The sequence below is a fragment of the Chryseobacterium oleae genome (genome assembly GCF_900115055.1).
In the GTDB taxonomy this organism is placed as follows: domain Bacteria; phylum Bacteroidota; class Bacteroidia; order Flavobacteriales; family Weeksellaceae; genus Chryseobacterium; species Chryseobacterium oleae.
Genome location: NZ_FOVD01000010.1, coordinates 57,672 through 115,342, shown reverse-complemented (window position 1 = coordinate 115,342; position 57,671 = coordinate 57,672). Strand labels below are relative to the sequence as shown.

56 protein-coding genes and 4 tRNA genes (1 of these 60 only partly in view) are annotated in these 57,671 nt (G+C 38.0%); 21 read left to right on the top strand and 39 right to left on the bottom strand.

The features are described from left to right. Nucleotides 1-85: 85 nt before the first annotated feature. The 5 genes from BM143_RS22495 (at nt 86) to BM143_RS22475 (ending at nt 8,255) form a co-directional block, all read left to right on the top strand. Nucleotides 86-2,911, top strand: coding sequence for a TonB-dependent receptor (locus BM143_RS22495; protein ID WP_090027491.1), 2,826 nt, complete (start codon nt 86-88; stop codon nt 2,909-2,911). Between the two features lie 10 nt (nt 2,912-2,921). Then, nucleotides 2,922-4,229, top strand: a complete 1,308-nt coding sequence (locus BM143_RS22490) for a DUF5690 family protein (RefSeq protein WP_090027489.1) — start codon at nt 2,922-2,924, stop codon at nt 4,227-4,229. 2 nt (nt 4,230-4,231) lie between these two features. Continuing rightward, entirely contained in the window at nt 4,232-5,386 is a 1,155-nt protein-coding gene (locus BM143_RS22485) for a TIGR03364 family FAD-dependent oxidoreductase (RefSeq protein ID WP_090027488.1), read from the top strand. Between the two features lie 6 nt (nt 5,387-5,392). Continuing rightward, entirely contained in the window at nt 5,393-6,061 is a 669-nt protein-coding gene (locus BM143_RS22480; RefSeq protein WP_090027486.1) for an HAD-IA family hydrolase, read from the top strand. A gap of 340 nt (nt 6,062-6,401) precedes the next feature. Beyond that, nucleotides 6,402-8,255, top strand: a complete 1,854-nt coding sequence (locus BM143_RS22475) for a LamG-like jellyroll fold domain-containing protein (protein WP_090027484.1) — start codon at nt 6,402-6,404, stop codon at nt 8,253-8,255. A gap of 224 nt (nt 8,256-8,479) precedes the next feature. On the opposite strand, the gene BM143_RS22470 is transcribed toward BM143_RS22475, so the two are convergent. The 3 genes from BM143_RS22470 to BM143_RS22460 all read right to left on the bottom strand — a co-directional run bounded on the left by BM143_RS22470 (nt 8,480) and on the right by BM143_RS22460 (nt 11,653). Further along, nucleotides 8,480-8,965 (bottom strand): GNAT family N-acetyltransferase, encoded by a 486-nt coding sequence (locus BM143_RS22470; RefSeq protein WP_090027483.1) that lies wholly within the window; start codon nt 8,963-8,965, stop codon nt 8,480-8,482. An 864-nt stretch (nt 8,966-9,829) separates the two neighbouring features. Next, complete coding sequence (locus BM143_RS22465; protein ID WP_090027481.1) at nt 9,830-11,245, bottom strand: aminotransferase-like domain-containing protein; 1,416 nt, start codon at nt 11,243-11,245, stop codon at nt 9,830-9,832. 42 nt (nt 11,246-11,287) lie between these two features. Then, nucleotides 11,288-11,653 carry a hypothetical protein gene (locus BM143_RS22460; RefSeq protein WP_090027480.1) on the bottom strand — a complete coding sequence of 122 codons (366 nt, stop codon included), beginning with the start codon at nt 11,651-11,653 and terminating at the stop codon, nt 11,288-11,290. A 567-nt stretch (nt 11,654-12,220) separates the two neighbouring features. Here BM143_RS22460 and BM143_RS22455 point away from each other — a divergent pair. The 5 genes from BM143_RS22455 (at nt 12,221) to BM143_RS22435 (ending at nt 16,331) form a co-directional block, all read left to right on the top strand. Continuing rightward, nucleotides 12,221-13,210, top strand: coding sequence for a hypothetical protein (locus BM143_RS22455; RefSeq protein ID WP_090027478.1), 990 nt, complete (start codon nt 12,221-12,223; stop codon nt 13,208-13,210). 733 nt (nt 13,211-13,943) lie between these two features. Further along, nucleotides 13,944-15,008, top strand: coding sequence for a hypothetical protein (locus BM143_RS22450; RefSeq protein WP_090027477.1), 1,065 nt, complete (start codon nt 13,944-13,946; stop codon nt 15,006-15,008). A 222-nt stretch (nt 15,009-15,230) separates the two neighbouring features. Continuing rightward, nucleotides 15,231-15,452: a hypothetical protein gene (locus BM143_RS22445; RefSeq protein WP_090027475.1), complete on the top strand. Its 222-nt coding sequence runs from the start codon at nt 15,231-15,233 to the stop codon at nt 15,450-15,452. Between the two features lie 22 nt (nt 15,453-15,474). Then, the gene (locus tag BM143_RS22440; protein WP_139222097.1) at nt 15,475-15,918 is read left to right on the top strand and encodes a hypothetical protein; all 444 of its coding nucleotides are present in this window, start codon (nt 15,475-15,477) and stop codon (nt 15,916-15,918) included. Between the two features lie 74 nt (nt 15,919-15,992). Beyond that, entirely contained in the window at nt 15,993-16,331 is a 339-nt protein-coding gene (locus BM143_RS22435; protein WP_090027472.1) for a helix-turn-helix domain-containing protein, read from the top strand. A gap of 374 nt (nt 16,332-16,705) precedes the next feature. Here the strand turns inward: BM143_RS22435 and BM143_RS22430 are convergent. From BM143_RS22430 to BM143_RS22415, 4 genes are all read right to left on the bottom strand, one after another. Further along, nucleotides 16,706-16,790: transfer RNA gene (locus tag BM143_RS22430), tRNA-Leu, on the bottom strand. A gap of 178 nt (nt 16,791-16,968) precedes the next feature. Beyond that, nucleotides 16,969-17,052, bottom strand: a tRNA-Leu gene (locus BM143_RS22425). Nucleotides 17,053-17,057: 5 nt separating this feature from the next. Further along, nucleotides 17,058-17,133, bottom strand: a tRNA-Gly gene (locus tag BM143_RS22420). Nucleotides 17,134-17,137: 4 nt separating this feature from the next. Further along, a tRNA-Leu gene (locus tag BM143_RS22415) sits at nt 17,138-17,219 on the bottom strand. 170 nt (nt 17,220-17,389) lie between these two features. Between BM143_RS22415 and BM143_RS22410 the strand changes: the two genes are divergently transcribed. The 3 genes from BM143_RS22410 to BM143_RS22400 are packed head-to-tail and all read left to right on the top strand — an operon-like array spanning nt 17,390 to nt 19,358. Beyond that, nucleotides 17,390-17,767, top strand: a complete 378-nt coding sequence (locus tag BM143_RS22410; RefSeq protein ID WP_034724756.1) for a DUF3127 domain-containing protein — start codon at nt 17,390-17,392, stop codon at nt 17,765-17,767. Nucleotides 17,768-17,827: 60 nt separating this feature from the next. After that, entirely contained in the window at nt 17,828-18,481 is a 654-nt protein-coding gene (gene aat, locus BM143_RS22405) for a leucyl/phenylalanyl-tRNA--protein transferase (protein WP_090027470.1), read from the top strand. Beyond that, nucleotides 18,468-19,358 carry a DMT family transporter gene (locus tag BM143_RS22400; RefSeq protein ID WP_090027469.1) on the top strand — a complete coding sequence of 297 codons (891 nt, stop codon included), beginning with the start codon at nt 18,468-18,470 and terminating at the stop codon, nt 19,356-19,358. Before aat ends, BM143_RS22400 begins: the two co-directional genes overlap by 14 nt. Nucleotides 19,359-20,166: 808 nt before the next feature. On the opposite strand, the gene BM143_RS22395 is transcribed toward BM143_RS22400, so the two are convergent. From BM143_RS22395 to BM143_RS22365, 6 genes are all read right to left on the bottom strand, one after another. Further along, complete coding sequence (locus BM143_RS22395; protein ID WP_090027467.1) at nt 20,167-21,549, bottom strand: tetratricopeptide repeat protein; 1,383 nt, start codon at nt 21,547-21,549, stop codon at nt 20,167-20,169. A gap of 381 nt (nt 21,550-21,930) precedes the next feature. Further along, nucleotides 21,931-23,313 (bottom strand): phosphoglucosamine mutase, encoded by a 1,383-nt coding sequence (gene glmM, locus BM143_RS22385; protein ID WP_090027562.1) that lies wholly within the window; start codon nt 23,311-23,313, stop codon nt 21,931-21,933. A 61-nt stretch (nt 23,314-23,374) separates the two neighbouring features. After that, nucleotides 23,375-24,403: a DUF4421 family protein gene (locus BM143_RS22380; protein ID WP_139222096.1), complete on the bottom strand. Its 1,029-nt coding sequence runs from the start codon at nt 24,401-24,403 to the stop codon at nt 23,375-23,377. Nucleotides 24,404-24,623: 220 nt separating this feature from the next. Then, nucleotides 24,624-26,657: a ferrous iron transport protein B gene (gene feoB, locus BM143_RS22375; protein WP_090027462.1), complete on the bottom strand. Its 2,034-nt coding sequence runs from the start codon at nt 26,655-26,657 to the stop codon at nt 24,624-24,626. Continuing rightward, nucleotides 26,657-26,911, bottom strand: coding sequence for a FeoA family protein (locus tag BM143_RS22370; RefSeq protein WP_034724538.1), 255 nt, complete (start codon nt 26,909-26,911; stop codon nt 26,657-26,659). Before BM143_RS22370 ends, feoB begins: the two co-directional genes overlap by 1 nt. Nucleotides 26,912-27,046: 135 nt before the next feature. Further along, the gene (locus BM143_RS22365; RefSeq protein ID WP_090027460.1) at nt 27,047-27,958 is read right to left on the bottom strand and encodes a GLPGLI family protein; all 912 of its coding nucleotides are present in this window, start codon (nt 27,956-27,958) and stop codon (nt 27,047-27,049) included. A gap of 247 nt (nt 27,959-28,205) precedes the next feature. On the opposite strand from BM143_RS22365, the gene BM143_RS22360 reads away from it, so the two are divergent. Then, nucleotides 28,206-28,703 carry a DinB family protein gene (locus BM143_RS22360; protein ID WP_090027458.1) on the top strand — a complete coding sequence of 166 codons (498 nt, stop codon included), beginning with the start codon at nt 28,206-28,208 and terminating at the stop codon, nt 28,701-28,703. 75 nt (nt 28,704-28,778) lie between these two features. Here the strand turns inward: BM143_RS22360 and BM143_RS22355 are convergent, their stop codons facing one another. Next, entirely contained in the window at nt 28,779-31,457 is a 2,679-nt protein-coding gene (locus BM143_RS22355) for a carboxypeptidase-like regulatory domain-containing protein (protein WP_090027456.1), read from the bottom strand. A 496-nt stretch (nt 31,458-31,953) separates the two neighbouring features. Here BM143_RS22355 and BM143_RS22350 point away from each other — a divergent pair, with 496 nt between their 5' ends. After that, nucleotides 31,954-32,835: a cupin-like domain-containing protein gene (locus BM143_RS22350; protein WP_090027455.1), complete on the top strand. Its 882-nt coding sequence runs from the start codon at nt 31,954-31,956 to the stop codon at nt 32,833-32,835. 33 nt (nt 32,836-32,868) lie between these two features. Here the strand turns inward: BM143_RS22350 and BM143_RS22345 are convergent, their stop codons facing one another. The 17 genes from BM143_RS22345 to BM143_RS22265 all read right to left on the bottom strand — a co-directional run bounded on the left by BM143_RS22345 (nt 32,869) and on the right by BM143_RS22265 (nt 45,199). Next, nucleotides 32,869-33,279: a hypothetical protein gene (locus BM143_RS22345; protein ID WP_090027453.1), complete on the bottom strand. Its 411-nt coding sequence runs from the start codon at nt 33,277-33,279 to the stop codon at nt 32,869-32,871. Further along, nucleotides 33,269-33,550: a hypothetical protein gene (locus BM143_RS22340; RefSeq protein ID WP_047455914.1), complete on the bottom strand. Its 282-nt coding sequence runs from the start codon at nt 33,548-33,550 to the stop codon at nt 33,269-33,271. The genes BM143_RS22345 and BM143_RS22340 overlap by 11 nt, the downstream gene beginning before the upstream one ends. 141 nt (nt 33,551-33,691) lie before the next feature. Continuing rightward, entirely contained in the window at nt 33,692-35,416 is a 1,725-nt protein-coding gene (locus BM143_RS22335; protein WP_090027451.1) for a M14 family metallopeptidase, read from the bottom strand. Nucleotides 35,417-35,712: 296 nt separating this feature from the next. After that, entirely contained in the window at nt 35,713-36,468 is a 756-nt protein-coding gene (locus tag BM143_RS22330; protein ID WP_090027561.1) for a metallophosphoesterase family protein, read from the bottom strand. A gap of 1 nt (nt 36,469) precedes the next feature. Then, on the bottom strand, nt 36,470-37,012 hold the full coding sequence (locus tag BM143_RS22325) for an RNA 2'-phosphotransferase (RefSeq protein ID WP_090027450.1): 543 nt from the start codon (nt 37,010-37,012) through the stop codon (nt 36,470-36,472). Between the two features lie 11 nt (nt 37,013-37,023). Then, nucleotides 37,024-37,965, bottom strand: a complete 942-nt coding sequence (locus BM143_RS22320; protein WP_090027447.1) for an ADP-ribosylglycohydrolase family protein — start codon at nt 37,963-37,965, stop codon at nt 37,024-37,026. Continuing rightward, nucleotides 37,965-38,651: an SIR2 family NAD-dependent protein deacylase gene (locus BM143_RS22315; protein WP_090027446.1), complete on the bottom strand. Its 687-nt coding sequence runs from the start codon at nt 38,649-38,651 to the stop codon at nt 37,965-37,967. The genes BM143_RS22320 and BM143_RS22315 overlap by 1 nt, the downstream gene beginning before the upstream one ends. 4 nt (nt 38,652-38,655) lie before the next feature. Beyond that, nucleotides 38,656-39,168 (bottom strand): O-acetyl-ADP-ribose deacetylase, encoded by a 513-nt coding sequence (locus BM143_RS22310; protein WP_090027444.1) that lies wholly within the window; start codon nt 39,166-39,168, stop codon nt 38,656-38,658. A gap of 80 nt (nt 39,169-39,248) precedes the next feature. Then, nucleotides 39,249-39,722, bottom strand: coding sequence for a macro domain-containing protein (locus BM143_RS22305; protein ID WP_090027443.1), 474 nt, complete (start codon nt 39,720-39,722; stop codon nt 39,249-39,251). Then, a complete protein-coding gene (locus BM143_RS22300; protein ID WP_090027442.1) occupies nt 39,722-40,135 on the bottom strand; it encodes an ADP-ribosylation/crystallin J1 in 414 nt (137 codons plus the stop codon). The genes BM143_RS22305 and BM143_RS22300 overlap by 1 nt, the downstream gene beginning before the upstream one ends. A gap of 12 nt (nt 40,136-40,147) precedes the next feature. Next, a complete protein-coding gene (locus BM143_RS22295; RefSeq protein ID WP_090027440.1) occupies nt 40,148-40,744 on the bottom strand; it encodes a DUF4291 domain-containing protein in 597 nt (198 codons plus the stop codon). A gap of 43 nt (nt 40,745-40,787) precedes the next feature. Beyond that, nucleotides 40,788-41,867 carry an adenylosuccinate synthetase gene (locus tag BM143_RS22290; protein WP_090027438.1) on the bottom strand — a complete coding sequence of 360 codons (1,080 nt, stop codon included), beginning with the start codon at nt 41,865-41,867 and terminating at the stop codon, nt 40,788-40,790. A gap of 3 nt (nt 41,868-41,870) precedes the next feature. After that, a complete protein-coding gene (locus BM143_RS22285) occupies nt 41,871-42,725 on the bottom strand; it encodes a hypothetical protein (RefSeq protein WP_090027436.1) in 855 nt (284 codons plus the stop codon). Between the two features lie 2 nt (nt 42,726-42,727). Next, entirely contained in the window at nt 42,728-43,063 is a 336-nt protein-coding gene (locus BM143_RS22280) for a hypothetical protein (protein ID WP_072925029.1), read from the bottom strand. 71 nt (nt 43,064-43,134) lie between these two features. Beyond that, the gene (locus tag BM143_RS22275) at nt 43,135-43,683 is read right to left on the bottom strand and encodes a prolyl hydroxylase family protein (protein ID WP_090027434.1); all 549 of its coding nucleotides are present in this window, start codon (nt 43,681-43,683) and stop codon (nt 43,135-43,137) included. A gap of 30 nt (nt 43,684-43,713) precedes the next feature. Then, nucleotides 43,714-44,256, bottom strand: coding sequence for an NADAR family protein (locus tag BM143_RS22270; RefSeq protein ID WP_090027431.1), 543 nt, complete (start codon nt 44,254-44,256; stop codon nt 43,714-43,716). 265 nt (nt 44,257-44,521) lie between these two features. Beyond that, nucleotides 44,522-45,199 (bottom strand): NUDIX hydrolase, encoded by a 678-nt coding sequence (locus BM143_RS22265; protein WP_090027429.1) that lies wholly within the window; start codon nt 45,197-45,199, stop codon nt 44,522-44,524. A 121-nt stretch (nt 45,200-45,320) separates the two neighbouring features. On the opposite strand from BM143_RS22265, the gene BM143_RS22260 reads away from it, so the two are divergent. Both BM143_RS22260 and BM143_RS22255 read left to right on the top strand, forming a co-directional pair. Next, on the top strand, nt 45,321-45,953 hold the full coding sequence (locus BM143_RS22260) for a DUF1579 domain-containing protein (protein ID WP_090027427.1): 633 nt from the start codon (nt 45,321-45,323) through the stop codon (nt 45,951-45,953). Between the two features lie 98 nt (nt 45,954-46,051). Continuing rightward, complete coding sequence (locus BM143_RS22255; RefSeq protein ID WP_034724485.1) at nt 46,052-46,261, top strand: hypothetical protein; 210 nt, start codon at nt 46,052-46,054, stop codon at nt 46,259-46,261. Between the two features lie 40 nt (nt 46,262-46,301). Here BM143_RS22255 and lepA read toward each other — a convergent pair whose 3' ends face one another. From lepA to BM143_RS22225, 6 genes are all read right to left on the bottom strand, one after another. Further along, nucleotides 46,302-48,098 (bottom strand): translation elongation factor 4, encoded by a 1,797-nt coding sequence (gene lepA, locus BM143_RS22250; protein WP_047455899.1) that lies wholly within the window; start codon nt 48,096-48,098, stop codon nt 46,302-46,304. Between the two features lie 71 nt (nt 48,099-48,169). Further along, entirely contained in the window at nt 48,170-49,195 is a 1,026-nt protein-coding gene (locus BM143_RS22245) for a hypothetical protein (protein WP_090027425.1), read from the bottom strand. 82 nt (nt 49,196-49,277) lie between these two features. Further along, a complete protein-coding gene (locus BM143_RS22240) occupies nt 49,278-50,294 on the bottom strand; it encodes a hypothetical protein (protein ID WP_090027424.1) in 1,017 nt (338 codons plus the stop codon). 99 nt (nt 50,295-50,393) lie between these two features. After that, the gene (locus BM143_RS22235) at nt 50,394-50,921 is read right to left on the bottom strand and encodes a hypothetical protein (protein ID WP_090027423.1); all 528 of its coding nucleotides are present in this window, start codon (nt 50,919-50,921) and stop codon (nt 50,394-50,396) included. A gap of 6 nt (nt 50,922-50,927) precedes the next feature. Beyond that, nucleotides 50,928-51,461: a hypothetical protein gene (locus BM143_RS22230; RefSeq protein WP_090027422.1), complete on the bottom strand. Its 534-nt coding sequence runs from the start codon at nt 51,459-51,461 to the stop codon at nt 50,928-50,930. Between the two features lie 19 nt (nt 51,462-51,480). Continuing rightward, a complete protein-coding gene (locus tag BM143_RS22225) occupies nt 51,481-52,032 on the bottom strand; it encodes an RNA polymerase sigma factor (protein WP_034724476.1) in 552 nt (183 codons plus the stop codon). 189 nt (nt 52,033-52,221) lie between these two features. On the opposite strand from BM143_RS22225, the gene BM143_RS22220 reads away from it, so the two are divergent. From BM143_RS22220 to porW, 4 genes are all read left to right on the top strand, one after another. Then, nucleotides 52,222-52,971 (top strand): Rossmann-like and DUF2520 domain-containing protein, encoded by a 750-nt coding sequence (locus BM143_RS22220; protein WP_090027421.1) that lies wholly within the window; start codon nt 52,222-52,224, stop codon nt 52,969-52,971. Next, nucleotides 52,961-53,479 carry a KdsC family phosphatase gene (locus tag BM143_RS22215; protein ID WP_090027420.1) on the top strand — a complete coding sequence of 173 codons (519 nt, stop codon included), beginning with the start codon at nt 52,961-52,963 and terminating at the stop codon, nt 53,477-53,479. Before BM143_RS22220 ends, BM143_RS22215 begins: the two co-directional genes overlap by 11 nt. A 9-nt stretch (nt 53,480-53,488) precedes the next feature. After that, on the top strand, nt 53,489-54,043 hold the full coding sequence (locus tag BM143_RS22210; protein ID WP_090027418.1) for a Maf family protein: 555 nt from the start codon (nt 53,489-53,491) through the stop codon (nt 54,041-54,043). 85 nt (nt 54,044-54,128) lie between these two features. Next, a complete protein-coding gene (gene porW, locus BM143_RS22205) occupies nt 54,129-56,693 on the top strand; it encodes a type IX secretion system periplasmic lipoprotein PorW/SprE (protein WP_090027416.1) in 2,565 nt (854 codons plus the stop codon). A 185-nt stretch (nt 56,694-56,878) separates the two neighbouring features. Here the strand turns inward: porW and tsaB are convergent, their stop codons facing one another. Both tsaB and BM143_RS22195 read right to left on the bottom strand, forming a co-directional pair. Beyond that, a complete protein-coding gene (tsaB, locus tag BM143_RS22200) occupies nt 56,879-57,559 on the bottom strand; it encodes a tRNA (adenosine(37)-N6)-threonylcarbamoyltransferase complex dimerization subunit type 1 TsaB (protein WP_090027415.1) in 681 nt (226 codons plus the stop codon). Nucleotides 57,560-57,624: 65 nt separating this feature from the next. Next, nucleotides 57,625-57,671, bottom strand: partial view of a nuclear transport factor 2 family protein gene (locus BM143_RS22195; RefSeq protein WP_090027414.1) — the 3' end only. 394 nt of this gene lie beyond the right edge of the window; the window shows 47 of its 441 coding nt (coding positions 395-441); its start codon lies off the right edge, out of view — the gene reads right to left on this strand; its stop codon occupies nt 57,625-57,627.

The window sequence follows — 57,671 nt, the reverse complement described above, 5'->3', positions numbered from 1 at the left end:
TTTGTTAAATAATACTTAATACAAAATATTTATATATATTAAAATTATTAGCTTGATTTGCAGTGAAAATTTAATATATGTAAAAATGAGGACCCAATTAGAGAAATTACTTACCCTTGCTTTTGTCTGTTTGATCTTTTTTGTGTCAGCGCAGAAGCAGTTAATTATAGGAACTGTTTTTGACGACAGCCAACCCCTTCCCGGCGCGTCAGTCAAAATAAAAGGTTTATCAAAAAATACCGCTACAGATATTGATGGAAAATTCACGGTGAATGATATCAAAGAAGGGCAGTATAATTTACAGATCAGCTATATCGGTTACGAAACAGCAGACATTACTATAGATGTGAAACCCGGGGAAACGGTAGACTTAGGTGCTGTCAAATTATCCCAACAGAGAAAGAACATCGACGAAGTTGTGGTAACCGGAACTTTAAAAAATACAGAAGCTAGAGCTTTAAACCTTCAGAAAAACGCGGTGAATATTACCAATGTCATCGCCTCAGACGGAATTGGAAAGCTACCGGACAGAAATGCAGCAGAAACCGTTCAGCGTGTTCAGGGCGTTTCCATCGAGAGAGATCAGGGCGAAGGAAGATTTGTTTCTTTAAGAGGACTTCCTCCATTTTGGACCTCAACAACCATCAACGGGAACAGGTTGCCGACTGCAGAGGAAGAAACCACTTCCAGAGCAACAGCATTTGACTTCTTCCCTACCGAACTGATCTCCTATGTTCATGTCAATAAGTCGTTTACCCCTGATATGGAAGCAGACGGAATCGGAGGTGGAGTCAACTTTATCACGAAAACCCCGCCCATGAAAACAGAGTTCAAAGCGACCATTGGAAGCGGTTACAATGCAAAAGCTGACAAAGGCGTTTACAATCTTGGACTTCTTTACGGAGCACGAACGAAAGATAAAAAATTCGGATACCTATTCAATGTGGCGCACTTCATCAGAAACTGGTCTACAGATAATTTTGAGGCGAGAAGAAGTGGCGACGAAGGTGTTTTCAGAATGGAACTCCGCGATTATAACGGGGTAAGAAAAACAACGGGTGTGAATGCAGCTTTTGAATATGTTCTTTCTCCAAAAAACACATTCTATGTAAAAGGAATGTACGGAACACTTTCGGATGATGAGACGCACTACAAGCACAGAATCAGATTTGATAAATTCAGTTCTGCAAATAATACAGCAAGAGTGGAACTTCAGAATATCCACAACTTACTGATTACAGAACTTACTTCTATATCTTTAGGCGGAGTTCATACTTTAAATAAAGGAAAAATCGACTGGGATCTATCCTATTATGACAATCGTTTTAAGTACGGGAACATTCCTGACAAGCAGAACAATTCTTATTATGTTATCAAATACACTCAATCCGGAGTAGGTATTAATCCTGATTATATTTCCAACCACGGAAGCGGACCAAGAGCGTACTGGAAAGCAGATGGCGGAAAATTAGACTATAAAAATCCTGATGCCTTATTCGGATTCTACAGTGCTCAGGGCTTTAAAATGGATGCCTCGCAGATGAGATTTACAGACCTTGAATTCTACAAAGTTTTTGTTGAGGAAAAAGATAAAATCGTAGCAGCCTTCAATCATGAGATCAATGCATCAGATAAGCTGACTTTAAAATACGGGTTCAAATACAGAGACAAAGAAAGAAATGCCAGATTTTCGGATATTTTCTATAACTGGAAAGGCGGTACAGCTCCTCTTTTGTCCGATTATGCTCCTTACATCACCACACAGGCGAACGGACCGAAATATTTAAGTGAAATGAATACCCATATCGGGAATACTTTCGGGCCGGTTCTTTCTACAACAGGTATGGATCAGTTCTGGATCCAGAACCAGGGAAATCTGAAGATCAACCCTACCGACTCTGAAGCTTTGGAATATAATAAGGCCCTGGGAAGAAACTTCGATGTTTTTGAAAAACATGCTGATGCTTACGGAATGGGAACGTATAAACTAAGTGACAAAATCACAATTTTAGGAGGAATCAGATTATCCAATACCAATACAAGAGTAAAAGGATACAATGTGGTTGAAGATGTTCTGACACCGGTTGAGCATACCAAAAAATACCTGGCCGTTCTTCCAATGCTCCACATCAAATATGCTTTGAACGATAAAACCAACCTTCGTTTTGCAGCAACCAGAACGTTTTCAAGACCGAACTTCGGGGATATTACACCGGGCGGAACGTACAGCGAAGCAGACAATGAATTCAAAGGTGGAAACCCAAACCTTAATCCAACCTATTCACTGAATTTTGACCTGATGGGAGAATATTATTTTTCCAATGTCGGGATCGTAAGTGGAGGTGTTTTCTATAAATCGATCACGGACCCAATTTTCCAGGATTCTTTCATCGGAAACTACAATGGAATGACCGGTGTACAGTTTACCGCACCGAATAACGGTAATGCAGCATGGCTGGGCGGTGTTGAACTTGGAATCAACAGAAGATTCGACTTTTTACCAGGCTTTCTTCAGTATTTCGGAACACAGCTGAATGCGACGTTCATGACTTCAGAAATGGAAAAACCAAGCGGAAGAAAAGTAGCGCTTCCTTATCAGGCCAAGCAATTGTATAATGTACAGGTTTTCTTTGAGAAAAAAGGATTCAATGCAAGACTGGCTTATAATTACAAAGGAAAATACGCCGTAGAATATGCGGAAGACGATATCAATGATTCTTATTACGGGAAATACAGCAGCTTAGATTTCGGAGGATCCTACCAGTTCACAAAACACCTGATGCTGTATGCCGATGTAAACAACATCCTGAACAAACCTTTGATCTATCATTTCGGAAAGAATGAAGACCGTCCTGAACAGGTAGAATATTACGGCGTAAGATGTAACCTTGGAATAAAACTGAACTTCTAAACCATCATCAATGGCACAAAGCATCAATAAAAAAACATTAGTAACACTGAAGGCTGCCCTGGCTGCTTTCGGTGTTTACTTCTGCATGTACGGTTTCAGGAAACCTTTTACAGTTGCTTCTTTTGAAGGACTCGCCTATTTCGGGGTTGATTATAAAATCCTGATCATCATTGCTCAGGCGGTGGGGTATTTCATTTCGAAATTTATCGGGATCAAATTTATTTCAGAGCTGAAACCTGAAAAAAGGATCGTCTATTTACTGGCGTTCATTGGAGTGGCTGAACTTGCCTTACTGGGGTTTGCAGCTGTTCCTGCTCCTTACAATATCGTCTTCATGTTTATCAATGGGATTCCGTTGGGAATGATCTGGGGAATTGTATTCTCTTATATTGAAGGCCGGAAAACCACTGAAATCATCGGACTTTTCCTGTGTACAAGCTTTGTGGTTTCTTCAGGATTTACAAAATCGGTCGGGAAGTCTATCATGGATACTTTCCCTGTTTCAGAATTCTGGATGCCGTTCTGCACCGGATTGGTTTTCATTATTCCCCTGATTATTTTCGCTCTTCTTTTAGAGAGAATTCCCAAACCTACGGAAGAAGATATTTTGCTTAAAAACAAAAGACAACCTTTGGACCGTACAGAAAGAAAGGCAATGATCCGCAGGTTTTTCATTCCGATTGTGTGCATTATTTTCCTGTATGTCTGTTTAACCGTTTTAAGGGATTTCAGGGATAACTTCAACCGTGAGATCTGGGATGGTCTGCATTTTAGCTTTGACAGCTCCATTTTCACGCTCACAGAAATTCCGATTGCAATAATGGTTCTTGTTATCTTAAGCTTTATGGTGAAGGTGAAAAACAATAAAAAAGCCTTTGCCTACTACCATTACATCCTTTTTGGAGGCATTCTTACCGTAGGATTATCAACGTATCTGTTTCAGAATGATGCATTATCTCCTTTTCTGTGGATGGTGATCTCAGGCTTTGGCATGTACATCTGCTATATTCCTTTCAACGGAATTTATTTTGACCGGATGATCGCCGCTTTTGACATCAAAGGAAATGTAGGATTTCTGATTTATACCGTAGACTCTTTCGGTTACCTGGGAAGTGTATTGATCCTGCTGTACAAGAACTTCGGTTCTGCGCAGACTTCGTGGCTTAATTTTTATATTCATCTGAATTATATCATTACAGCCGCCGTTCTTATTCTTTCGGTCACTGCTTTTTTAGCTTTCAAAAAGAAGGCAAAACCGAATGCAAATTCTAATCAATTCATCAATTTCGATCCGTCGAAGTTTTATAAATTAAAATAACAATGACAGCAAAATTTGATTTAATCGTTGTGGGAGGAGGAATTCTGGGAACATTCCACGCCTATCATGCCTTAAAAAGAGGTCTTAAGGTCGCTATACTGGAAAGGAATTCCGTTCCTCAGGGCGCAACGGTGAGAAATTTCGGACAGGTAGTTCCCTCCGGAATGGATCTTATATGGCAGAACTACGGAAGAGAGAGTCTGGCCATCTATAACGAACTTCACGCTCAGGCAGATCTTACCATAAGAAAAAACGGTTCCGTATATATTGCTTCAAATGATGAGGAAATTCAGCTGATTGAAGAGCTGCATGAAATCAACAGAAATAATGATTACGAATCCGTTCTGTTATCTAAAAACGACTGTATCAAGAAATTTGACGGACTCCGTTCGGATTATTGCAAAGGAGGACTTTTTTTCCCGCAGGAACTTTCGGTGGATTCTGCTGATATGATCGTCAAGCTTCACAAGCTGTTGCAGGAAAAGCTGGGACTTCATATCTTCTACAATACCACGGTTATTGAAACGGGTGAAAACGGACAGAACTGCGTCGCCATAAGTGCAAACGGAACAGAATTTACAGCATCGAAAATCATGATCTGCGGAGGTCATGAATTCAAAACATTATACCCTAAAGTATTCGATGAAAGCGATTTGGAGGTGAGTAAGCTGCAAATGCTTCAGACAAAGCCACAGGGCATTTATTCGCTTCCGGGAAATATTCTTACAGGACTTTCCATCAGAAGATATGAATCGTTCAGTGAGTGTGCGTCTTTTGAAAAAATCAAGGCATCAGAAGATCCCAAATCTTTTGAAAAAAAGTACGGGGTTCATATTTTATTCAAGCAGGCACTTGACGGATCTATTATCCTGGGCGACTCTCATGAATATGCAGATGCCAAAAATGCCGATGATCTTGGGTACGATCTGAATATGGAAATCGACGAATTCATGATTCACGAGGCCAAAAAAATTATAGACCTTCCTACCTATGAAATTCAGAGGAGATGGTTCGGGGTCTATTCCCAGTGCAAGACAAAAGATATTTTTGAACACAATCCTTCTCCGAATATCTACATCGTAACTGGGATCGGAGGCAAAGGAATGACGGGAAGCGGAGGCTTTTCCAAATTTAATATAGATAAAATTTACGCATAAATTTCAATGAAGAATATAGAATTACTGGTTCTGGATATGGCCGGAACAACGATTGACGAAGACAATGTAGTGTACAAAACTTTAACGCAGGCTGTAAACAATCATGGTTATCACGTGACTTTAGAAAAGGTGCTTTCAAGCTGTGCAGGAATGGAAAAGCTGGAAGCTATCACCAGTTTATTGAAGGAAATCGGGGGCAATGAAGAAGATGCTGCCATTATTTTCCAAAACTTTTCGGAACAGTTAAAAGAAGCTTACCAGAAACTGGAGGTAAAGCCTATCAACGGCACCGAAAACTTTCTTTTAAAGATGAAAGCTCTGCATAAAAAAGTGGTTCTCAACACCGGTTATACTTCCGAGATTGCTCAGCAGCTTTTAGATAAATTACAATGGAAGGAAAATATACACTTCGATGCGCTGATCACCGCTGACGATGTTTCAGAAAGCCGCCCGAGCCCCGACATGATCAATCTTGCGATGAAAAAATTCAATATCACTGAGCCGGAAAAGGTTTTAAAAGCAGGTGATTCTGTGATCGATATTGAAGAAGGGAAGAATGCAGGCTGCGGACTGACGATTGCTGTTCTTTCGGGAGCACAGAGCAGAACAGAGCTGGAGAAGGCACATCCTGATTATATTTTTAATACAATTTCTGAGGCTGAAGATATACTTTAACTCTTCTTTCAAATTATACTTACTTTTTTCAGCCTCAATTTTTTACATCAATATAAATGAACCCAATTTTTCACAGATGTATAATCAACATCTGTGAAGAATTTTCAAAATGTACAGATTACATGAACCAGATCGGGAACGTTAATTATTTTTTTTGTTTACTTATAATACAATTTAAAATATAAATCAAAAAAATACAAAATCATTAACACCTATTAAATAAATACGCCCAATCAGCTAATTTCCAACTAATTAACATCAAAATAACTTATATTAGTTTTATTCAATTTAAAAAATTAAATAACAATTTGTAAACTTTTTTCTCAAAACATATTATACTATGAAAACAAAACTCTTCTCAATGGCTATTCTTATGAGCTGTTTCTTTCACGCTCAGACCAAAAAAGTTCTTTTTATCGGTATTGACGGATGCCGTGCAGATGTGATGATGTCCAGCAACATTCCGAACATACAAAACCTTGTCAATCAATCCATTTACTCCCTTGACGGCTTGTGCGCCGCCACGACATGGAGCGGAAACGGCTGGAGCACCATGCTTACCGGTGTATGGCACACGAAACATAACGTTCAGGACAACAATTTCACAAGCCCGAACTACGTGAACTACCCTGACTTTTTAACAAGAGCAGAAACTTATAACCCTAACTTAAGAACGATGTCTCTGGTTAGCTGGGCGCCGATCAATGACAAAATTGTACAGACTGCCGATGTACAAAGCAATCTGGGATCTGATCTTGCCGTAAAAAATGCAGCAGTCAGTGCCATGCAAAATGATAATCCTGATATTCTTTTTGTAGATTTTGACGACGTGGATCACGCCGGACATTCTTACGGATTTGCAGGTACGGTCCCTCAGTATGTGTCTTCAATTCAGGCTACGGATGCCTATATCGGAGAGATTGTGAGTGCGATGAAGAGCAGACCAACTTACAACAATGAAGACTGGCTGGTGGTCTTAACAACCGATCACGGAGCTATTCAAAGTTCTCACGGTGGCGGAAACCTTTCTGAGCGAAATATCTTTAATATTTATTCCAACCCCGGATTTACGCCTCAGCAGATCAGCAAAACCATTCTGGAATCCAATAAAACGTTTAACCAGCTTAGCTTTCCGGCAGGTACGTATGCGAAACCGGCTAATCAGACTCCGTTTAATTTTGGGGCCAGCCAGGATTTTACCGTTGAGTTTTGGGTAAAACCGAATACAGCCTATTCAAGCGATCCGGTGATGGTGAGTAATAAAAACTGGGCGAACGGAAGCAATAAAGGTTTTGTGATCTCCGGAAGCTCCGGACAAAATTTCAAAATGAATATCGGTGACGGAACCAACAGAATTGACCTGACCGGAGGAAAAGTAGAAACAGGAAAATGGAAACATATTGCCGTGAGTTTTGACAGAGATGGTCTTGTAACCTTGTATGAAGACGGTGTTCCCGTGACTTTTGCTAAAATGAATACGATCGGAAATATAGATTCCGGGCTGCCGTTTACCATCAATCAGGACGGTACGAATGTATACGGTGAGAATCTTGCCGCATCCTATAAAGATATCAGAGTCTGGAAATCTGCCCTTCCGAATGATGTGATCATTAACTGGGCGAATCAAGATATTACACCTTCACATCCTTATTATGTACAGTTACTGGCAGACTGGAAATGTAACGGAACTTCAGGAAATACACTGACCGATTCAAGTCCGAATGCCAATAATCTTACCGTAACCGGATCTCCGGCCTATGCTACAGGGACTACCAACGTATTTAAAATATATGATTATAGCTCAACAACGAGAGAAACGGATCATTTCCCTACGGTTCTGAACTGGATGTGTATTCCGGTGCAGTCATCATGGGGAATCGATGGGGTGAACCGTATTCCGGTATGCTCTAACGGTGCTTTGGGTGTAAAGGATATCCAAACAAAAACCGATGATTTCAAACTTTATCCGAATCCTTCGTCAGAAAGCATCAGCATCCAGTACCAATCTGATGATAAGGAAATTAAAGCAAAAATCATCGATGCTAAGGGAGCACTGATTTCAACGACCACTCTAAAATCATCCAACGGATCTTATAACGAAAAAATAAGCATTCAGGGTCTTTCTGCAGGAATGTACTTTATGAAAATGAACGGAAGCAAAAAATCGCTGACGAAGACTTTCATTAAGAAATAGGTGAAGATGGGAAGGCTGAAGCTCGAAGATGGAAGTTATCTTATCCTAAAGCAAAAATTGCAGTGGCCTTTAATCACTTTTTATAGAAACTGTTGAGATGAATGCCTAACAGAAGCTTCCATCACCCCTCTACCAACTTCCTAACTCTACCAACGCATTAGATTTAATTTTTTTGATATTAGAACAAGGATATTCTCATCCGAGTTCTAATATCTTTTTTTTGCTTAATCATTGAATGTCAGCAGCATTTGGGTGTCACAGCGGTCGTAGGCCGAATCTGAAATTGGCATATGTTTGAAGCCTAGCTTTTCATACAGCTTAATCGCAGGAACCAGTACAGAATTCGTTTCCAGAAAAATACTTTCTGCTTTGAGTTCTCTTGCTTTATCCACTAAGGCCTGTCCTACCAGATATCCTATTTTCTTTCCCTGTGCTTTAGGGCTTACCGCCATCTTTGAGAGTTCAAATCTAAGCGGCTCATCGGACATTTTCACCAGTGCACAGGTTCCTACCGCTTCATGATCCAAAATTGCAAAAACAATATGCCCTCCTTTATTTATAATATGCTCTTCGGGATTGTCCAGCAGTTTGTAATCACCTGCTTCCATTCTAAAAAATGTTTTGATCCATTCTTCATTTAATGTTTTAAAAGCTTCTTTGTATTGAGTCTCGTAGTTGATAATGGTTACTTCATTATTCATTTCATTCATCGCTATAGGGTTTAATTGATCGTATTATTTTATATTTTCAGATTTCTCAGATGACACATATTTTAAAACTTTTGTGACTTTTGTGTTTCATATTTTTTCTAACCACTGATTTCACAGATTTTCACAGATGACAACGTATATTTTTTTGAAACATTAAGATCAGTGAAGGAAGCAAGAAGAGTTAAGAAAAAATCTAAAGATTTTTTAAGTTGCAATCCTTAAAGCGAAGCTCCCTTAATGATCTTAAAACCTTAATTCCACTTAATGGTTTAAATCTTACCCATAAAAATGTCTGATTTTTTAAAACTTAAATGCTCTTTTATGCTTTATAATTATACTTAAAATAACTAAAGTGTTTAAAAACTTTTATCACTTTTGTGGTTAATAATTCTTTAACCACGGATTTCACAGATTTTCACAGATGATAACACATAATTTCAAATAAAAGTCTCTGATTTTTTTTTAAAGCTTTAGTGCACTTTTATTCTCAGTACATTGAACTTACAATAACTAAAGTGTTAAAAACTTTTGTGACTTTTGTGGTTAGTAATTCTTTAACCACGGATTTCACAGATTTTCACAGATGATAATGTATATATTTTTTGAAACATTAAGATCAGTGAAGGAAGCAAGAAGAGTTAAGAAAAAATCTTAGATTTTTTTAAGCTGTAGTCATTAAAGCGAAGCTCCCTTAAGCATCTTACAACCTTAATTTCACTTAATGGTTCAAATCATACCTATAAAAATCTTTGATTTTTTCTAAACTTATGTGCTCTTTTTATCCGTAATACATTTTACTTAAAATAACTAAAGTGTTTAAAACTTTTGTCACTTTTGTGGTTATTATAATCCTGTAATCGGAAATTAAATTCTTTTCTTCACCATTCTGGCTAATTTCTCCAGATCGCTCTCCACTCTGTCCGTCCATTCCAGAGCGTAATTCAGTCGCATACAGTTTTGGTACTGATTGTACTGCGAAAACATTCTTCCCGGAGCAAAATTGATTTTCTGGCTCATGGCTTCATCAAACAAATCTTCCGTACAGATCTTTTTATCCAGTTCCAGCCACAACATAAAGCCACCCTTTGGTTCTGAGATTTTGGTGTTGTCAGGGAAATATTCTGTCACCGACTTCTGGATCTGGAGATAATTCGCGTATAATTTTTTTCTGAATGTTCTCAAATGATGGTCGTACCGCCCATGTTCGAGAAAGTCTGCAATGACATCCGGATAGATGGACGGGCTGCATACCGTCTGCACCAGCTTCTGGCGGATCACCTTTTCCTTAAATTTCCCCGGAGCTACCCATCCTACGCGATATCCTGGAGCAAGGGTCTTGGAAACCGATCCAATCCACATCACGAGTCCTGCCTCATCATAAAACTTACAGGGCTTTGGCCTTTCTGCTCCAAAATACAGGTTCCCATAGATATCGTCTTCGATCAGCGGAACATTATATTCTGTGATCAGTTTTACCAGTTCTTTTTTGTTTTCATCAGGCATCTGGAAACCTAACGGATTGTTGAAATTCGTTACAAAGCAGCATGCCGAAAGCGTAGGGATCACTTTTTTCAGCGCCTCCAGATCTACTCCATAAATAGGATGGGTAGGAATTTCCACGACCTTTAGTCCCAATTGCTGAATAGCCTGAAGAACCCCGAAATAAACCGGACTTTCCACGGCTACGGAATCTCCCGGTTTCGTTACTGCCATCAGACAGGTATATACTGCATTCATCGCTCCCGAAGTGATCACCAGATCATCTTCCGAAATCTTCCCTTCCAGTACGAGAGCCCACTTGGCCGATTCTCTGCGCAGATATTCATTTCCCTGTACCGGTTCGTAATCTGTTCCGCTGTCTGCCTTTCTATTAATCACATTGATCATAGATTTTTTCAGCTTGGCCAAAGGAAGAAAACTTTTCCCAGGAATACCTAAAGCAAACTGAGTAACATCAGTCCCGTCAATGGTGCCAAACACTTTATCAATAAGAACCTCAGCTGTATTCTCCCGCTCTGCTAATTTCATAGGAGCAACAGATGGCAGCGCCAGTTTTCTTTGGGAACTCTGACTCACAAAATACCCGTATTTCGGACGTGATTCTACCAGCGAACGGCTTTCCAGTTCCATATAGGCCTGCTTCACTGTATTCAGACTGACATTATACAGCTTTTGGGCACTTCTGAGCGAAGGCAGTCTGTCGCCAAACTGCAGGGTATCACTTTTGATCTGCTCCGTGACAGATTTGGCTATTTTAAGGTAGAGAACGTCTTTGGACATGTGATCTTGGTTTTATAGTAAATGTACAAATTTCCTCCTGCTTTATCCAATATTCAGCCAGCCTACCATTCTGCTGATGCTGCTTTTAAGCTGCTCAGGACTGCGGAAATTAGCGGTATTGTTTTTTCTGAAATAATTTTCTGCGTGCCGGGCAAAATTTCTTTTCTCAGCATCTGAAAGACGGTTTTCATAGATCTTAAAAGAAATCTCCTCTTTTTCATTGATCACAAGGCTGGCAAACGCTACCACTTCCCCTTTCTTTCTAACCAAAAGAAAAGGTACACCGAAATTCTGATTCAGCTGTTTGAGCGTCTGGGTCTGTAGAAAAAGATTTTTCAGGGCCGGCATATCTGAAATATAGACTTCAGCATAAACAGGCTGATTGTGGGTTTGTCTTAAGGTTTCCATATTATTCTGCTTTACTTCAACAAAATTATGGAGTATTTAACTTTGGACACAGATACAGAAGTTACTATTATTATGGATACAGATAGTTGCCAATTTAATCGCCTTTCTCAAATAGTATTAAAATGTTTAAATCTAAGTTTTTCATGAAACTATTAAAAAACAAGAATTTTAATTAGTTTTATTTCATACATAATTTGGAAAACCCCCTTCTTTTATTTCTATAATTCCAGAAGATGTAAGGATATTATCCTTGCATATTTTCATTTTAAATGAAATAACTCTAATATTCCGATGCAATATTTTAAAGAAATCAATGAAATTTAAAATTTTCACCCTCAAAAAAACAATTCTACAAAACTAACATAATTAAAAAAATAAAATACTGAAAATCAATAAATTAAAACTTTAATTATTAACAAAAAAAAAGCTCAAAGTTTGCTATAGCTAACATTTTGTTAACAAAAAAAATAAAATTTATGTTGATTATGAGAATAAATTTGCTTCAGCTTCTCAGCAAAAACACAAACAGTTTTATAACTCTAAGGAAAAGAAAAAAATAATACAATTATGAAAGGAAAAATTTTATTCGTAGCCGCTGCTTTTTTATCAATTGCAGCACATTCACAGGTTGGCATTAATACACCTTCGCCAACAGCAACATTGGACCTTGTCGCTAAAAGCCCTACGGGAACATCAACATCCGTAGACGGGCTTTTAATACCAAGGGTAGACCGACAAAGAGCACAAAGCATGACCGCTATACCCATTTCTACTTTAGTCTACATCAACAACGTAACTACCGGAACACAAACCGGGACGGCCGTCAATATGGATACTGTTGGATATTACTATTATAACAGTACCGTATGGGCTAAACTTAACGTTCCTGTAAATAATATTTACAACACCGATGGAACTCTTACAGCCAACCGAACCGTTAATCAGACAGATAAGACTTTGGCTTTCACAGCAACTGCGGTAAACGCATTTTCCGTTGATGGAAATACATTATCTGTAGATGCTGCCAATAACAGGCTGGGAATAGGGACTTTTGCGCCAACAGCTCAGCTTCATGTAGAAGGTACAGCCCGGATTACCTCGACCTCGACCTCTAGAAATGCATCCAATGCCAGCTTGGTGAAAGATCCTATTGGTAATGTGCTTGCTAAAGCACCGGGATACATATCGGAAAATATCAATATGAATTCAACTGTTAACTGGCAGGATGTAAACCCGGTGGATGTATCAGCTGATATATATTATGTAGACAAATCAGCTACCATTATCTTACCACGAACTAATATTGCAAAGTTTTCAGATCGGGTATTGCGTTTTTATATTTATGGTGGAGTTCATACCTCGACACAACCTGTTACGGTGACGGTAAGAAATGTAATAGCCCTGCCAGGAGCACTTGGGAGCAATCTACCCAGTGGATTTTCCTATTCTGGTTCTGGTAATTCCGGTACGCTAGGACTTTCAGGTCTAAATGTTCAGTACAGAATCATTCAGGTTTTCTGTGATGGAGTGGGCTGGTGGGTGGATAACAAAAACTAAAATATTAAAATTAGTGATAAAGCCCTGGAGCACAACAACATTCAATTTAAAAAGATATAGTTCTAAATAAACAAATGATGAATCCTCAGGCTTATAATCTGCTACATCTCCCCTCGGGTGTGGCAGATAAAGCCAAATTAAAAACACATATTTAAATTATTAAACGCGATAGCAAGATTTAATACAAAACCTTCCTCATTGACGAGAAGTAAAAACGAATCTTTTACTCATATCATTTTTTACAATTAGAGAATTCAAATAAATTACTTTTTATTTCTAGAAGTTTGATTTCACTTCCTTTATATGGTTTTCATAAGAGCATGTAAAATCAATTTATCTAAAGCATCAACACTTAAATAACCCGAAATAGACCTCCTATCTATTTCTATATATTCAGAATATACAAAATATTATACTTGTGTTTTTTGTTTAGAATAAAAATAATTCTAGAATTTCAACGCTTTATTTTTGAAAGAAAACAATGAAAGGTGAAAATTCAAAACAAAAATAACAATTGCATAAAGTTAATGATTACAAAAAACAAATCACTAATAATCAAACACTTAAAAATTAAATTATTAACAAAATAAGTTGTAAAAATTAGTACTGCCTAACAATTTATTAACAAAAAAATTAAGATTTATCCTGTTTATAAGAATAAATTCGCTTCAGCCTTCAGGCAAAAACACAAACAATTTTTTATAACTCTAAGGAAAGATAAAAAAATGCAATTATGAACAGAAAAAATTTATTCGTAGCAGCTACCATTTTATCGAATGTAGCCTATTCGCAGGTTGGTATTAATACTCCTTCACCAATATCTACATTTGATATAACAGCTAAAAACACTACAGGGGCATCAACGTCCGTTGACGGGCTTTTAATTCCAAGAGTAGACAGGCAAAGGGCACAGAGCATGGCCGCAGTACCCATTTCCACTTTAGTTTACATCAACAGTGTAACTACCGGAACACAAACCGGGACAGCTATCAATATGGACACTGTTGGGTATTATTATTATAATGGCACCGCATGGGCTAAACTTAATGCTCCCATAAATAATATTTACAACACGGATGGAACTCTTACAGCCAACCGAACCGTTAATCAGGCAGATAAGACCCTGGCCTTTACAGGAACTGCAGTAAACGCTTTCTCTGTAGATGGAAATACAGTCTCTGTGGATGCTGCCAATAACAGAGTTGGAATAGGAACACTCACGCCTCAGAAAACATTGCATGTTAATGGGTCTGCGCAAGTCACCAATGAGTTGAATGTGGGAGGGAATGCTACTACAGCTGGAAGTGCGGGAACTACAGGACAGATCCTTTCTTCCAATGGAGCTAATGCTGCACCTTCGTGGGTAGATAAGGTTACAGCATCTACAGGAGTAGGGGTTACAAAGCAACATCTCACACCAGCAAATCCAAATTCAATTTTAAATAGTGCTTCAGGAGATTATTCATTCAGGTATTCCTCAACGTCAACTAACGGGTACTGGCAAATCAGATTAAACACTCCTTCGGCAACAGTGTTCAGTATCTTTGATGTAGAATTTGAAAGCAGGCTAGGTTCTGTTAGCAATGACTATAATAATACTGTTTATCAGCGTAGACTTGTAACAACAATTTCTCCAAATGTATGGACGAGTTTAAACCCTAATAACGCTGCAGGAGCAGCAAATGAGTACAATGTTTACCATATCTATAATCTTTCTACGGGCGTCATTGTCAGATTTACTTGTGCTCTTTCAGCACTTCCAGCTACCAACCAATCTATGATTTTAGAAGAATTTTAAAGACATCAATTATATCTCCTTCATGTTATAATGAACAATATAATCAAAGCAATAATATTTTCAATATTGATTCTAATACACAATGATGAATCCTCAGGCTTTCAATTTGCCACATCTTTCCTCGGTGTGGCAAGTAAAGCCACTTAAAAACACATTCCGATAACAATTAAAGAAAATAATAAACCCATTAAAGTTATTATTCACAATAAAGAAAAAATAATTATGAAAAGGCCATATGCTGACCTTATTGGTCTTACCAAAAAAGATCTGATCAAAAAAATGGGGGATGAATTTAATTTCTATCCCGACACGACCTGGATTTATCTTTTATCTAAAAGTTTTTTCGGAAGAAAAACTTACCTCATCATCCATTTCGAGGAGGAAATCGTTAAAAGTGCAGAAGCCAGAAAGACCTATGGAAATATCTACAAAACAAAACTATAAACAAGAATATAAAACCAATTACATGATCGCCATCAATAACAGAAAAAGAGTACTCTTATATCAATTCTTATATGCCTCTATTTTATTTATGCCATTAACTGTGCTGCTATATCTCAATTACAGTGAGTTTTTCATTATTTGCACAGCTCTATTCATCTTCCTCAGCTCTATAAAATTCTTCTTTTCAAAATATTCCGAAATCAAGATATATTCGGACCATATTGTTGTAAAAGTATATTCTATAGCCGGAAAGGTTCCCTTTCATTTTTCACCTATCGCTTTTGTAGACATTCAGACTTTTTATATCGATGAAAAAGAAAGGAAAATCGTTTTCTGTACCGAATTTGAAATGAATACCAAAATGACCAGTTATTCAACGAAATATTTTACAAAAGAACAAGTACTGAAACTAAGAACAGCTCTAAAACAAAGAATAAAAGAAAACATTCAGCCTTTATCAGCATAGCAGGACAAATCTATATAAAATTCTAATTCTTGCAGAGTACATAGGAGTCACCATAAAAACAAATATTGCTTACAATGAAAAAAACAAAACCCAACTATAAAAGGATCTACGAGGATATTCTCACCTATAAATATCCTGAAAAAAGATCACTTTGTCTTTCCATTTTGTCAAAAAGCTTCTTTTCTGTGAAAGATGTAATTAAGATCAATGATATCATCTTTCCGCCAAGCAAAGGAAGTGAGAAATCTGAAAACCAAAAACACCGCTCCTATGACAAATTTGCAGTGATGGAGATGCTGGATTATCAGCAAAAGAACAAATTAAATAATACTCAACTGGCAGCGCATTTCAATCTCAGCAGGAATACAGTCGCCAAATGGAAAAAACAGTTCCTGGTAAGCAGGATAGCATAAAAATTTCAAGTCACAGTCCTTATTAGTTTATTATTTCTCAGACAGGCAGGAAGATTTCGTACTGTAGTAGTTTTTTTTCATGGTTCTAGTTTTCATAAAAAATGAAATCTTACCTGCCTGTTTTTCTATCGAATCCCTCTTTCCTGGATTTCATACTTCCTGTTCATTAAATATGAAATGCACAAATCTTTTCACGAATGACGCGATACGATAGCCTTGTCTGTGTAAAAAATAGTGGTAGTGTATTTCCAATTTTTTACGGTATTACTTCTTTGGAAATGAATGGATACCTATTAGGTGTATTGAAGGATATTCCATTGTAAGTATAAAAACAAAAAACTCTCTGTACATGTGATACAGAGAGTTTTTTTGTGTGGTGCGGATGAAGGGACTCGAACCCCCACGCCTCACGGCACCAGATCCTAAGTCTGGCGTGGCTACCAATTACACCACATCCGCTGGTTTTTCTTTGTTTAAAGAACTTGTCTCGCTTTGAGACTACAAATATAAAACATTTTGTCTTAAAATAAGAACTAAAAAAGCATAAATACTCACAAAAAGTAAATAAATATTCTTCTCACAAACCTTATTAAAACTAAAAAAACTCTCTGTCGAAAAAATCTACAGAGAGTTTTAGTACCCCGGGCGGGACTTGAACCCGCACGTTCTTACGAACACAGGATTTTAAGTCCTGCGTGTCTACCAGTTCCACCACCAGGGCAGGTGTGGAGCGAAAAACGGGATTCGAACCCGCGACCCCAACCTTGGCAAGGTTGTGCTCTACCAGCTGAGCTATTTTCGCATAGTGCGGATGAAGGGACTCGAACCCCCACGCCTCACGGCACCAGATCCTAAGTCTGGCATGGCTACCAATTACACCACATCCGCTGGTTTGTTTATTTTAAAGAGCTTGCTTCGTTTTTGTGAGTGCAAATATAGGACATTTTCCTTTACCTCCAAACTTTTCAGAAAAAAAAATTAAAATTCTCACATTTTTTTTCTGCCTCACCTATTATTACATTTCATTTTCTTACTTTTACAACGTTAATAATTACAATATGGAATTACAAGGAACGGTAAAGAAACTTTTTGATGCTCAGACATTTGCAAGTGGTTTTCAAAAGAGAGAAATGGTTATTTTAACCCAGGAACAGTATCCACAGCCGATAAACATAGAATTTTTGTCTGATAAGATCAGTTTATTAGATAATCTTAAGGAAGGTGAAACTGTAAAGGTGGGAATCAACATCAGAGGAAGAGAATGGGTTTCTCCACAGGGCGAAACTAAATATTTCAATTCTATCACAGGATGGAAAATTGAAAAAGTGATGGACAACGGATCTGAGCCTACTCAGGCGTCCCCTTCTCAGTCTGCATCTCCAGTTTCCAACGAAAACCCTTTCGCTGGCGACGATGACGACGATTTACCTTTTTAATTAAAAGAAATAGATCAAATATAAATCCTGCTTGCTCAAGTGGGATTTTTTTTCCAAAATATGGTCCGACTAGACGAAAATGAGATTTCATTCCCCGATCCTGAACTTTATGACGGGCAAGAAGGCCTGATTGCTTTTGGTGGCGATTTGTCCGTAGAACGTATTTGGTTTGCTTACCAGCTGGGAATCTTTCCCTGGTATAATCCCGGAGAAGAAATACTATGGTGGAGCCCGGATCCGAGGTTTGTACTATATCCTGATGAGCTGAAAGTATCCAAATCGATGCGAAAAATTCTGAACAGGAATATTTTCACCTTTTCAGAGAATAAAAATTTCAGGGAAGTGATCAGAAACTGCCAGCAAACCAGCAGAAGAGAACAGACAGGAACGTGGCTTTCCGATGAACTGATGGAATCTTTCATCCAGCTTCACGATTATGGTCTTGCCAAAAGTATTGAAGTATGGCAGGATGAAGAACTGGTGGGTGGATTTTACGGCCTTCAGATCGGAAGTGTTTTCTGTGGCGAAAGTATGTTTGCCAAAGTGAGCAATGCCTCTAAGGCCGGTTTTATACACTTTGTAGAAAGCAATAAAGACAGCCTTGATCTTATTGACTGTCAATCCCATACCGATCACCTGGAGAGCTTAGGCGCAAAAATGATTCCGAAAAAAGAATTTTTAAAAACCTTACACAAAAACAATGAACGCAGATAAAGAAAAATGGATCCTCCTGATTGTATTAACGGTTATCTGGGGATCATCATTTATTTTGATCAAAAAATCACTTGAGCATTTCAGCCCCTATCAGGTAGGCGCTTTGAGAGTATTGATCGCTGGAATTATTCTGATGCCTGTTGCTATTTCAAAATACAAACTGTTTCCCAAAAAACATTTAAAATGGCTTATTCTGGCTGCATTTACGGGAAATTTCATTCCCATGTTCCTGTTTCCAATTGCGGAAACGGAAGTGAGCAGCAGTATTGCAGGAATTATCAATTCTATGATGCCCATCTTTGTGATCATTGTAGGCGCGCTGGTATGGAAATTTGAAACCACCAAAAGACAGATCGTAGGAACAATGATCAGTTTTGCAGGGGTGTGTTTACTGGCATTCGGTGGAGACGGTGAAGGTGGAAAGTTTAAACTGATCCCGATCTTACTGTTATTACTGGCAACATTATGCTATGCTTTAAGCACAACGACTGTAAAATCTAAGCTTATGGATGTTTCTTCTACGATTTTATCCGCATTTGTTTTTTCCTTCGTCTTATTTTTCCCTTCTCTTATTGCTTTGACCTTCACGGGATTCTTTTCGACATTCAGTTTTAATGAAGATAATATGCTGGGACTGATGTTTGTAGGTCTGCTATCCATCTTTGGAACAGGGCTTGCCATGACGCTGAACTATCGGTTATTGAAAGTTTCCACACCCCTTTTTGCGTCAACAGTAACGCTGCTAATGCCGATTGTAGCTATTATCTGGGGCTTTTTGGATGGCGAAAAACTGAGTTTATTGCAGTTTGTGGGAGCAGGGGTCATTATTGGCGGACTGGTCTTTTTAAGGGCTAAATCTGACGTCGTCAAAAAGTAAATCCGTTTTCTATACCATGAGGAGATAGCAAAAGATTTTGATTTAATTTATTTTGATGCAAAGTTTAAAGCTAAACTGCTTTAGTTTTCAGTGGAGTAAAGAGGCTGGCTTCGCCACTGATTAAGCGAACGTTTTACCATATGTTTCATCGAATCAATTTCATTGATTCCTTCCTTGCATTCCTTATACCGGATGGTGTTATAGTCAAACTTTGCGTGAAAAAATCAGCATTTTATTTTCTCTTTCAATTACTTTTAAAAATATCTCGCAGATCATGCAGATGGCACAGATGTTTGAGTATACTTTTTAATGATTTTAAAATTGATCTCAATTAAAATATGATCTGCATAATTTGCCTAATCTGAGAGGAAAAATTCAAACCATTAAGACTCTGTTAAGCTTTTAAGAATATTAAGTTTTAGCTTCGCCTTAAGACATACAACTTAAAAAGTCATTTGATTTTTTCTTAACTCACCTTACCGTCTTCATTGATCTCAATGTTTTAAAAAAAATATCAACCACAAAAGTTTTTAACTACTTTAGTTATTTTAAGTAAAATGTATTGCGGATAAAAATGCATTAAAATCTGTCTCATCTGACAAATTTGCGAGAGATAAAAAAATATAAAGCTTTAAACTAAAGTACTCTAAAGCGTTTAAAGAATTAAAAACAAAAATCCCGCATTTCTGCAGGATTTATTTATTTGGATTGTTTTAAAATCTTTAAGAATTTTAAGTATGGATGAGGAAGATCATTGATCCAAAGACTTTCAGAAACTTCTTTCCTCCATCTCCCCTCTTCCAATTTCCTAAGAATTCTTCTTTTTCACTTTTGCTTTGACCTTCTTCACCTCATCTTTAATGAAAGGATATTTTTTCTGCATATCCGTAGCCAGTGATGAATCTTTACTTAATGCTTTCTGAAGGATTTCTGTTCCGTTTTCAGGCCTTTTCAGGTTGAAATAACAGTTGCTTAGCTGATAATACAGTTCTGCCCTGTCGTGTACCTTAATAGCCCTGTCCAGAATAGTCACCGCTTCTTCATACTCTCCAAGAAGCATTAAAACTTCTGAATACGCATACCAGTTATAAAATCTTGAAGGTTCAGCGTCTACGAGCTTTTTCAGGCAGGTAAGGCTTTCTTCAAATTTCCCGGAATCAATCAACAGAAACGCCAGTCTTTTCTGATAGTCAAGATTGGTATCATTCAGGTGAGTGGCTTCCAGTGCAAAATGCAGCGCTTCTTTCATACCACCCATTTCTTCATATAAATAAGACTGCTCCATCATCGCAAGATAAAACTGCGGGTCTTCTCTCAGTGATTTCTGAAACGCATTAAGAGCCATGATCGACTGTTTCTGCGCTTTATAGCATAATCCTATTTTATAAAAAGTAAATGCTTTGGTATATTCAAGCTCAAGCATTTCCTCATATACTGCCACGGCTTTCTGATATTGTCCTAAAGCTTCATAACAGGCTGCTTTGTTAGCATATACTCCTACAGAACTTGAATTGATCGCCAACAGGTAATCATACCCTTTGATGGCTTCTTCAAAATTCTTTCTGTTGAAATAAAACTGTCCGTATTCAAACCATGCGGTTTCGGAATAAGCAAATTCATCTAAGTATTCATTAAGAAAGGCAATAGCCTCCTCGCTCTTATTCAGGTCGCTGAAGCAGATCATACAGTTTTCAAGCGAATACTCGTCTGTAGGGTCTTCTTTCAGAGCTTTTCTGTAGTGCTTAAGAGCGTTAAAGGGATCTCCCAGGTTTACATATTCGTCCGCAATAAAGTTGTGCAGAAAGTTCTCTTCTTCCTGCAGTTCTAAGGCTTTTTTGCAGATGTCAATGGCTTTTCTGGGGTTTCCCAGGTTCGAATAATACTTCGCATAGCAAACCATAAAGTCTGTGTTTTCCATCGATGCCCCTTTCAGTTCGTCGATGAGTTCTTTTGCGGTATTATAATCTTCCCACTCCAAGAGAATTTCAAGTCTTTTGATCTTGATATCTAATGAATTCGGGTGAAGCTTAAGGCCATAATTAACAGCATTGTCTGCGTAGTTAAAATCTCCCAGCTCCAAATAATAAACAATGATATCTTCCAACTCTTCGGTATCGAAGTAGAATTCATCATTATTTTCCATCATTTCCTCGAACTTTTTTACAAGTTCATTTCCAAAATACTCTTCCAATAGTGTCGTCTTTGTCAGCCCGATGTCTGAATATGCTTACAAACCTCGGCAAACTTTATTAATTAATAATAACTTCTGAATCTGAAATTCAAATGTTTATGCAAAGTTGCAACTTTTTTTTGAATTAATTTTTCATAAATTTCTATTTTAAAGATAGTAAAAAAAGAAAACAGATAAAAGGATTGTGGATAAAAAACGCAAATTGTGGTTAAATAGTCAGAACAAGTCTTTTTCTGGCCGGAATTTCGGCATTCCAGACCGTTTCTATATCCTTTATTTCCCATTTCTACTATCCCTTTATGATTTGAAAGGCGATTTTCTGGACAGAAAACTCACAGATAAAAAAAGAACGGAGCATTTCTGGTCCGTTCCTTATTTATTTTAGATTAAACTTTTAATTTTAGCGATGATGTCATCTCCCAGTTTATCGGCTTCTTCCTGAGTGTAAGCTTCAGTATAGATTCTGATAATTGGTTCTGTATTGGATTTTCTAAGGTGAACCCAATTGTTTTCAAAGTCAATTTTAACACCGTCTACAGTAGAAACTTCTTCGTTGTGATATTCTTTTTCCATTTTGGCTAAAATATCATCTACATTGATCTCCGGAGTCAGTTCTATTTTCTTTTTCCCCATAAAGTAGCTAGGATATCCGGCTCTTAATTCGGAAACTGTTTTGCCTTCTTTAGCCAAATGCGTTAAAAACAATGCAGCTCCCACTAAAGAGTCTCTTCCGTAATGAAGATCAGGATAGATAATTCCACCGTTTCCTTCTCCTCCGATCACAGCATTCTTCTCTTTCATTAAGTTCACAACGTTCACCTCTCCTACAGCACTGGCAAAATATTCCGAATCATGGCTTCTCGCAACATCTCTCAAAGCACGGCTTGAAGAAAGGTTTGAAATGGCAGCTCCTTTTTTATGTTTCAATAAATAATCTGCAACGGCAACCAGGGTATATTCTTCCCCGAACATCTCTCCATTTTCATCAATTAAAGCTAATCTGTCTACATCAGGATCTACAACGATTCCCAGGTCTGCTTTTTCCTTTTTCACCAGTTCACAGATGTCTCCCAAATGCTCTTTTAAAGGCTCAGGGTTGTGTGGAAACTGTCCGTTCGGTTCGCAGTATAGTTTTATGGTCTCGCAGCCTAATTTATCCAACAACATTGGAATAGCAATTCCTCCTGTAGAGTTTACCGCATCAAGAACGATTTTGAATTTCTTCTCTTTAATAGCCTCAACATCTACCATCGGAAGATCTAAAATCTGCTGGATATGAATGTCAAATGCATCATTTCTTGTTTCATATTTCCCAAGATCATCTACTTCAGCGTAGTTGAAATCTTCACTTTCAGCCAACGCAAGTACTTTGGCCCCATCATCTCCACTGATGAATTCTCCTTTGCCATTTAAGAGCTTAAGAGCGTTCCATTGTTTTGGATTGTGAGAAGCAGTAAGGATAATTCCTCCGTCTGCATTCAGTTCAGGAACCATAATCTCCACGGTTGGCGTTGTGGAAAGCCCTAAATCTACTACATTGATGCCCAATCCCTGAAGAGTAGCCGTTACCAGTGAAGAAACCATTTCTCCTGAAATTCTCGCGTCTCTTCCTATAACAAGGTTTAAATTCTTTTTATTCTGTGTATTCTGAAGCCAGGTTCCGAATGCAGAAGCAAATTTCACCACGTCCAGAGGAGTCAGGTTATCATTTACTTTTCCGCCGATGGTGCCCCGGATCCCTGAAATAGATTTTATTAACGACATTCTGTTTTTATTTTTTAAGTTGTTTTTTATTCCGGACAAAGATACTTAAAAGACCCTTAAGTTATAAAACAGGAATCTTTTTCTGAATCTTATCATAATTTCTTTCCACCACTTTCGGAGGGGGAAAACGGTAACCTATGTAAAGGAGTCCGTACAGGTTATTGTTCTGCACAGTCTGATCACTTTTTTCATTGTATGCAGAGGCATTGACATTGAACTTTCCTCCAAACAGGATTCTGTCTGTATTGTACCCGATATGAAGCCCCGTAGCAAATCTAAAGGTCAGGTACTGTGTGTTTTCTTTATTAAACTTTGTTCCGTCACCACGGATGTCCCAGCTGCTTGAAAACATTCCTCCAAACCCCAGTGAGACATTGGGCGCGATGTTGACTCTTTTCTTCGCTCCAAGTACCCAATTGTAAAAGTAGCCTATATTGGCTCCAAAACTGTACTGAGTTTCTTTACTTTTCTGCCCATTTAATATATCTCTAAAAATGGAAAGATCATAATCTACAAAAGGAACCCAGCTTCCGCGGCTCTGTTTCTGCCATTCGCCTTGGGTATAAATGCTTTTCAGGGAAAAATCATTCTTCAGGACATACGCTGTAGATCCTCCAAAACTTTGAATCCTGAGATCAGGAAACTGAAGATATGGATCTATTCCTTCTCTCCATTCCGGAAAGAAGTCTTTCATATTTTCCAAGTAAAAACCTTTTACATTCTTGTAGTAAACGGTCTGGATAAATTTTTTCGGGAAAAACCGGAATCTGAAGTCTGCATAGGAGCTGCTGCCTTTAAGTTCGTTATCATTATTATCCGGAAGAAAATTCGGGGTAAATGAAACAGTGGCACTTATAATTCTGTAATCGATAGAAACAGAAGCCCTTGTTTTGTTATTGATCGCATAACTCATTTCTATCCCTTTATCTTCAGGGCCCTCCGTATAAACATATTTTTCAATATTGGTATCAAGGTTGATGCGGACCATAACCTGATCTGCATAAGATTTGATTTTGGTGGTATCGGTCTGGGCTTTTGCCATAACCATTACAAGGACAAATAGAAGGGCTGCTGCTGATTTCGGGCTCAAATCGAAATGGTTTTAGTTTCAGAAAATGAAATTACTACAATTTTTTCAATTATAAGCTTAAAGCAGGACTATGAACACCCGCAATCTTTATCACAGCCGGTTCTTTTGGAGCTGAATTTTTTCGGCGCAAAATTCTTTCTGAGCACTTTAAATAAAGAGTAGCAGGCAAATGCAACGATCAATACGATAATAACGTACTGGAATAGTAATGAAGTATCCATTATTTTAAAATCTGATATGCTATCAACGACACAAAATAGGCCAAACCTGTCATCATCGCCACCTGAAAGCCGGTCCATTTCCAGCTTTTGGTTTCTCTGTAGACTACTGCAAGTGTAGAAACACACTGCATTGCAAATGCGTAGAATAAAAGTACGGAAATTCCGGTAGCAAAACTGAAGACTTTTGAGCCATCCGGATTTACATCTCTTCTCATTTTATCGATCACTTTTACTTCGGGAGCATCATCTTCAAGGCTGTATAAAGTAGACATCGTTCCCACGAAAACTTCTCTCGCTACAAAACTTGTCAGAATCCCCACGCCCATTTTCCAGTCGTAGCCAAGGGGTTCAATAAGGGGTTCAATTCCTTTCCCCATTTTAGCCAGATAAGAATGATCCAGCTCAACGTTTGTTGCTACAAATTGTTCAGGCTTCTGTTTGGGTCCGAAATAGCTCAGGAACCAGATGATGATACTTACAATAAATATGATTTTTCCTGCTCCTGTAATGAATTCCCAGACTTTCCCCAACACCATTTTAAAATCGTATCCGAAAAGTGGTTTTTTATAGGTTGGAAGATCCATAACAAGATAGGTTTTCCCTTCACTCTTGATAAATCCTTTAAGAATAGCCGCTGAAAGCAAAGCTACAACGAAACCTAAAAGGTACATACCCATCAGCACCAGGGCTTTATATTTAATTCCAAGAAAAGATCCTTCTGAAATAATCAGTCCGATAATGATACTGTAGACCGGAAGTCTCGCGGAACAGGTCATGAAAGGGGTTACCAATATGGTTAACAGTCTTTCTCTTACATTCTCGATATTTCTTGTGGAAATTACGGCAGGAATAGCACAGGCCGTTCCCGAGACCAATGGAACAATACTTTTTCCATTCAATCCGAACGGACGTAAAAGTCTGTCCATCAGGAATACCACTCTCGCCATATATCCTGAGTCTTCCAGCAAATAGAGGAAATATAATAAAATCCCGATCTGAGGGGCAAAGACTACAATGCCTCCGATCCCGGGAACAATTCCGTTTGAAATCAATGAATTAATGGGTCCCTCCGGCAGATGTTCTCCTGTAAAGGCTGCCAGCCATGAGAAGAAACTTTCGATCCAGTTCATTGGATACTCGGCCAGGAAGAATACGCTTTGGAAAATAATCAGCAGGATCATCAGGAATACGACATAACCCCAGAATTTGTGAACGAGTACTTTGTCCAGTTTTTCCGTCAGAAGCTCTTTAAACTGCGCTTTTTTAGAGATCACATCTGACAAAATTTTGTCAACATTCTGATATCTTCTTACGGTTTCCTGCACCTGAAGTCTTTTAGGAACCAGACTTTTAGAATCAGGTTCGTTCATCTGGTCTTTGATGGATCCAATTCTTCCAAGGTCAGTGCCTAATGAAAGACTCATCCATGCTTTATATTCGTTGTCGATGCCTTTGTGGGCCGCTAATTTTTGAATAAAATCTTTGTGTTCGTTTGGGGTTTCGAAAGAGTTTTTTTCTGCTTTTACAAAACCGCTGTTGAGAACAGCTTGTCTGATCTCATCGATTCCAAGTTGCTCTTTAGCATTGGTCTGGATGATTTTGAGACCCAAAGCATCAGAAAATTTCTGGATATCAATGCTGATTCCTCTTCTTTCTGCCTGGTCGATCTGGTTCACCACCAAAATCATCGGAATTCCAAGGTCCTGTATCTGCTGAAACAGAAGCAGTCCTCTTTTCAGGCTTAATGCTTCAAGAATATAGATAACGCCGGCGTAATTTTTTTGCTCGTCAATAAGAAATTTGGAAAAAATAGCTTCATCTTCTGAGCTTGGATAGACACTGTACGAACCCGGCAGGTCGATCACCTCAACTTCCTCGTTTTTATAGGTGTATTTTCCTGAATGGCTCGCTACGGTAACTCCTGCGTAATTTCCGGTTTTCTGTTTTTTGTTGCACAGTGCATTGAAAACCGTAGACTTTCCTACATTGGGATTCCCGACTAAAAGGACCTGTTTTTTCTTATTTTCCTGCATTAATTCAATTCTTCAACAATGATATAATTTCCCTCTTCTTCACGTAGAGCGATTCGGCTTTTTTCCTCTCCAAATTCTACATACATAGGACCGTTGAATGGTGCCTGGTACAATATTCTGAAAATTGTTTCCGGCAGCAATCCCATTTCTATAATCTTGTTAGGCATTTTCAGGTGATCGTTATCATAGCCCAAAATCTTCCCCATTTTGTTTTTAGGGAATGTGCTTAATTTATGTAAGTCCTTCTCTTTCAAAACCTGCTTTTTTGTAAAGGCAAATATACGCTATTTAAATTTAATCTAAATAACGATGGGTATGAAAGAAATCAACCCAAATACATGGCTGTATCTGGGTTGATTCAAAAATATAATTTAGTTGATATGAATGTTCTATTTTTTCTTTTTCTCTGGAGCTTGGGATGAAGTTTCTATTGGATTATCATTAGCACTAAAGAAATCTTTGTAGCCTTTTTCCTGTTTTTTCATCATGTCTCCGATCGTTCCGTCCATTCCCGGAATTGATTTGGACATCATTTCCTGTGTCATCATTGGTCTTACTGTTGCAAAAGGGTCTTTTTTAAAATCATTAAATGTTTTCTCAAACTTATCTCTTGGCATTTCTGTTACTTTTAAACCAACATTTGAAATTTTTTCCATGTAAGTTACTTCATCCCAATTTGGAACTTTTTTGTTTCCTTTAAGAACCCAGGAATAATTCTTACCTTCATCTTCAATCTTTACGATCAAGCCTGGAAGTCCCGAAAATTTATAGGGCCCATCCTGGAAAGGAAGTTCAGAACTGAACCAAGCAGTCCACTTTTTTCCTCCAAATTCTGTTGTTGCTTTTTGGGCGTTGTAAGTTCCTATTTTTGTTTTTTCATCAGAAATTTTCCAATCGAATTTTGCCGTTTCATTATATCCAATACTCATTGGAGTAAATCCGCTTGCAATTCTTTCAATATACTGAATTTCCATATTTGGATAAGTTTTCACAATTTTTTCTGAAAACTTCGGCATCTTGAAAGATTTCGACATATCTTTAAACACACCCGCCTTCTGCATTGCTTCAATTTGAACTTTTAGAATTGAATCTTGTCCAACAGCGGTAAAGTCTCTGTAAATAGATCTACCCTTAACAATATCAAGGGCCATAACTACATTGTCCATCTTTGCAGAATCTTTCTTCGGTTTAAAAGTAAGTTCGTAAAAGAAACGGTTCGCTGTTTCTTTTGATTCTTTCGAATCCTGTGCTGATGCGAGGGCAAATAGAGCAATAAAGAATACAGAAAATAGATTTTTCATTGTGATAATGTTTATTAATTAGTTACTGATTGTTGAAATATGTTACAGTTTTTTTTCAAAAATTTATTTACAATCCTGTAAATAACTGAATACCAAAATACTATTGACCATTAATTATTCCGTTTATTTTTCAATATTCTCCGAATTATTTTTCATCGTACCAACTGTTTTAGAATAAAATTATGATTCCGTTAAAACATTTTCCTTCACAAAAGACTTATCTTTAAGTACTTAAAAACAAAATATTATGGACACTTTATCGCAATTCAGAGACGAGCTCGAAACAGAGTATCAGACGACCAGAAAGTTCTTTGAAGTTTATCCTGATGGTAAAAACGACTATGCTCCCCATGAGAAAAGTATGAAAATGATGCCCCTTGCCACGCATATTTCGGAAATTTTCGGATGGCCGGATACGATGCTTAAAACTTCAGATCTGGATTTTGCCAAAGGAGATTATCAGCCTAAGCATCTTTCGACAAAAGAAGACCTTCTGCAAACGCTTGATGAGAATTTTAAATCTGCTGATGAATCTCTGAAAAATGCCAAAGAAGAAGATCTCAACGAATACTGGGCTTTAAAAAATAACGGTCATGAAGTTGCCAAATGGACGAAATACGGCTCTATCCGCCATTCTTTGAACCAGATTACGCATCACAGGGCACAGCTGGGCGTTTATTACAGACTAAATAATATCGATCTTCCCGGAAGCTACGGTCCTACAGCTGATCAGCAGGGGTTTTAGAAAAACAGAATATATCTCAAACAAAAAAACCAATCTCCGCGTGAGATTGGTTTTTTCATTTATAGTCTTGTATTGTTACTTAAAGTTGAATTTTACAGTAAACATCACCTGGCTTGGACGTAGCTGATATCTTGTAAAAGTAATATTTGTGGTATTGATATCATACGTTTCGAATACTTTTTTGTTAGCAATATTCATCCATTTAAGCTCGAAATCAATTTTCTTTTTCGACCAGGTAAACTGATAGGAAACATCATAAAAACCATTACGGTATTTTTGATCAGTGGCATTGGTATTTACCTGATCCCAGTTAAATCCAATCGTATGATTTTCAACAGGGTAGAAAAACACTCCAAGATTATGTGTAAATCCGGTTCTGATAGCGCTAGAGTTGATCTTTCCTGTACTTGTTTGTTTTGTTCTGGAAATACTTGCATTATAATCCACACTCATCCAGCTAAAATAGGTGTTGTTGAATTTAACCCCGTAAGACTGGCCATTGTTGTTGTTTGTATAAGATTCATTATTCAAAAAAGCATCAGACTTTGCCGTATTGTTGCTGTAGCTCAATGAAGCATTGGTCTTAAATTTCGGAAAATATTTTCCTACTTCTGCGCTGTATCCATTATTTAAAATATGGTTATCCTGCTCTATATATTTCATGATGCTATATCCCGGTCCATTGATCGTAGGGTTTGAGATCAGGTTTCTTTTTGCATCAGAAAATCTATAACTTACATTAAAGAATAAATTATTTAATGGGTTTCTGTACTCTATTCTGGTTCCTGCGGATTTATTGTTATTCTGAGGAATCGGATTGTTGATGTCCATTGCATTAATTCCGCTTGGTGAAGTCATCAGGAATCCTGAATAAGCTGTATTTATTTCTCCAAAATTATTATTGATATTGGCACTCACGGAAGCTTTCCAGAAAGAAGCAAAAGAATACTGTGCAAAGATATTAGGTTCAAAAGTAACTTTATTTACGGTTTTTGAAACATTTCTTAGCGGATCATCTGCTTTAATGTTATTAGAATTTACAGGAACGTTGGCATACAACATCCAGGATTCACTCTTATAGTTCACCCCTAAGCTTCCGTAAGGTGTTGCTGTTGTATATTTCAGATCATTACTATATTGTGATGGAAGCACTCCTGTAGTGGTAATATTTGACAGGTCTGAAACCAGATCTGTTGTTTTAAAATTAAATCCAACTTCCGGAGTAAATGTCCATCCTTTTGATGAAAAACTAATATTGGCAGAATGGTTGGCTTCAAAAGTTTTAAGTCTTAGATTCTGACGGACAAAATCGCTACTTGCTGACGGTGTGAATCCCGGAATCCCTAAATATGATGATGGGGAAACTTCCAGATTTTGTTTATCTGTCTGATAGCTCACAAAAGATAATACATTAACCATCTTTTCTTTCCACGGAATGATTGTACTCAATGAGTTTTGAAATGATGTGGTAGGAGATTCTACCGCCTCATCTGCATGCCTGAATGAGCCATCATTCGCATCTGTTCTGTCAACAATCCCTCGGTCTGCATTCCAATATTGGGAGAAACTTGTTGTATTTTTAAAGAATCCTTTCTTGGCATTCTTTGTAAATATTAGTTCTCCTTTTGCTTTATCAGTGTAAAAATTATTAAGAATATTGGTGTAGTTAGAGCTTCCCCCGAAATAATCTGTCTGACTGTAAGACTCTCTTTCCACCGCATTATTGGTATAGTTGGCATTAGCCTTAAGCTCCCACTCTTTCTTTTTATCGATATTGGTCAGGTAGTTGGCAGATAAATAATGTACGTTGTTCATCAGATATCTTTTTACCGGAAGGTTGGGTGTGCTTGCATTCTCTACATTCAGCCAGTCATTTTGAGAAGCATTAATTCTTCGTCCTTCAAATCTGTTTCCAAAAGCTAAGATATTCCCCTCATTTTCCACCTGCTCACCCATATTATTGGTCTTGTAATTCACTACCCACTGGCTTTTCTGTCCGAAAAACATTGGGGTAAGCTTCACATTCCATAGCCACGGATCTCCAAAACCGGTTCCTACTTCTCCTCTTCCGGTCATGGTAACGGAGTTTTTCAGTTTGATATTGATGGCTGCCTGGTCGGAAGGCACTTTATCCTGTAAAATTTTTACCGGCTGGTGGTTTTCAAGAACCTCCACTTTCTGTACTGCATCTTTTGGAAGCGAGTTGTTAATTGTTCCGTAACCGCCTTCCATAAGGTCTTTCCCATTCACATAGAATTTGTTGATCGCATTTCCCTGATAAAGAATGGTTCCGTCTTTATTAACTTCGATACCCGGAATTTTTCGCATCACATCCGCAAGCGTTCGGTCATTTTTGTGGTCAAAAGCCTTCAGGTCATAGGAAATGGTATCCCCTCTTGCGGTGATCATCTTGGTTTTTAGCTGTACTTCCTTTATTTCTGTAGCTTCAGACTGCATTTTGAATGTAAGCGTCTGATCGCTGTTGCTGATCTGTTTAGTCAGGGGTTTTTGGTTGAAAGCCTTTACTTTCAGGTCTACATTGGCTTCCGGGGAAGTAAATGTGACTTTATATTCTCCTTTAGAATTCGTGATCCCATAAGCTAAAATAGCATCTTTGCCCGGCTCCTCTATGGTAACGCTGGCGCTTGGGACTGGTGATCCGTCTTCATCGGTAATTTTTCCTGATACCGTTTTCTGTGCAAAGGTGAGCACCGTGAAAAAAAGCATCAGAAATAGAGATATCTTTCTTTTCATAATTTATTATTTGCCTAATTAGTTCGTAGCTTGTGTTTTTTGTTACACTTTTTATAAAGATGTATTTTATGGATAAAGGTTAAATGAATTATCACTACAAACATAGTTATATTTTTGATATATTGACCATTTTGATAAAAAATTCTAAATAATCGTGCTTTGAACGGAACATATCAGCTTAAAAACCAATACTAATGGGTTTTAAATAGCAGTCTGTCAATTTTATCATTAAAATTCGTTTGGTATATCAATTCTTTAAAATCTTATCATTAAATTTATATCGAATCAATTCATTTTATTTTATTCCGGTGTAACGATTTTCGGGAAAATATTGTCTTATCATAGGGAATAAGCAAAGAGTTTCAATAAAAGAATAATTTTTAATATTTTTATTTAGTCTAAATAGTTAAAAGTGATTTGAATCATAGATTAAAAAAAACTTAAACACTGGTTCATATATATTTATTTAATAATTTTGTAACATAAAATTTATAGAATGGGAATTATTTTAAAGCCTATAGATGTTGTAGATGACATTACTCAGGAAGAGTTTATGGAAAAATATCTAAAGCCCAGAAGGCCCGTTGTCATTAAAAATATGGCAAGAAAATGGCCTGCTTACCAGAAGTGGACCATGGATTATGTAAAGGAAGTGGTAGGTGATGTAGAAGTTCCTCTTTACGATTCTAAAAAAGCCGATCCAGCTGCTCCCATTAACACGCCCACTACAAAAATGAAGTTCGCAGACTATATAGATCTTATTCAAAGAGAGCCTACTGATCTTAGAATTTTCTTTTTTGACCCGATAAAACACGCTAATAAACTGATGGACGATTTTATTGCTCCCAAAGAGCTTATGGGCGGTTTCCTTGATAAATATCCATCCATGTTTTTTGGTGGAAAAAGCTCTGTGACTTTCCTTCATTTTGATATTGATATGGCGCATATATTTCACACGCACTTCAACGGAAGAAAGCATGTAAAGCTGTTTGAATATAAATGGAAAGAAAGACTGTACAGACTTCCATACGCCACCTATGCACTGGAAGATTATGATATTGACAATCCTGACTTTGAGAAATATCCAGCCTTAGATGGTGTAGAAGGAATTGAATGCTTCCTGGAACACGGTGATACGCTTTTCATGCCTACCGGATGGTGGCACTGGATGAAGTATCTGGACGGAAGTTTCTCTATCTCTCTGAGGGCCTGGGACAAATCATGGGCCGTAAAAGCTCATTCTATATGGAATCTGACTGTTCAGCGTAAGTTCGATGACATTATGAAGTCCAATTTTAAAACCACTTATATGGACTGGAAAGAAAAAGCAGCCGTTAAGACCGCAGAACTGGCCTTAAAAAGAGGCTTACCGAAATAAAACAAAAAGACGTTTCAATTTGAAGCGTCTTTTTTATTGTTGAATAGTAAGAAGAAGTTCCTCCATATTTCTCGTTACTTCATTGCACGAAAAACAGGCTTCTTTTCCGTCCTGGGAAAACCATCTGCACTGAGAACGGATGGGGCAAAAGAACAGTTCTTTTTCCTTATGGATATCCAGATTCTGAACCTTTTGAGACAAAGAACATTTGGATTCTTCTGCATTCCATTGCGCGCAGCCTTTTTCAACACATTTTCCTGTAAACCGGAATCTCTGTTCAATACTGGTTTTATCCTGATTCTGATCCAGGAAATCCTCTGTGACGGTGAGCGGAGTTATGAACTGTACCTTCCCGTCTTTGTTGACCACTCCAAAAAGCTGTGCCCCAACTTTTCCTACATAACTGGGACACCTCTTTTTTGAAGTATTGGAATTAGCCTCCATAGCTTTTTATTTGAACCTGGATGTCTTTCAACTGGCTCTGAATATCAATTCCCGGTTTGAAAATAATGATTCCCCAAGGAAACCAGTCTTTAATTTTCAAAGGTCTTACCAGTCCTTTGAAGTCTCTGTGAGCTCCGAAAGCCTGGGTATTATCAATCTTTGAAAGTTCGGAAAGAACAACACTCTGAATTCCTCTGTCAATGTTTTTCAACTGCTCATCGGTAAGGTCTACGCCTTCCAGTGAAACGAAAAATTGCTTTTTAGTGGCCATAACTATAGTTTTTATTGGTTTTATAAAGCAAATTTCGGCAGAGTCAATGTTAAAGTCATGAGGAAAAACACCCTTTATGCATGCGTGAAAAGCCTGATAATTACAAATTGATTATCAGCAATCTAACCCAAATTTAAAAATTTATAATATTCTGTAAACCGGATATTGTCTGAATGTTTTTTCTTCGAAGTAGGGAGAATTTCTGTAGATCCAGTCCAATTGAGCCGTTCCGTCGTCTGCAAATTTTTTATCTGAGGATTTTTTTGCGTCAAAATCGGCTTTTAATTTTTTATCGGTCTTCAATAATTCAGAAGCGGTGTCTTCAAAAATATAGGCTGAATAGTATTCTTTCTGAGCCAAAATTCCATCAAAAAAATTCCAGTTGAAAAATGAGTCTAGTGCTTCAGGTTCAAGTGTTTCAACAAGATATTTTACACCAGGCTGATCCGTTGGAATTACATAATCTCCTGCTAAGAAAGTCTGGCTCTTTTTGGCTGTTTCCACACTTGTATCGTAATGAAGATAATGTCCTTCGTAAGGGTTTTTTACAGTTTTAAAATCTTTGATCTTATAAGACTCAACTGCTGCCGTACTGTCTTTTTTTAGAGCAGTCATCCGGATCTTATTTCTTTTCAGCTCTTCAATAACACGATATTGAGATTGTGGAACCACATAGTATTTAGGGATCGTAATATATCCAATAGGAACGGCTGTCATGAAGAGTTTGATCTTCCTGGTAAAAGGTTTATTTCTGTCGTAATACAGCCTTGGTTTTCCGGAAATATCGCTTGGTTTATAACTTCCTTCATACCCTTTGAAATCCATGGTAGAAAACTTTGTAGAATCTATTTTCCAACGGATTCCGTAATCCAATCCGGCTTTGTACTGCTTTAAGTTATCCAGACGAAGCTGTTTTACTTTTTTGTAATCTCTGTCTAAATTCTGAAGGTTCACCAGCATGTATTTGTAAGTAGCATCCACTCTTTTGTCATAAGGCTTCAGCATATGGGTTTCAGGAACCGTTCCCAAAGAATTAAACAGAGAGGTATATCCTGTAGAATATCTCGGGGAATCTTCAAAGGCCGCAAATCCTTCGTCAGGAACATCACCGTGGATGTTTACATAAGGCGTGCTTTCGTAGCCCAGCTTCTTCATCGATTCAAGGTTTTTGGCCTGATAATCATTGTAAAAGTAGGCGCCTAATGTATTTCCCAGACGTTCTTTAAAGGTAGAGATGTAGGTGAAAGTATATTGATAATCAGCTCCGTTGCTTACATGATTGTCTATAAAAACATCCGGCTGCAGCCACTGATAAATGGTCTGAAAACTTCTGGCATTCTTTGAATCTGCTTTAATGAAATCCCTGTTCAGGTCATAGTTTCTGGCATTTCCTCTGAACCCATACTGTTCCGGCCCGTTTTGATTGGCTCTGGAGAAAGAACCCCTGTTGAGCATTCCGCTCACATTATAGGCAGAAATGGCAGCCACCATAAAGTTTTGCGGCGTTTTTATCTTTCCTGCAGCAAGATCCCGCATGAGCATCATCGTGGCATCTATTCCGTCCGGCTCACCCGGGTGAATTCCGTTGTTTACAAATAAAACAGCTTTATCTTTTCTCAGGTTATCGAGATCTTTTTCAGAGAAAGGATTGTACACAACGACGTAAATGGGTTTTCCATTATCATCTTCTCCTTTTTTAAGGTATTGAATGGTATTGAAATGCCGAGCCAGATCCTGATAATAAGCATTCATTTCATCATAGGTTACCGTTTGGTTTCCGTTTCCTTTTTCAAAAGGGGTCTGAAATGAGTTTTGAGCTAAAAATAATGAGGTGCTTAGGAATATTAAGAGGTATTTCAGTTTCATTGAAGCAGTTTTTGAACTTCAAAATTACTTAATATGATTCGGGTGGGAAAGGGAAATTGTGGATTTATTGGGTTCTATTTCTTAGCGTTAATATCGCAAGGGCGCTAAGGTTTTTGATCTTGATTATGTTTTAAGGCGCAAGAAAATCAAAGATTTTCATTGGATGACATGCTGTTTGAGAATTGTGTTTATTCTATGGGCGACAGCTGTTTATGCTGAGTTTTTTTATGGATAAAAACCTTATAGGTTTTGGAAACCTATAAGGTTGGGGTATGTTGATGATTTCTGATCTATTTTCATAAGGTTTTATTTCCTATGATATCGTTATTTCGCCCCTTTTCATCGGGGTACAGGGATGGAAGCGGGTCGCTCTGCCAGAATTCTTTGGTGTTCACATCCATCATAGATAAAGCCCCTGTAAAAGCGGCTCCGGTATCCATATTCCAGATGTTGGCTTTATGGGCAGGATGTTTAATTCCGATGTCTATTGTTGGCGTATGCCCGATAAATATCTCATTGTATAAAAGCAGCCTTTTCGGGTAGAGCTGTGAGTTTCTTTCCAATTTCTTGTCCATTGCAACAGCGGTTTCCCAAAGGGTTCTGTCCCAACGGTAATTGCTGGAATAGACTTCTTTTTCAGGGCCGTGCATAGAGGAATATCCTGCATGGATAAACAGGCGGTTTTCATCATCTACATGATAGCTTTTCATCCGTTGGAAAAATTCAAGATGAAGATCCAGATCTTCCAGTGAATAGTCATTGTAATTGTCTACCGTGCTTTTTCCGCCATTGAACAGCCATACATCAGGACCTTCTCCCAGTGACAGCCAGTCTTCGCACCAGGTATCATGGTTCCCTTTGATGAAGATGCATTCATGCTTTTCTGAAAGCGCTATCAAAAACTGTATGACCTCTGAAGATTCGCTCCAGCCGTCTACATAATCTCCAAGAAAAATAAACTGATCTTCATCTGTAACTTCTGCCCGTTCAAAAACCTGCTGCAAGGCCTTAAAACCTCCGTGAATATCCCCGATTACTAATGTTCTCCCCATCTTATTTTGAAATGTATTTTGCATCCACAAAATCTGTCAGCCAGACTTTATTGGCCGAAAGATAGAAAAGAATTCCGTCTTCATGCATTTCTTTAGTTCTAATCGTCAGAATAACCGGTTTTCCGTGACGCATTCCTACTTTGGTTGCTGTTTCTTTGTCTGCACTCAGATGAACATGCTGTCTGGCTCTTTTTTCAATTCCGCTATCCAGAATAGAAGAAATATTCGATTCTGCGGTTCCGTGATAAAGGAAATCAGGTGGCTGTGCAGCTTTCAAGGCCAGATCAATATCAATGGAATGTCCCTGACTGGCTCTGATCCTGGTTTTATCTTCATTAAAAGCAAAGCGTTTTTTATTATTGGTTTCCACCACTTCTTCCAGCTCTTCAAAGCTGAAGTTCATTCTTCCTTTTGCAGATTTTGTAATGAGTTCATTCACTTCTGCCCATCCGTTTTCATCCAGTGTGAGCTGAATGGTCTCGGGCTGATGTCTCAGAATAAGGCTTAGAAATTTGCTTATTCTTTTGTTTTGTATTTCGTTCATGGTTTTTGTCTTTAATTCATTAATTTTTTCTGAAGCTTTTCACACAAAACTTCAATATCTTCTTTTCTTACCAGTTCGGAAACCCATTCTTCCGGAATATTTTCAAATCCGTAATGGATTCCCGCAAGTCCTCCTGTGATGGCTCCGGTGGTATCTGTATCTTCTCCTAAATTCACTGCTTTTAAAACGGCTTCAGCATAGGTTTCAGATTTGAGAAAACACCAAAGGGAGGCTTCTAAACTGTGCAGGACATAGCCGTTACTTTTGATTTCTTCTTCCGGATAGGTTGAAATATCATTCTTTAAAACGCGATGAAAAAGCTCTATTTCTTTAGGGTTAAATCCATTAATATCAGCGTATTCCAAAGCTTCTTTCTGCATATGCTCATAAGCTTCTTTTTTACTTTTCCCTTTAATGAGTTCTATGGCGAAAACAACATACATGAAACACGCAAAAACAGAACGGAAATGTCCGTGAGTAATGGTAGAAACTTCCTTAACCGTTTGATACAGTTTCACAATATCCTCTTCATCTTTAAGATAAAAAGCTAAGGGAAGAGTTCTCATCAAAGAGCCATTCCCATTATCTTCTTCAAAAATATTTCCTGAAAACCTTGCGCTTTCTCCTTTGATCAATCGCGCAATTGAATGTCTTGTTGTTCCTCCGATGTCAAAAAGTTTTCCGTGAGCCGTCCAGTGTCCATACTTGTTCCATTTTACAAAGCTCTGCCCGATCTTCTCCAGATCATAGCCTTTTGTGAGTACATCAGCAATACAAAGCGTTAATGAACTGTCATCACTCCATGTTCCTTTCGGCTGGTTCCAGGACATATATTCCAGATAACCGGTAACGGGGAATCTCTTTAAATCTTCCCTTTTCTTAAATTCCACCGGAACTCCAAGCGCATCACCGATACACACTCCAAAAATTCCGGCTTTGACTGCGTTTTCCATTATGCTAAATTGACAAGTTTATCAAACAGCAATTTCATTCCTTTGGTTGCCGATTCTTTCATCACTAAGGCTCTTTGTCCGTATCCGAATCCGGTTTCGTTGGGATTGATGACTACCAACAGACAGTCGTCTTTGATCTCATGGATTAGCCCTGCCGCAGGATATACCTGCAGAGAAGTTCCGATTACCACAAGAATGTCCGCTTCTTTCACTTTTTCCTGCGCCGTTTTGTACAAAGGAACATCTTCTCCAAACCACACGATAAATGGTCTTAACTGGGCGCCATCTTCCGCTTTGTCACCGATCTTGATGTCCCCTTTTTCCTCATAAATCAGGTTTTTATTGTTGCACGAGCAAGACTTGAACAGTTCTCCGTGAATATGAAGAATATTCGTAGATCCTGCTCTTTCATGCAGGTCATCTATATTTTGGGTAATGATCTGAACATCAAAATGTTTTTCCAGTTCTGCGACCAATCGATGAGCTTCATTAGGTTCAACTTCATGAAGCTGTCTTCTTCTCTGGTTGTAAAATTCCAGCACCAGCTCCCTGTCTTTTCTCCATCCTTCCGGACTGGCTACGTCCGTGATATTATGATTTTCCCAGAGACCATCTCCGTCTCTGAATGTTTTTATTCCACTTTCGGCGCTGATTCCTGCACCGCTTAATATGGTTAGTTTTTTCATTGTTTTAATCTAATAATTTTTTGTAAATCTTTTCATTGTCATCATCAAAGCAGACAAAAATAACTTTCTCAATGCTATCCGACTGAAAATTCTGTACTGTTTCTACGGCTATTTTACCAGCCAGTTCTTTGGGAAACTTATAAATTCCCGTACTGATATTTGGAAAAGCAATGGTTTTAATTCCCATACTTTCCGCCTGTTGCAAGGAATTTCTATAACAGTCTTCCAAAAGCTTTGAGCTTTTATCTTCTTCTCCGTTCCAAACAGGTCCTACTGTATGAATCACATATTTTGCCGGAAGATTTCCCGCTGATGTAACCACAGCTTCTCCGGTCTTACATTTCCCTTGTCTGTTCCTGATCTGAATACATTCTTCAAGGATCTGCTTTCCACCTGCACGATGAATAGCTCCATCTACTCCACCGCCGCCTAGCAGTGATGAATTGGCAGCGTTGATGATAGCGTCTGCTTGGATTTTTGTGATGTCTCCTTTTATTAATTCTAAATATGGTTTCATGATATGGTTTCGAACAGTTTCAGCATCTCTTCATTTTTAGTCAAGACTGCAAAAACCACTCTTTTAAATTTATTTTTATATTATTCAAAGTCATAAACATATACCTCAATATTATTTCTGACTAATATTTTTTCAATAATGGGCTCTATCACATCCCATTTTCCACCGGCTAAGCCACAGCCAATTCTCGGCATATGTACTTCTGCATTTAGTTTTAAAGCTTCAAGAGATAGTTTTTCCAAACATTTTTCTACAGCTTCGTATCTAATTGGTGGGATTCCGTTGGAGTTGGTTATAATTTTATACTGCCCAATCATATTGCAAACCCAAATACCCTTTTCAACTTGTACCATCTGGATTTCTCCAAGATCAAACCTCTTCCCGCTCTTAAACCATTCCCGATAATCTTTCTCAGGTTGTTTCCACCTCTTAGAAATTGCCAATACAAAACCTTTCCCCCAACCTCCTATATCATTACAGATATGAATGATAATCATATTTCCTTCGGATTGAGGATTGGTCGCATCTCCTTTTAAATAGTGTATCTCTTTCATTAGTTCTTCAGCTTTGAAACAAGATTATTAATTTCAGTATTTTTAGATTCCTTAAATTCATTTCCCACAAAAACTCCGATCACTTCAATATCTCCAACAATCGCATCATTAAAACCCTCCAGTTCTTCGGATGGAACCCACAATTCATTATGGTTTCTGGCACCTACATTCTGCGCCGGATATTGGTTCATGATTTCTTCCGGGACCTCAAATTTGGTGACAAAACCGAGATAATTTCCGGCTTCGTCTCTTGTGTTCCATTTTTCTGCAATTTCTGAGGCATAACTTTCATTCAACACCGGATAGAATATAGGCTGCCAATCCAGTCTTGGTGGAAATTTTTTATAACCGCTCTCTAAGATCAAAATCATTTCTTTTTCTCCAACCGGTCTGTAAAGAGGTATTGTTTTCATAGTTTTTGTTTTTTAAATAATCGCTCCTATTTTGTGAGCCAGTTCAGCCGGCAATGGATATAATTTTTCAATGGGTAATATTTTTTTTGCTTTATCATATTCTCCTGATTTGGTAAAATTGAAGATCTTTTTGACCAAAGGTGTATAATCTTCAATTTTAACGATCCATTCATTATTAAATTCTTCAATCAGATACCGGCTGATGCCTACCTGAATGGAACGATACTCCAGTTTATTCCCTTTAATATTCCTTTCCGGATCCCACTGTACATAAACCTCAGCATTCTCAAAGTCTTTTTCCCAGGTTCCGGGATCGGGATATACCCTTTTTTCAGGAGAAGTTAAAATGGCTTTGCCTAGCGCTTTTTCCCATGCTTCTCTTTTAATATGGATGGCCAGCGTACATTCCTGCCCGGATTTTTGTCCGTAATTACTCCTTTCCATCATCCAGAGAAAGGAAGGCTTGATCCACGTCATCCTGTTGAATGAAAAAGGAGCAGAAAACTTCTGATTCATCACGGCAGATTTTGCAATCTGCTCATTGTATGACTGGTAAATCACAATCGTATCTCTGGTGTAATCTGCTCTTATTTCAAATTCTTTCATCATCGTATTGGTATTCGGCTCCTTTCTGCCATTAAATATAAAACCATTATTTGGTTAAAAAAATTGGTTTAAAGTCTTTTGAAAACGGAGAATAGGATCCGTAGACTGTATCAAATTTTGTTTTTAATTTTTCTATTTTAAATGGCTCTTCGCTCTGATCAAGGCACGTAACAATCAGGTTTTTTTGAGTGGCTAAACCATAAGCGCCATCCAAAAGAAGGGCATAATTCAGCAGATCATAATCCAGTTCTCCAAAACGAAGTTCTTTCTGATAATCATTAAAGACACAGGTTTCCTCTTCATTATTCTTCAGGAGTAATTCCTTTTCACTGCTCATCCAGCCACTTCCATGACGGGTTGAATAATTTCTGGTCACATAATACATTTCAATATCCTCTATTTTCAAAAGCCTGCAGATCTCAAAAGCATTTTTTGAAGTGGTATTCGCATAAGTCACATTCGGAAATACGCCGTGATCCATATCCAGAAGAATTCCCTGACTGCCTTCAAAAATGAGGTTTTCAAATGAATTCAGATAGGTATAATCATCTATTTTCCACTCGATCTGGTTTACCGCATTTAAGAAATCATGCATCGCTTCTTCCAGCTGATCTCCATCCATAAAGCCGTAGTAATAGGCTATTCCTTTCAACTTTTCGATCAGCATTGATCTTGGAGCTATTAAATCGGCTGCAAATAGTTTGTACGGGCTTTCGTGTCTTTTCATTGTCGCTCCGATTCCTTTTCCACAGGTTCCGTGCTCAAGGTTTTTTGTATTGGTCCTGTTTTGCCAGACATCAAACGGAGTGGTGACTTTCGCCAGCGGATGAATATGCAGTTCTGTATTTCCGTTTTTCTCCATTAATTCCTTTCTTTCATTGAATAAAAATACAGGATGAATGGTACAGTGTTCCGTAAAATAAGACGGCAACCCACGCAGGGCTCCACTCGCAAAACTGGAATGAATATGCTTTTTACCATCAATCATTACCGTATGCGCTGCCTGCTGCCCTCCTGAAAACCTGATGACAACAGACTCAGGGTTTTGTTGCGCGAGAAAATCTGTAGTGATTCCCTTCCCTTCATCACCAAAACCCAAGCCTATTACTATTTGTGCCTTTTTCATGACTTAAAACATTTGAATATGATCCAATCCGCCTCCTTCTGCTGGTCTGAACGTTTCATTTTTAAACCTGCCACAGATCACTCCCTTTATAACATTCGGAATGTCTCTGTGATCAGCTATTGATAAACAGTTTTGTCCTAATAATTCCTTCCAGCCACTATCTGCTCTCATCGCTTGATCAGAATGCAGAACATTAATATGAAATACTTCATATCGTTTTTTCGCTTCTTCCAGTAACTCAAAATGTGTGTAAGTATGCTGTCCCGCTCCCATGATTTCTCTGATCGCGGATGCCGGAAGTGTTTTTAAGCAAGGCTCATCACCTACCGTAAACAAAATCCCTTTCTGGTTTCTCTTTTCAAACGCATCGGTTCTCGTATGGAAAGCGGCAAAGTACCACGCCAACAGATAACTTTCTCCTGCATTTCCACCACCACCGGATTCAATATAAGTACGCGTCAGCCACATATCCAGCTCCTCATCTCCTGATTCAAACTGCCCTGCCTGCAAAGGAAAGGCGTCACATTCATGGTCTCCAATTCCTAAAAATAAAAGTGCCGGATCCGGAACCCCTCCCTGAATAATTCCTCCCATTAATTTAGGAAGTCCTTCTTTAATCAGTTCGTGCGGAATATGTCCCATACTTCCCGTCACATCCAATCCTAAAATGATAGGAACAGAATTCGGATGTACGGAAGAATCTCTCGCCTCTCTGAAAGAAATTCCTTTGGGGTTCATAGATTCATGAGCTCTTCTTTCTGCATTCTGAGTGAAAATTTCACCTGCGGATTTAGATCCGTAACCTGCCTTTCTTGCTCTGTCAAAACGAGCATCCATATCGTATCTTGTACTTCCCATAACTAAAATGTTTTACCGAATAAATATTCAAATCTCTTTACGGCGACCTCCAGCTGAATATTTAAATTTCTGATTGTTAATGAATATTCTAAATCTTTCTGAACAAATGCTTCCGGCTGAAAATCAGCAAATGTCAAGCTGTTCCTGTCTAAAGGGCTGATATCGATGAGCCCTTCCTGCTCGCGCTCCAGCCTTTTTATTTTCAGTTCAATGTCTTCCACCCTGCGTCTGTAAATCAATTCGGAATCTGCTCCGATGGTGCGTGCACGGTCTTCTCTGATCTGGTCATTGTTTCTCTGTAATGACTCGATGAATCTCGGTTTTAGTTCGTCTTCCATCTTTTTATTATTTTGTGTTATTTTTACGCTAATTAAAAAAGGCATAGTAATGCTTATCCTTTTACAGATTATTACTTATTGGAATACATCACATCCGTTCTCAAAACGTATTTATTTCCGCTCATCAGGGTTTTCCCTTCATGTCTTACCGGATGATAAAAAACCAATGCTGATCCTTTTTTAGGAGCCACGGTGAACAGGTTTTCAAATTCAGTTTCTCCACCTTCAAAATCGTCATTCAGATATATCATGAACGTGTAAAAACTTTTTTCATTTTCATTCCGGATGTAGCTTCCGTCCCTGTGCATTTTGAACCGTTGCCCCGGAGAATATTTATAAACCCTCAACATTTCATTAAAATTCTGAAGCTTATAGTTCTCATGTTCCTGAGGAAGAAATTCTGCTGCTTTTCTGAAAAGATCTTCTGCTAAAACGTTATCAAAAACCATCAGCCGATCGTTATTTCGAATCCCTTTGCTCATCATCTGACGGCCATTCATATTGATCTTTGCTTCTTCAAATACCTTTTCCTGCGCCATTGCAATATAGTCATCACAGGCAGCGGAAGTCAGGAAATCTTCGATCAGAAAGATCTGTGGGTGAAGTTCTATCTTTTCCATGATAATATTTTGTGTTTAGTGACTGTGTTTTTACCTTCTTAATTCGTCTCGTACTTCCATCAAAGCAAATCCCAGCAGATTCTCACCATTCCAAAGTTTCGGATCAAGAGATCTGGCATCTGTTTCCAGCATTCCGATTCCCCAGATTTTGTCATAAGGACTGGCTTCTACTAAAATCTTATCATCAGTTACCAACAGAAAGTTCTGAAATTTTGGATTTTGTGAGAATTTCAAAAGATTAGCCCTCTTTACGATTTCATATTTATGTTCGTCCCAAAGTTTCGGTTCAAAATTCTTCACTTTCCTTCCTAAGCTTTTAGCTTCATTAGGTGTTTCGGATTTTAAAACTTTCTGTAAGATTTCCTGATCATTAAATAGTTTTGCTTTTCCGGCCATCATATAATGTTCGGCAGTTTTATAAAAGGTTCCGTTTTCTTCAAACTGAATGGGAAACCATTGACTGAAGCATGATTTGGTGATCTCATCTTTTACGGTGTGTCCCCAGAAGAATAGAAATTCAAGTTTTTCTTTTCTCCGAAATTTTTCAATAATATGTGGTAAGGTGTATTTCATGATTGTGTTATTCTTACACAAATGTAAAACAATATCATATCACAGCCAAAATATATTTGCGTTATTTTAACACTAAAAACATAAAACACTGATTATCAATATTAAAATTTAATTGTTTTGATTGTTTTCTTAAATACAGATGGCCCTAATGTTTTCACAAATAAAACCAATGTATAAAAACTAAAGTTTTAGTTATATTAATTTAAATGATAAAAAGGGAGGTTTTTGATGTAAATCTAAGCTTGATTCGGTTTGAATAAAGAGATTATTTGATTTCGAAATAGAAGCCTTCTTTTTCCAGTTCTTCATATTTCTCCTGATTGAATGTGAACAATTTTCCGGGTCTTCCGCTGCCTTCTTTTTTAACGTTGTTGGTTTCATTAAGCAGGCCGTAGCTCATGATTTTTTTTCTGAAATTTCTTCGGTCTATTTCACGTCCGACGATGGTTCTGTACAAATTTTCAAGGTCTGAAAAAGGAAATTCTTCATTGAGAAGATTAAAGCCGATTGGCTGGTATTGGATCTTGGTACGAAGTCTTTTTAACGCCATATCAATAATACTCTGATGATCAAAAGCCAGTTTGGGAAGTTTATTTACACTGAACCACTGTGCGTCTTCCGCATCAGAATCGGCGAAGAGTTCATGATAGGAAGGATTCACAAGGCCCAAATAAGCCACAGAAACCACCCTGTTTCTCGGATCGCGGCCTACGTTGCCAAAAGTATAGAGTTGTTCCAGAAAATCGGGTTTTATGCCTGCCTCTTCGTGCAATTCTCTTTTAACCGCATCATCCAGGTTTTCATCATCCAGAACGAGACCGCCGGGAAGCGCCCAGCCTCCTTTGAAGGGTTCTATCTTTCTTTTGATTAATAGGAGCTGAAGATCCTGCTTATCAAAGTACCCGAAAATGACGGCGTCTACCGCAACTTTTATTGCCTGCATAGTTAATTTGCGTTATGAATACACAAAGGTACAATTTATAAATGACATCAAAAAAACAATTGACTGCATAATAAAATTAACTAACTTTATTTCACATTAACCCATTTAAAATTAACTAATTATGAAAAATCTATTGTTCTTATTTTCAATCGTTTTTCTTCTGACGGCCTGTGAGAAAGGAAAACCAGTAACAGATAAAAGTTCATCTAAAACAGATTCTACCGAATGGAAGCCTGTAGATTCTGTAACGGCTATGAAAGCCTGGATGGATTATGCCACACCCGGAGATCTTCACAAAATGCTGGCCAAATATGACGGAAACTGGACAGGAGCATCAACCATGTGGATGGAAGCCGGTGGAAAACCTGTTGCAAGCCAGGCTGAATGTACCAATAAAATGATTTTTGGAGGAAGATACCAGCAGAGCAATTACAAAGGAAGCTTTATGGGAATGCCTTTTGAAGGGATGAGCTTGATGGGCTATGACAATGCAAAGAAAAAGTTTGTAAGTACCTGGGCAGATAATATGGGAAGCGGAATTATGCATGCTGAGGGTGAATGGGATGCTGCTAAAAAATCCCTTGAATTCAAAGGAAAAATGGCTGATCCTGCGAGACCCGGAAAAGAATGTGATTTCAGAGAAGTATATATATTTACTGACGATAATAACCACACCATGGAAATGTATGGTCCTGACTCTAAAACGGGAAAAGAATACAAAAGCATGGAAATAAAATTCACCAGAAAGAAATAAAAACCGGAGAAACCTCTCCTACGAAACAGTGATTTTCCTTATAGATTTCCAGACAGATATGCTCAACTTTGGTATAGAAAATAAAAATTTATACCATCATGAAAACATTATTAAGAGCCTTTATCGTGGTCATCATCATCATAGGAGGAGTTTTGATCATCGTTGTAGGGAAAAAGCCTTTCCCGGAACCTGAATGTCTCGTATGCGGGATCAATCTTATCAGAACATTAGGCATTGCCGAAGTGATTCTTGGCCTCGGTGCATTGGTGATACAAGCCAATCTCACGGAGAAACAACGAACTTTCTAAAAAATAAAAGACCGGTAAAAAATTACCGGTCTTTTTTATATTAATCGTTTAGTTTTAATACAGCCATGAACGCTGATTGCGGTACTTCTACTCTACCAATCTGCTTCATTTTCTTCTTACCTTCCTTCTGTTTTTCAAGAAGTTTACGTTTTCTGGAAATATCTCCTCCGTAACATTTTGCGGTAACGTCTTTTCTTAAGGCTTTGATGGTTTCTCTGGCGATCACTTTCGCTCCCAATGCTGCCTGAACTGCAATATCAAACTGCTGTCTCGGGATCAGTTCACGAAGTTTCTCACACATCTTCTTACCGATATAGTAAGCATTACTGTCGTGAATCAATGAAGAAAGGGCATCTACCATATCTCCGTTGATCAGGATATCCATTTTAACCAATTTGGAAGAACGCATTCCTATCGGAGAATAATCGAATGACGCATATCCTTTAGAAATAGACTTCAGACGGTCATAGAAGTCAAAAACAACTTCTGCCAAAGGCATATTGAATGTCAATTCTACTCTGTCTGCCGTTAAATAACTCTGGTTAACAATCTCCCCTCTTTTTTCAATACAAAGCGTCATTACGGCACCTACGAAGTCGGATTTAGTAATGATTGAAGCTTTAATATAAGGTTCTTCAACTCTATCCAAAAGATTGGGATCAATCATTTCCGATGGGTTGTTGATCAAAATTGCCACTTCAGGTTCTTTTTTAGAGTATCCATGGTATGAAACGTTGGGAACCGTAGTAATTACGTTCATATCAAATTCTCTTTCAAGACGTTCCTGTACGATTTCCATGTGAAGCATTCCTAAGAATCCGCAACGGAAACCAAAACCAAGTGCTGCAGAACTTTCCGGTTCGAAAACCAGAGAGGCATCATTTAGTCTTAATTTTTCCAATGAGAATCTCAGTTCTTCAAAATCTTCAGATTCAATAGGATAAATTCCGGCAAAAACCATTGGCTTTACTTCTTCAAAACCGTCAATGGCAGCATCGGCAGGATTCACAAAAGAGGTAATGGTATCTCCTACTTTTACTTCTCTTGCATCTTTAATCCCTGAAATAATATATCCTACATCACCACATTCAATCGTTTTCTTCGGTACCTGCTTCAGTTTCAAAGTTCCTACTTCATCAGCACCATATTCTTTTCCTGTAGCGAAAAATTTAATTTTCTCGTTTTTAGAAATACTTCCGTTTACGACTTTGAAATACGCTTCAATCCCTCTGAACGGGTTGTAAACAGAGTCAAAGATCAATGCCTGTAGCGGTGCTTTCGGATCTCCAACCGGCGCAGGAATTCTGTTGACAATCTGCTCAAGCAAATCGTGAACTCCCTCACCTGTTTTTCCTGAAACTCTAAGAACATCTTCATATTTACATCCTAAAAGTCCCATAATTTCGTCGGTAACTTCTTCAGGGTTTGCAGATGGAAGATCTATTTTATTCAGAATCGGAATAATTTCCAAATCATTTTCTAATGCCAGATAAAGATTACTGATGGTCTGCGCCTGGATGCTCTGTGCTGCATCTACAATAAGCAATGCACCTTCACAGGCAGCGATAGAACGGGAAACTTCGTAAGAAAAGTCTACGTGTCCCGGGGTATCAATAAGGTTTAAGATATATTTTTCTCCTTTATACTCATAATCCATCTGGATGGCGTGAGACTTGATGGTGATCCCACGTTCTTTCTCCAAATCCATATCATCCAGGGTCTGAGACTGCAGTTCTCTCTGAGTAACTGTATTGGTATACTCCAAAAGACGGTCTGCCAAAGTACTTTTACCGTGGTCAATATGAGCGATTATGCAAAAATTTCGTATGTTTTTCATTTAAGAACGTTGTAATTTGCAAAGATAAAAAAAAGCGAGACATTATCTCTCTTTAATTTACGGTGTAAAATTTATTTTTCAAAGACGTAAGCACCTGTTAAAGAATCTATATAAACCTTCGTAGATGTTGTCGTCTTTGCCCCGGTAATTGCTGCTGTATGAGATGTTCCCGGATCAAGAGCCCCTCCGACAAGTGCTCCAACTACACCGCCAGCGAGTGCTCCTACCATCATTCCTCCCGTCATCTTTTGAACGGAAAGCTGCGCTCTTGATGAAATGATATAAAATCCTTTATTTCCTTTTACCATTTCTACAAATCCTGAAGGTATACCGCGGTATGCTTTTCCGGAATCTACATAACAGAAAACTTCACTGAGCGGAACTGAAAAATCTTTGTACTTTACATTCGTCAGTCTTCCTTTTTTATTTTTAACAATAGAATAACCGGGCTCCGGCTTCTGCTCGTAGAAACTTTTAAAATTTTTATAAACACCATCTGCCAGCTGAGGCTCATTAAAAGCTTTGTAATTTTTATTGAGATAAGCACTGTAATTGCTCAATTCATTTTCAGGAATCATGACCCCTAAAACAGTCCCGGAATAAGAGCCTTTAATAAATTCTGAGATTACCTCTGAAATCTGCTGAGCTAAAAACTTAGGCATATTCCCGGTTTTTTTCGGATCTGAAACAATCACATTTTCAAAACGGGTGATAAAGTAATATTTATCATTTCTTTTCAGAAAGCTTGAGATTTTAATTCTGACTTTTCCAAAAGCTTCCTGTTGTCCCGGATCCTGATCATTATAGGCTTTCAGTTCTTCCAGAATTAAAGTAATATCATTATTTCCTTTTACCGTATTATTCTTTGAAAACCAGGTTTCGAACTGATTTTTTAAATCTTCATCAGCAAACTTAATATCTGATGCGCCTTTTTTACCGGTAATCGTCCCAATGGTTTTATCATTCCGGTTATCTATGAGAGTTAAGGATTTGGTAAGGCCTTTTTTATCTTTAATATTCTGATTAAGTTCAATAATTTCCGTTTTCTGGACAGATAAAGCCACTGAAAGTAAGAGGAAAATTACAATCTTTTTCATTTTGTGTTTTATTATATTTTGTAAAGATAAAAAAGAGAGACATTCCATCTCTCTTTAGATCACAATTGCATTCAATATATTTTTATTCCTCAGAAAAGTCATATTCTCCGGTCAACGGATCAATATAGACTTTACCCGTACCTTGACTCTTCATTTTCTTCTGTCTTGCTCCCTGTTCAATGGCTCCGGCCACTCCTCCGATAAGGCCGAACATTCCGTAAACATTGTTGGACTGTACAGGGAAAAGGTGGCCGCGGTTGGCTAAGAGATAAAAACCATTTTCGTCTTTATCAAGATCCATAAATCCGGAGAACGTTGATTTACGGGCCTTCCCTTTCTCTACGTAGGCAAACATTTTATAAGCGGGAATCTTAGTCTTTTTTCCGTTTTCTTCTTTCACCGCTTTTGTAACGTCTCCTTTATTATTAATTTCAAGCGTATAATCTCCCTTTTCAGGGGTTTGGTTGAAGAAAGAAATGTAGTCCAGATAGATTCCATCTTTTAACGGAGCATCTTTTAAAGCAGGATAATTGGTTTTTACAAGACTGCTGTAATCTGCCAGATCATTTAATGAAACTGAATTTCCTGTAGGATCCAATGAATATGATTTCTTGATGAATATGGAAAAAATGGTCGGAATATTTTTCACCATCAGTTCGGAAACCTCTTTATCATAGAAAGTAAATACGGTATCTTTTTTATACAGGAATTGATATTTATCCCCTGTTTTAGCGAAAGTCTGGGCAGAAAAATCTATCATCCCTTCTGTCTTCTTACCATCGGACTCTCCTGTTGAAAGTTTCAGCTTTTTTAAGACCAAAACAAAATCAGTTAATTTGCCCGGTTGGTTACTTTTTAAATACCAGGCACTAAAATCAGCATCCGGAGTCGAAGGAAAAATAACTTCTTTCACTTCTTTTTGTTCTCCGAAAGGCAGCGTACCGATTTGCTTATCTTCTCTTTGGTCGATTACTTTGAAAAAAGCATAAGGATTTTCACTATAATTCAAAATGTTCCCTCTGAATTTTATGACTTCTTTGGTCTGTGCAAAAGCGACAATGGTCACAAAAATAAATGCCAGCTGCATCAGTTTTCTCATGAGATATATTTTTTTTCGCAAAAATAGCAATTCGTAAACACTAAACGGCTCTCACAAAAAAATTTTGTGAGAGCCGTCCAACATTAAAAAAATAAACTATTATGGGTTTTGTTTGGGCCTTGCCGTATTGTCGTGCCCGCTGTGAGGTTTTCTTTCATTCATTTTATCTCTCATCATTCCTTCAGTGTGGAATAGTTTAAGTACTTTCTGGCAAGGAATCACCTGCTGCATTTTATCAGCATATTTCTTTCTGTTATCTAAAAGTTTCTGGCCTAATTCAAAACTCTGCTGAAGTTTAGCTTTAGCTTCATCATCAGACAATGTCTCAGGGTTAAAATCCGAGCTGGATCTAAACTGATTCATAATTTGTTTCTGGCTGTCCAGATACTCATTATATACCTGTATGAATTCCTTTTTATCGCTGGTGTCTATGTTTAAATTTTCGATCACCATATTATTCCTGAAATTCTTAAGAAGCTCTTTTCTTTCTTCAGGAGAAAGGTTATTGATCACTTCTTTTCTTTGCTTAGGATCCATTTTTTTCCAGTCGTAATCAGTGATCTGCGCATTCTGTGCATTCAGACCAAAACCATACATAATAAAAAGTGTAAATAATATCTTTTTCATTTTCTTTTAATTATATAGATCTAAATAAACATCCTGCGTAGAATTGCTTGCTAATTCTGCAATTTCCGAATTAGAAAACGAATCCAGATATTCATTCATTTTAGTTTCTTCTTTTTTAGCGGTAGCTTTTACAGGTTGAACAGTCCTTACATGATCAGCTGCTTCTTTTGCTGTATAAGAAACCGTTTGAGTTTCCTGATTGCTAACTGTTTGATTATTATTTTCAACGGAAGTTAAATCTGCCTCCAGCGTTTCATAAGCACGCTCGCCTTCTGTTTTTGGCGCTTGTTTATTTACGGCATATGCTTTTGAATTCAACACATCTTTCGCCGGATCGTTGTCAGAATTAAAAACATACGTTGCCCCGAATATCAAAGCCACTGATGCCGCAGCGGCATACATCCAGTTTAGTTTAAAAACCGGTGCTTTCTTATTCGCTTTCACTTCGTTCATTACACTGTTCTGGATATTTTGAAACAAATCATCCGGAACTTTGTAAATATTCTTGCGTTCTAGTTTTTCTATGTCGAACTCTTTCATCTTGGTTTGGGTCAAAAAATTATCTCTCGTAATTTTCTTTAATAAATTCTTCTATTTTCTGTTTGGCATAATGATAATTTGTTTTTAAAGTCCCTACGGACATATCTACAATTTTAGATATTTCTTCATAGGGCAAATCATCATAATACCGCATCATAAATACCAGTTTCTGCTTTTCGGGCAGGCTTTGTATAGCGTTCTGGAGGAGGAGCTGTATTTCTTCGGCATCTCCTTCCGTATTGTCGGCCACCAGGTTCTGCATATAGTACTCCGGATCTTCATCCGTTTTCTGCATCTTCTTCATTTTATTGACCTGCTGTAGTGCCTCGTTGGTGGCAATCCTGTACAACCAGGTATACAGCTGGCTGTCATTTTTGAACTGGTGAAAATTCTGATAGGCTTTAATAAAAGTCTCCTGCAGCGTATCCTGAGCCAGGTCACCATCCACAATAATCCTTCTGATATGCCAGTACAATCTGCTTTGATAAGCATCCATCAAGGCACGGACACCTTTTTCCTGGGTCCGTGGATTCTGCATCAACGAAATAATTTCCGCGTCCTTAATCTTCATAAGATGCTTTCACTGTTTTGGATTACAAAAATAGCCGAAAGTTAAATTACTTATTCAATTTTCAGTCCAAATGTTTAAAATAATATCAGATCGTTACGTTCTGAGCATTAGGCAACGGGGAATACGGAGATTGATGATAAACTTACCATGCCCTGTATTCATCTTCCTTTAAAATCTTATCTTTGTTAGATGCAAATTGTAATCATAGGTTCCGGAAATGTGGCCTACCACATGGCAAAAGCTTTCAGTCTGAAAAAAATTCCATTACTGCAGATTTTTGGCAGAAATGGGGAAGAACTGAAGAAAATCTCTGAAGAACTGGATGTCCCATATTCTACGGAACATCTGGAGGATGCAGATCTGTACATCATCTGCGTGAGCGATAACTCTGTGGAAAATGTTTCTAAAATCATCACTAAAAAGGACACTTTGGTCGCCCATACTTCAGGATCTCTTCCCAAAGAAATTCTGGCAGGGGAGTACAGAAAATCAAGCTTTTATCCTTTGCAGACTTTTTCAAAATCAAAAGAACTGGAGTATGAAAAGATTCCGTTTTTCATTGAAACAGAAAATGAAGAGGATAAGCAGATTCTTTTTGACCTTGCTTCCCAGGTTTCAGAAAATGTAATGGAAAGCAGTCATGAAAAGAGAAAGTACATTCATCTTACCGCTGTTTTAGCCTGTAATTTTGTGAATCATCTTTTCGCAAGAGCAAAAGAAGTTTCAGATTCGCAGGATATTCCGTTTGATTATTTTCTTCCGCTTATTGATGAGACGGTTAAGAAGATCCATGAAATTGATCCTAAAGCAGCACAGACAGGACCCGCAGTGCGAAACGATGTACGAGTACTGGAATTACATGAGCAGTTACTAAAAGGCGAAAGTCTTGACATTTATAAGACAATGAATCATTCTATTCAGAAAATGTATGAGTTATAAAGAAAAATTAAAAGATATTAAGGCGTTTGTATTTGATGTAGACGGAGTTTTCACAGACGGAAGCGTCTATCTGATGCCAGGTGGAAATATGTGCAGGGTAATGAATGTTCTGGACGGATACGCAGTCGTTAAGGCATTAAAAAACAATTACTTAATAGGCGTAATTACGGGAGGAAATGATGATATGGTGAAACACAGAATCAATTATCTCGGAATAGACGACTATTATCCAAAATCGCACGATAAAATGGCTGACTTTGAAGATTTTAAAAAGAAATACAATCTTAAAAACGAAGAGATTCTGACGATGGGAGACGATCTTCCGGATATCCACATCATGGAAAATTCTGCGATTGCTGCATGTCCTGAAAATGCAGTGCCTGAGGTCAAAGGAATATCTGACTATATTTCCACGAAAAAGGGGGGAAGCGGCGCTGTACGCGACGTAATAGAGCAAGTAATGAAGGTTCAGGGAAACTGGCATGATGATAATACCCAATCTGTTTAAAATCACTCTATGAAATTACTTTTAGCATCCCAGTCACCGAGAAGAAAAGAACTGCTTTCAAGCCTTGGATTTGATTTCGAAGTGGTAAAAATAGATTGTGAAGAAATTCTTCCTGACGCCATTGGAATAGGAGAGGCCGCAGCCTATCTCTCTGAATTAAAAGCTAAAGCGTTCCGGAATTTAACCAGTGATGAAGTTTTACTGACCGCTGACACCGTAGTGGCGGCAGAAGGGCAGATTCTCGGAAAACCGAAAGATGAAGATGACGCCAGACAAATGCTTCGCATGCTTTCCGGAAAAACACACCAGGTTTACACGGGAATTACCATAAAATCTGCGGACAAAACATTTACAGAAACCGATGTGGCCGATGTAGAACTTGATGAAATGACAGATGATGAAATCAATTATTACATTCAGAATTACAAACCTTTCGATAAAGCAGGGAGTTATGGCATCCAGGAATGGCTGGGAATGGCAAAAATAACGAGACTGAACGGAAGCTTTTATACCATTATGGGACTTCCTACCCATTTGGTTTACAAAATTTTGAATGAAATATAAATATTATTCATTATAAAATTTTATTATTTTTACAAAATCACCAGCTGCTTATAATAAAAAGCAGATAAGAGAGTTATATTGAATAATGAAAAAGAATATTTTATTCCTTTTGATCATGTGTATCGTTGCTTCCTGTGCTACCAAGACTAAAAAGCCGGAGCAGCGTTCAAAATTCATGAAAGGATTTAACACATATTATAATACCCTTTTTAATGCTAAAGACGCATTGAACAGCGAATTTACGAGCAGAGACAAGGGGCATAAGGACAATTTCTATGCGCCTTATATTCCTATCCTTACCTTTGAAGACCAGCCCTTGGGAAGCGATTTGGGGCAGTCTGCCGCCTTCGCTGAAAACTCCATGAAAATGGCAGAAGTGAACAGACCTTCTTCTGACAGAGGACTTCCGGGAATGCCACCAGGAATGCCGGGAGCACAAACTACCGCGCCGGGTAAACCCGATGACCTTCAAAATAAGGGAGCCACCACTTTGGAAATTGCTGAAGCAAAGGCTCAGAAAGCCATCAACAAATACTCCGTGATCAGAAGCGGGGAAGAAAAAAATAAAAAGATTTTTGACGCCTATATGATTCTTGTACAGTCAAGAATCTACCAGAATAAAGCAGTACAGGCTCTGGATGCCCTAAACTACGTTTTCACGCACATGAAGGATGATAAAAGACTTCCTTTAGCAAGAATTTATCAGGGGGTAGCCTATGCAAAAATCAAAGATTATCACAGAGCTCATGAGACTTTTGCCAAACTGAAAGGGGAGGATATCAGTAAAAGCTATGCCAAACTGATGAGCATTTATTATTCTGAAGCTCTTCTGGATGCAGGAAAAACAGAGGAAGCCGCTGTTGAACTGGACAGGGCTTTTGAACTGAACTCAAACAGAAAATTAAAAAGCAGAATAGCCTATCTGAGAGGGCAGGTTTCTGAAAATCTCGGACAAAATGATAAAGCACGTGAAAGTTTCACACAAGCTTATAAATATGCCAACGACTTTGAATTTGAAGTGAAATCCCAGATTGCTATTGCCAAGACTTTCAATGGAAAAGGGGATTATAACGGGGCAAAAAACTACCTTGAAAGCATCAGTAAAAAAGGAACTTACGTTTCCAGAAAGAACGAATTTTATTATGCCTTGGGTTTAATGGCCAATAAGGCAGGTAAGAAAGATGAAGCGCAGGAGTTCTTCAAAAAATCTTTATTTGAAAAGGTTTCCGACCCACAGGTAAGAGGGCTTACATACTACGAAATAGGGAAGAGCTACCTTGAAAAGAATGACTATATCGGTGCCGGAACATACTATGATTCAGCCCTTACGGTGATGACTTATGAACCTTCAAAGATCCTTTTAAAAGATCAGTCTGAATACATCAAGAAGATCTCCAAAAATTATTATCTGATCAAGAAGAATGACAGTATTCTTTCTTTAGCCAAGATGAGCGATGTACAAAAAACAGATTTTTTCACTAAGTATATCGCAAAACTTAAAGCTAAAGAAGAAAAAGAAGAGCGGGAAAGAATTCGTGCCGAAAGAAGCAAAGGCTTTGATGGAGGAGACTACAGCGCCAACTCGATATTTGCCAACAATACCAATTCATTTGCCGATTTCGGAGTAACTACCAAAGGTTTTTATTTCAGCAATACCGGGACCATAAGCAAAGGAACCTCTTCATTTAAGCAGGTCTGGGGAGAAAGAGCACTGGCTGATAACTGGCGTTATTCCAAGAAAATGGCGTCTATTGAGGACTTGAAAAATGATGCTCTCGGGGTAACTTCGGCTCCCAATCCGAGACGTTATGAAACCACTTACTATATTGAGCAAATCCCTACAGATCAGGAGAAATTAGGCCAATTAAAGAAAGATCGAGATACTGCTTCTTTAGGCCTGGGTGTAATGTACCAGAATTATTTCACCAATACGCCTTTAGCCACCAAAACTTTATATGATCTTGTAGACGTAAAACCTGAGGAAAAAGTAATGCTACAGGCTCTTTACGAGATCTTTGCCATGAATTATCTGAAGAATCCTCAGGCTTCCGAAAGAGCAAAACAAATCCTCTTGAATGATTATCCTTATACGTCTTACGCAGAATTTGCCAGAAACCCTAAAAACGTTTCATTCGTAAAATCTTCAGAAGAGGTTGAAAATGAATACAAAAAGGCCTATGCACTTTATGAATCCGAGAAATTTGGAGAAAGTAAAGACGTCATAGAACAGACAATACAGAAATTTCCAAAAGATGCACTGATCCCGAAGTTTCATCTTCTGAATGCTTTCAATTCAGGGAAAACAAGTGGAAAAGAGGTCATGATTCTGCAGCTGGAACAGATTGCACTCAACTATGCTAAAACTCCGGAAGGGATAAAAGCCAAGGAAATGCTGAACTATCTGAAAAGTGAACTATCATTCCAGGCTACCGATAACAAAGGAAATGCGCTTCCTCAGCAGCCAGGTACCTCACAACAGCCTGTCCAGAATCAAAATACTCCTCAGAATCCAGATAACACCTTAATGATGCAGCCATCTATACAAGGTCTTGAATCTGAGAAATCCGGAAAGCCGAAACCGAAGAAACAAAAAGATCAGAAGGAACAGAAAGAAAAGGCTCCTAGCGACATTCCGGCGATGCCTAAATAGGGCGGAAAGCTTGAGTGTCGGAGAGTTGTGGGAAGTGATGAGTTATGAGTTCTGTAACTTGGAGTCTTTGAGTTGGAAGCTTTTCACCATTGACCATTCTCTCTCTTAGTCTCAACCTAACAATCTGAAATCTCGTGTCTGAAATCTGACATCTAAAAAAACTATTACACTAAAAAAGCGAAGACTTAATCTTCGCTTTTCTTTTTCTTTACCCCGTGGAAATCTTTGAGATAGAACGGTTCAAAGTAGGCTATATCTTCAAATTCTTTGCTCTCTATTTTCTTCAGGGTCTTTTTTATCAGATATTGTGCAGAAGGGTAGATATCGTCTCTGAACTCCGCATCGGGAAGATTCAGAATATCTTTGGCTTTCGTTGCGCCGTCTCCTACAAAAATGACTTTTTTATCTTTAAATTCTTCAAAAGAAGTTTCGTCTAAAATCTTGGCTTCGGTTGCAGACAGTTCTTTCCCCGTTTCACCGTCGTAAACGGCCGTATACACCTCCATTCTCCTCGCATCGACCAATGGCACTATAAACTCATAGTTTTTGCCTAAAAAGGGCTCTATCATGCTTTCTAAAGAATTCACAGCAGTAAGTGGTATTTTCAGTCCGTAGCAAAATCCTTTTGCCGATGATGCCCCGATCCTTAATCCTGTATAAGAACCTGGTCCTTTACCCAATGATACCGCCTCAATATCTTTAATGGTGAGGCCTGCGCCTTCCAGTGCCCATTCTACATACGTGTGAAGGCTTTCAGACTGTTTATAGTTGTCGGAAACTTCTTCGCACAGGCATAAGAGCTTTTCATCGTCTGAAATAGCTACAGAACAGTTTTTGGAAGAGGTTTCCAGATATAGAATTTTCATCTCTTTAATTTTAAGCTAGGTGGCAAAATCACAAAAAAGCGAAATTGCTTTAAATTCGTGCAAATTTATGGCTTTATTTCGACACTCTGCCGACTCCATAGTTTCCATGCAG

Bases quoted from the DNA above. Each gene is read 5' to 3' on its own strand.
- BM143_RS22320 (WP_090027447.1), bottom strand. From the start codon at position 37,965: ATGGAAAACGCAGTCAAAGCCGGAATTTTTGGAGTGTGTATCGGTGAT.
- BM143_RS22480 (WP_090027486.1), top strand. From the start codon at position 5,393: ATGAAGAATATAGAATTACTGGTTCTGGATATGGCCGGAACAACGATT.
- BM143_RS22460 (WP_090027480.1), bottom strand. From the start codon at position 11,653: ATGGAAACCTTAAGACAAACCCACAATCAGCCTGTTTATGCTGAAGTC.
- BM143_RS22365 (WP_090027460.1), bottom strand. From the start codon at position 27,958: ATGAAAAATCTATTTTCTGTATTCTTTATTGCTCTATTTGCCCTCGCA.
- BM143_RS22335 (WP_090027451.1), bottom strand. From the start codon at position 35,416: ATGAAACTGAAATACCTCTTAATATTCCTAAGCACCTCATTATTTTTA.
- glmM (WP_090027562.1), bottom strand. From the start codon at position 23,313: ATGTCGTTAATAAAATCTATTTCAGGGATCCGGGGCACCATCGGCGGA.
- BM143_RS22285 (WP_090027436.1), bottom strand. From the start codon at position 42,725: ATGGGAAGTACAAGATACGATATGGATGCTCGTTTTGACAGAGCAAGA.
- BM143_RS22465 (WP_090027481.1), bottom strand. From the start codon at position 11,245: ATGTCCAAAGACGTTCTCTACCTTAAAATAGCCAAATCTGTCACGGAG.
- BM143_RS22455 (WP_090027478.1), top strand. From the start codon at position 12,221: ATGAAAGGAAAAATTTTATTCGTAGCCGCTGCTTTTTTATCAATTGCA.
- aat (WP_090027470.1), top strand. From the start codon at position 17,828: ATGGTCCGACTAGACGAAAATGAGATTTCATTCCCCGATCCTGAACTT.
- BM143_RS22470 (WP_090027483.1), bottom strand. From the start codon at position 8,965: ATGAATGAAATGAATAATGAAGTAACCATTATCAACTACGAGACTCAA.
- BM143_RS22260 (WP_090027427.1), top strand. From the start codon at position 45,321: ATGAAAAATCTATTGTTCTTATTTTCAATCGTTTTTCTTCTGACGGCC.
- BM143_RS22350 (WP_090027455.1), top strand. From the start codon at position 31,954: ATGGGAATTATTTTAAAGCCTATAGATGTTGTAGATGACATTACTCAG.
- tsaB (WP_090027415.1), bottom strand. From the start codon at position 57,559: ATGAAAATTCTATATCTGGAAACCTCTTCCAAAAACTGTTCTGTAGCT.
- BM143_RS22255 (WP_034724485.1), top strand. From the start codon at position 46,052: ATGAAAACATTATTAAGAGCCTTTATCGTGGTCATCATCATCATAGGA.
- BM143_RS22315 (WP_090027446.1), bottom strand. From the start codon at position 38,651: ATGAAAAAACTAACCATATTAAGCGGTGCAGGAATCAGCGCCGAAAGT.
- BM143_RS22485 (WP_090027488.1), top strand. From the start codon at position 4,232: ATGACAGCAAAATTTGATTTAATCGTTGTGGGAGGAGGAATTCTGGGA.
- BM143_RS22495 (WP_090027491.1), top strand. From the start codon at position 86: ATGAGGACCCAATTAGAGAAATTACTTACCCTTGCTTTTGTCTGTTTG.
- BM143_RS22265 (WP_090027429.1), bottom strand. From the start codon at position 45,199: ATGCAGGCAATAAAAGTTGCGGTAGACGCCGTCATTTTCGGGTACTTT.
- BM143_RS22300 (WP_090027442.1), bottom strand. From the start codon at position 40,135: ATGAAAACAATACCTCTTTACAGACCGGTTGGAGAAAAAGAAATGATT.
- BM143_RS22475 (WP_090027484.1), top strand. From the start codon at position 6,402: ATGAAAACAAAACTCTTCTCAATGGCTATTCTTATGAGCTGTTTCTTT.
- BM143_RS22295 (WP_090027440.1), bottom strand. From the start codon at position 40,744: ATGATGAAAGAATTTGAAATAAGAGCAGATTACACCAGAGATACGATT.
- BM143_RS22490 (WP_090027489.1), top strand. From the start codon at position 2,922: ATGGCACAAAGCATCAATAAAAAAACATTAGTAACACTGAAGGCTGCC.
- BM143_RS22235 (WP_090027423.1), bottom strand. From the start codon at position 50,921: ATGAAAAAGATATTATTTACACTTTTTATTATGTATGGTTTTGGTCTG.
- BM143_RS22325 (WP_090027450.1), bottom strand. From the start codon at position 37,012: ATGAACGAAATACAAAACAAAAGAATAAGCAAATTTCTAAGCCTTATT.
- BM143_RS22220 (WP_090027421.1), top strand. From the start codon at position 52,222: ATGCAAATTGTAATCATAGGTTCCGGAAATGTGGCCTACCACATGGCA.
- porW (WP_090027416.1), top strand. From the start codon at position 54,129: ATGAAAAAGAATATTTTATTCCTTTTGATCATGTGTATCGTTGCTTCC.
- BM143_RS22440 (WP_139222097.1), top strand. From the start codon at position 15,475: ATGATCGCCATCAATAACAGAAAAAGAGTACTCTTATATCAATTCTTA.
- BM143_RS22290 (WP_090027438.1), bottom strand. From the start codon at position 41,867: ATGAAAAAGGCACAAATAGTAATAGGCTTGGGTTTTGGTGATGAAGGG.
- BM143_RS22270 (WP_090027431.1), bottom strand. From the start codon at position 44,256: ATGAAATACACCTTACCACATATTATTGAAAAATTTCGGAGAAAAGAA.
- BM143_RS22280 (WP_072925029.1), bottom strand. From the start codon at position 43,063: ATGGAAGACGAACTAAAACCGAGATTCATCGAGTCATTACAGAGAAAC.
- BM143_RS22450 (WP_090027477.1), top strand. From the start codon at position 13,944: ATGAACAGAAAAAATTTATTCGTAGCAGCTACCATTTTATCGAATGTA.
- BM143_RS22340 (WP_047455914.1), bottom strand. From the start codon at position 33,550: ATGGCCACTAAAAAGCAATTTTTCGTTTCACTGGAAGGCGTAGACCTT.
- BM143_RS22445 (WP_090027475.1), top strand. From the start codon at position 15,231: ATGAAAAGGCCATATGCTGACCTTATTGGTCTTACCAAAAAAGATCTG.
- feoB (WP_090027462.1), bottom strand. From the start codon at position 26,657: ATGCAGGAAAATAAGAAAAAACAGGTCCTTTTAGTCGGGAATCCCAAT.
- BM143_RS22360 (WP_090027458.1), top strand. From the start codon at position 28,206: ATGGACACTTTATCGCAATTCAGAGACGAGCTCGAAACAGAGTATCAG.
- BM143_RS22435 (WP_090027472.1), top strand. From the start codon at position 15,993: ATGAAAAAAACAAAACCCAACTATAAAAGGATCTACGAGGATATTCTC.
- BM143_RS22230 (WP_090027422.1), bottom strand. From the start codon at position 51,461: ATGAAAGAGTTCGACATAGAAAAACTAGAACGCAAGAATATTTACAAA.
- BM143_RS22240 (WP_090027424.1), bottom strand. From the start codon at position 50,294: ATGAGAAAACTGATGCAGCTGGCATTTATTTTTGTGACCATTGTCGCT.
- BM143_RS22210 (WP_090027418.1), top strand. From the start codon at position 53,489: ATGAAATTACTTTTAGCATCCCAGTCACCGAGAAGAAAAGAACTGCTT.
- BM143_RS22330 (WP_090027561.1), bottom strand. From the start codon at position 36,468: ATGGGGAGAACATTAGTAATCGGGGATATTCACGGAGGTTTTAAGGCC.
- BM143_RS22245 (WP_090027425.1), bottom strand. From the start codon at position 49,195: ATGAAAAAGATTGTAATTTTCCTCTTACTTTCAGTGGCTTTATCTGTC.
- BM143_RS22355 (WP_090027456.1), bottom strand. From the start codon at position 31,457: ATGAAAAGAAAGATATCTCTATTTCTGATGCTTTTTTTCACGGTGCTC.
- BM143_RS22310 (WP_090027444.1), bottom strand. From the start codon at position 39,168: ATGAAACCATATTTAGAATTAATAAAAGGAGACATCACAAAAATCCAA.
- BM143_RS22275 (WP_090027434.1), bottom strand. From the start codon at position 43,683: ATGGAAAAGATAGAACTTCACCCACAGATCTTTCTGATCGAAGATTTC.
- BM143_RS22215 (WP_090027420.1), top strand. From the start codon at position 52,961: ATGAGTTATAAAGAAAAATTAAAAGATATTAAGGCGTTTGTATTTGAT.
- lepA (WP_047455899.1), bottom strand. From the start codon at position 48,098: ATGAAAAACATACGAAATTTTTGCATAATCGCTCATATTGACCACGGT.
- BM143_RS22410 (WP_034724756.1), top strand. From the start codon at position 17,390: ATGGAATTACAAGGAACGGTAAAGAAACTTTTTGATGCTCAGACATTT.
- BM143_RS22225 (WP_034724476.1), bottom strand. From the start codon at position 52,032: ATGAAGATTAAGGACGCGGAAATTATTTCGTTGATGCAGAATCCACGG.
- BM143_RS22305 (WP_090027443.1), bottom strand. From the start codon at position 39,722: ATGAAAGAGATACACTATTTAAAAGGAGATGCGACCAATCCTCAATCC.
- BM143_RS22400 (WP_090027469.1), top strand. From the start codon at position 18,468: ATGAACGCAGATAAAGAAAAATGGATCCTCCTGATTGTATTAACGGTT.
- BM143_RS22345 (WP_090027453.1), bottom strand. From the start codon at position 33,279: ATGGAGGCTAATTCCAATACTTCAAAAAAGAGGTGTCCCAGTTATGTA.